The sequence below is a fragment of the Pseudotamlana agarivorans genome (assembly GCF_001642835.1).
Taxonomy (GTDB): domain Bacteria; phylum Bacteroidota; class Bacteroidia; order Flavobacteriales; family Flavobacteriaceae; genus Pseudotamlana; species Pseudotamlana agarivorans.
This window is the reverse complement of record NZ_LXEI01000001.1, coordinates 57,672-115,342: the sequence shown is the minus strand read 5'-3', so window position 1 is coordinate 115,342 and position 57,671 is coordinate 57,672. Positions and strand designations below refer to the sequence as shown.

At 35.7% G+C, this 57,671-nt stretch carries 49 protein-coding genes and 2 riboswitches (2 of these 51 cut by a window edge); of the genes, 42 read left to right on the top strand and 7 right to left on the bottom strand.

What is annotated here, in order from left to right; all coding sequences use genetic code 11:
* From A6I66_RS00485 to A6I66_RS00470, 4 genes are all read left to right on the top strand, one after another.
* A protein-coding gene (locus A6I66_RS00485; RefSeq protein WP_067144769.1) for a TrkH family potassium uptake protein crosses the window boundary here: on the top strand, positions 1–39 show its final stretch. The gene continues 1,710 nt to the left of window position 1, outside the view; the window shows 39 of its 1,749 coding nt (coding positions 1,711–1,749); its start codon lies off the left edge, out of view; it ends in the stop codon at positions 37–39.
* Positions 40–46: 7 nt separating this feature from the next.
* Complete coding sequence (locus tag A6I66_RS00480) at positions 47–733, top strand: potassium channel family protein (RefSeq protein ID WP_067144768.1); 687 nt, start codon at positions 47–49, stop codon at positions 731–733.
* 112 nt (positions 734–845) lie between these two features.
* Positions 846–1,355, top strand: coding sequence for a DUF3124 domain-containing protein (locus tag A6I66_RS00475; RefSeq protein WP_067144767.1), 510 nt, complete (start codon positions 846–848; stop codon positions 1,353–1,355).
* Position 1,356: 1 nt separating this feature from the next.
* Positions 1,357–1,968: a MarC family protein gene (locus tag A6I66_RS00470; protein ID WP_067144766.1), complete on the top strand. Its 612-nt coding sequence runs from the start codon at positions 1,357–1,359 to the stop codon at positions 1,966–1,968.
* A 155-nt stretch (positions 1,969–2,123) separates the two neighbouring features.
* Here A6I66_RS00470 and leuB read toward each other — a convergent pair whose 3' ends face one another.
* Both leuB and A6I66_RS00460 read right to left on the bottom strand, forming a co-directional pair.
* Entirely contained in the window at positions 2,124–3,242 is a 1,119-nt protein-coding gene (gene leuB / locus A6I66_RS00465; protein WP_067144765.1) for a 3-isopropylmalate dehydrogenase, read from the bottom strand.
* Between the two features lie 57 nt (positions 3,243–3,299).
* The gene (locus A6I66_RS00460) at positions 3,300–4,475 is read right to left on the bottom strand and encodes a 2-isopropylmalate synthase (protein WP_084399362.1); all 1,176 of its coding nucleotides are present in this window, start codon (positions 4,473–4,475) and stop codon (positions 3,300–3,302) included.
* 148 nt (positions 4,476–4,623) lie between these two features.
* Between A6I66_RS00460 and A6I66_RS00455 the strand changes: the two genes are divergently transcribed.
* Positions 4,624–6,180 carry a hypothetical protein gene (locus A6I66_RS00455; protein ID WP_067144763.1) on the top strand — a complete coding sequence of 519 codons (1,557 nt, stop codon included), beginning with the start codon at positions 4,624–4,626 and terminating at the stop codon, positions 6,178–6,180.
* 4 nt (positions 6,181–6,184) lie between these two features.
* Here the strand turns inward: A6I66_RS00455 and A6I66_RS00450 are convergent, their stop codons facing one another.
* Complete coding sequence (locus A6I66_RS00450; protein ID WP_067144761.1) at positions 6,185–6,586, bottom strand: NosD domain-containing protein; 402 nt, start codon at positions 6,584–6,586, stop codon at positions 6,185–6,187.
* Between the two features lie 166 nt (positions 6,587–6,752).
* Positions 6,753–6,852, top strand: a riboswitch (SAM riboswitch).
* Between the two features lie 188 nt (positions 6,853–7,040).
* On the opposite strand from A6I66_RS00450, the gene A6I66_RS00445 reads away from it, so the two are divergent.
* From A6I66_RS00445 to A6I66_RS00340, 22 genes are all read left to right on the top strand, one after another.
* On the top strand, positions 7,041–8,315 hold the full coding sequence (locus A6I66_RS00445) for an O-acetylhomoserine aminocarboxypropyltransferase/cysteine synthase family protein (protein WP_067144759.1): 1,275 nt from the start codon (positions 7,041–7,043) through the stop codon (positions 8,313–8,315).
* A gap of 58 nt (positions 8,316–8,373) precedes the next feature.
* Complete coding sequence (gene thrA, locus A6I66_RS00440; RefSeq protein WP_067144757.1) at positions 8,374–11,772, top strand: bifunctional aspartate kinase/homoserine dehydrogenase I; 3,399 nt, start codon at positions 8,374–8,376, stop codon at positions 11,770–11,772.
* A gap of 229 nt (positions 11,773–12,001) precedes the next feature.
* Positions 12,002–13,171, top strand: coding sequence for a trans-sulfuration enzyme family protein (locus A6I66_RS00435; RefSeq protein ID WP_067144755.1), 1,170 nt, complete (start codon positions 12,002–12,004; stop codon positions 13,169–13,171).
* Between the two features lie 12 nt (positions 13,172–13,183).
* Positions 13,184–13,978, top strand: coding sequence for a PhzF family phenazine biosynthesis protein (locus A6I66_RS00430; protein ID WP_067144752.1), 795 nt, complete (start codon positions 13,184–13,186; stop codon positions 13,976–13,978).
* Positions 13,979–14,088: 110 nt separating this feature from the next.
* Positions 14,089–15,114 carry a polysaccharide lyase family 7 protein gene (locus A6I66_RS00425; protein WP_245683409.1) on the top strand — a complete coding sequence of 342 codons (1,026 nt, stop codon included), beginning with the start codon at positions 14,089–14,091 and terminating at the stop codon, positions 15,112–15,114.
* A gap of 121 nt (positions 15,115–15,235) precedes the next feature.
* On the top strand, positions 15,236–15,655 hold the full coding sequence (locus A6I66_RS00420) for an RrF2 family transcriptional regulator (RefSeq protein ID WP_067144750.1): 420 nt from the start codon (positions 15,236–15,238) through the stop codon (positions 15,653–15,655).
* A 160-nt stretch (positions 15,656–15,815) separates the two neighbouring features.
* The gene (locus A6I66_RS00415) at positions 15,816–16,073 is read left to right on the top strand and encodes a DUF2061 domain-containing protein (protein WP_067144748.1); all 258 of its coding nucleotides are present in this window, start codon (positions 15,816–15,818) and stop codon (positions 16,071–16,073) included.
* 10 nt (positions 16,074–16,083) lie between these two features.
* On the top strand, positions 16,084–16,704 hold the full coding sequence (locus A6I66_RS00410; RefSeq protein ID WP_067144746.1) for a phosphoadenosine phosphosulfate reductase domain-containing protein: 621 nt from the start codon (positions 16,084–16,086) through the stop codon (positions 16,702–16,704).
* A 4-nt stretch (positions 16,705–16,708) separates the two neighbouring features.
* On the top strand, positions 16,709–17,632 hold the full coding sequence (gene cysD / locus A6I66_RS00405) for a sulfate adenylyltransferase subunit CysD (RefSeq protein ID WP_262509410.1): 924 nt from the start codon (positions 16,709–16,711) through the stop codon (positions 17,630–17,632).
* 180 nt (positions 17,633–17,812) lie between these two features.
* Positions 17,813–19,060, top strand: coding sequence for a sulfate adenylyltransferase subunit 1 (locus A6I66_RS00400; RefSeq protein WP_067144743.1), 1,248 nt, complete (start codon positions 17,813–17,815; stop codon positions 19,058–19,060).
* A gap of 198 nt (positions 19,061–19,258) precedes the next feature.
* Positions 19,259–21,349 (top strand): HEPN domain-containing protein, encoded by a 2,091-nt coding sequence (locus A6I66_RS00395; protein WP_067144741.1) that lies wholly within the window; start codon positions 19,259–19,261, stop codon positions 21,347–21,349.
* 26 nt (positions 21,350–21,375) lie between these two features.
* Positions 21,376–22,137 carry a uroporphyrinogen-III C-methyltransferase gene (gene cobA, locus A6I66_RS00390; protein WP_067144739.1) on the top strand — a complete coding sequence of 254 codons (762 nt, stop codon included), beginning with the start codon at positions 21,376–21,378 and terminating at the stop codon, positions 22,135–22,137.
* Positions 22,138–22,140: 3 nt separating this feature from the next.
* Positions 22,141–22,719, top strand: a complete 579-nt coding sequence (locus A6I66_RS00385; protein WP_067144738.1) for a precorrin-2 dehydrogenase/sirohydrochlorin ferrochelatase family protein — start codon at positions 22,141–22,143, stop codon at positions 22,717–22,719.
* 17 nt (positions 22,720–22,736) lie between these two features.
* On the top strand, positions 22,737–23,789 hold the full coding sequence (locus A6I66_RS00380; RefSeq protein ID WP_067144736.1) for an NAD(P)/FAD-dependent oxidoreductase: 1,053 nt from the start codon (positions 22,737–22,739) through the stop codon (positions 23,787–23,789).
* An 18-nt stretch (positions 23,790–23,807) separates the two neighbouring features.
* Positions 23,808–24,554: a serine O-acetyltransferase EpsC gene (epsC, locus tag A6I66_RS00375; protein WP_067144734.1), complete on the top strand. Its 747-nt coding sequence runs from the start codon at positions 23,808–23,810 to the stop codon at positions 24,552–24,554.
* A complete protein-coding gene (cysM, locus tag A6I66_RS00370) occupies positions 24,538–25,428 on the top strand; it encodes a cysteine synthase CysM (RefSeq protein WP_067144732.1) in 891 nt (296 codons plus the stop codon). The genes epsC and cysM overlap by 17 nt, the downstream gene beginning before the upstream one ends.
* A 78-nt stretch (positions 25,429–25,506) precedes the next feature.
* A riboswitch (SAM riboswitch) is annotated at positions 25,507–25,634 on the top strand.
* A 64-nt stretch (positions 25,635–25,698) separates the two neighbouring features.
* Positions 25,699–26,712 carry a homocysteine S-methyltransferase family protein gene (locus tag A6I66_RS00365; RefSeq protein ID WP_067144730.1) on the top strand — a complete coding sequence of 338 codons (1,014 nt, stop codon included), beginning with the start codon at positions 25,699–25,701 and terminating at the stop codon, positions 26,710–26,712.
* A 12-nt stretch (positions 26,713–26,724) separates the two neighbouring features.
* Positions 26,725–27,006 carry an antibiotic biosynthesis monooxygenase family protein gene (locus A6I66_RS00360; RefSeq protein ID WP_067144728.1) on the top strand — a complete coding sequence of 94 codons (282 nt, stop codon included), beginning with the start codon at positions 26,725–26,727 and terminating at the stop codon, positions 27,004–27,006.
* Complete coding sequence (gene metH, locus A6I66_RS00355; protein ID WP_084399352.1) at positions 27,006–29,678, top strand: methionine synthase; 2,673 nt, start codon at positions 27,006–27,008, stop codon at positions 29,676–29,678. The genes A6I66_RS00360 and metH overlap by 1 nt, the downstream gene beginning before the upstream one ends.
* A gap of 895 nt (positions 29,679–30,573) precedes the next feature.
* Positions 30,574–31,530, top strand: a complete 957-nt coding sequence (gene metF, locus A6I66_RS00350; RefSeq protein WP_067144725.1) for a methylenetetrahydrofolate reductase [NAD(P)H] — start codon at positions 30,574–30,576, stop codon at positions 31,528–31,530.
* Between the two features lie 34 nt (positions 31,531–31,564).
* Positions 31,565–32,662, top strand: a complete 1,098-nt coding sequence (locus A6I66_RS00345) for an acyloxyacyl hydrolase (RefSeq protein WP_067144723.1) — start codon at positions 31,565–31,567, stop codon at positions 32,660–32,662.
* Between the two features lie 17 nt (positions 32,663–32,679).
* The gene (locus tag A6I66_RS00340; protein WP_245683408.1) at positions 32,680–33,405 is read left to right on the top strand and encodes a head GIN domain-containing protein; all 726 of its coding nucleotides are present in this window, start codon (positions 32,680–32,682) and stop codon (positions 33,403–33,405) included.
* A 90-nt stretch (positions 33,406–33,495) separates the two neighbouring features.
* Here A6I66_RS00340 and A6I66_RS00335 read toward each other — a convergent pair whose 3' ends face one another.
* From A6I66_RS00335 to gldA, 4 genes are all read right to left on the bottom strand, one after another.
* Positions 33,496–34,092: a YceI family protein gene (locus tag A6I66_RS00335; RefSeq protein ID WP_067144719.1), complete on the bottom strand. Its 597-nt coding sequence runs from the start codon at positions 34,090–34,092 to the stop codon at positions 33,496–33,498.
* A 575-nt stretch (positions 34,093–34,667) separates the two neighbouring features.
* Complete coding sequence (locus A6I66_RS00330) at positions 34,668–35,855, bottom strand: acetate/propionate family kinase (RefSeq protein ID WP_067144717.1); 1,188 nt, start codon at positions 35,853–35,855, stop codon at positions 34,668–34,670.
* 2 nt (positions 35,856–35,857) lie between these two features.
* On the bottom strand, positions 35,858–37,948 hold the full coding sequence (gene pta / locus A6I66_RS00325) for a phosphate acetyltransferase (RefSeq protein WP_067144715.1): 2,091 nt from the start codon (positions 37,946–37,948) through the stop codon (positions 35,858–35,860).
* A gap of 151 nt (positions 37,949–38,099) precedes the next feature.
* Entirely contained in the window at positions 38,100–38,996 is an 897-nt protein-coding gene (gene gldA / locus A6I66_RS00320; RefSeq protein WP_067144713.1) for a gliding motility-associated ABC transporter ATP-binding subunit GldA, read from the bottom strand.
* Positions 38,997–39,334: 338 nt separating this feature from the next.
* On the opposite strand from gldA, the gene A6I66_RS00315 reads away from it, so the two are divergent.
* The 15 genes from A6I66_RS00315 to rlmN all read left to right on the top strand — a co-directional run.
* Complete coding sequence (locus A6I66_RS00315) at positions 39,335–40,162, top strand: prephenate dehydratase (RefSeq protein WP_067144711.1); 828 nt, start codon at positions 39,335–39,337, stop codon at positions 40,160–40,162.
* Complete coding sequence (locus A6I66_RS00310) at positions 40,159–41,304, top strand: pyridoxal phosphate-dependent aminotransferase (RefSeq protein WP_067144709.1); 1,146 nt, start codon at positions 40,159–40,161, stop codon at positions 41,302–41,304. The genes A6I66_RS00315 and A6I66_RS00310 overlap by 4 nt, the downstream gene beginning before the upstream one ends.
* A 2-nt stretch (positions 41,305–41,306) precedes the next feature.
* Positions 41,307–42,158 carry a prephenate dehydrogenase gene (locus A6I66_RS00305; RefSeq protein ID WP_067144707.1) on the top strand — a complete coding sequence of 284 codons (852 nt, stop codon included), beginning with the start codon at positions 41,307–41,309 and terminating at the stop codon, positions 42,156–42,158.
* 10 nt (positions 42,159–42,168) lie between these two features.
* Entirely contained in the window at positions 42,169–43,251 is a 1,083-nt protein-coding gene (locus tag A6I66_RS00300; RefSeq protein WP_067144705.1) for a bifunctional 3-deoxy-7-phosphoheptulonate synthase/chorismate mutase type II, read from the top strand.
* A 143-nt stretch (positions 43,252–43,394) separates the two neighbouring features.
* A complete protein-coding gene (locus tag A6I66_RS00295; RefSeq protein ID WP_067144703.1) occupies positions 43,395–43,910 on the top strand; it encodes a hypothetical protein in 516 nt (171 codons plus the stop codon).
* Between the two features lie 460 nt (positions 43,911–44,370).
* Positions 44,371–47,691 carry a proline dehydrogenase family protein gene (locus tag A6I66_RS00290; protein WP_067144701.1) on the top strand — a complete coding sequence of 1,107 codons (3,321 nt, stop codon included), beginning with the start codon at positions 44,371–44,373 and terminating at the stop codon, positions 47,689–47,691.
* 270 nt (positions 47,692–47,961) lie between these two features.
* The gene (gene rsgA / locus A6I66_RS00285) at positions 47,962–48,912 is read left to right on the top strand and encodes a ribosome small subunit-dependent GTPase A (protein ID WP_067144698.1); all 951 of its coding nucleotides are present in this window, start codon (positions 47,962–47,964) and stop codon (positions 48,910–48,912) included.
* Positions 48,909–49,361, top strand: coding sequence for a D-aminoacyl-tRNA deacylase (gene dtd, locus A6I66_RS00280; RefSeq protein ID WP_067144697.1), 453 nt, complete (start codon positions 48,909–48,911; stop codon positions 49,359–49,361). The genes rsgA and dtd overlap by 4 nt, the downstream gene beginning before the upstream one ends.
* Entirely contained in the window at positions 49,361–49,885 is a 525-nt protein-coding gene (locus A6I66_RS00275; RefSeq protein ID WP_067144695.1) for a metal-dependent hydrolase, read from the top strand. The genes dtd and A6I66_RS00275 overlap by 1 nt, the downstream gene beginning before the upstream one ends.
* 74 nt (positions 49,886–49,959) lie before the next feature.
* Positions 49,960–51,873 carry a DUF3857 domain-containing protein gene (locus A6I66_RS00270; protein ID WP_067144693.1) on the top strand — a complete coding sequence of 638 codons (1,914 nt, stop codon included), beginning with the start codon at positions 49,960–49,962 and terminating at the stop codon, positions 51,871–51,873.
* The gene (locus A6I66_RS00265; protein ID WP_067144691.1) at positions 51,873–53,882 is read left to right on the top strand and encodes a DUF3857 domain-containing protein; all 2,010 of its coding nucleotides are present in this window, start codon (positions 51,873–51,875) and stop codon (positions 53,880–53,882) included. The genes A6I66_RS00270 and A6I66_RS00265 overlap by 1 nt, the downstream gene beginning before the upstream one ends.
* The gene (locus A6I66_RS00260) at positions 53,882–54,208 is read left to right on the top strand and encodes a nucleotide pyrophosphohydrolase (protein ID WP_067144689.1); all 327 of its coding nucleotides are present in this window, start codon (positions 53,882–53,884) and stop codon (positions 54,206–54,208) included. The genes A6I66_RS00265 and A6I66_RS00260 overlap by 1 nt, the downstream gene beginning before the upstream one ends.
* A gap of 33 nt (positions 54,209–54,241) precedes the next feature.
* Complete coding sequence (locus A6I66_RS00255; protein ID WP_067144687.1) at positions 54,242–55,465, top strand: 3-phosphoshikimate 1-carboxyvinyltransferase; 1,224 nt, start codon at positions 54,242–54,244, stop codon at positions 55,463–55,465.
* 80 nt (positions 55,466–55,545) lie between these two features.
* Positions 55,546–56,595 carry a tRNA preQ1(34) S-adenosylmethionine ribosyltransferase-isomerase QueA gene (queA, locus tag A6I66_RS00250; RefSeq protein WP_067144680.1) on the top strand — a complete coding sequence of 350 codons (1,050 nt, stop codon included), beginning with the start codon at positions 55,546–55,548 and terminating at the stop codon, positions 56,593–56,595.
* 322 nt (positions 56,596–56,917) lie between these two features.
* Positions 56,918–57,671 carry the 5' portion of a 23S rRNA (adenine(2503)-C(2))-methyltransferase RlmN gene (gene rlmN / locus A6I66_RS00245; RefSeq protein ID WP_067144678.1) on the top strand. It continues 287 nt past the right edge of the window, so 754 of the gene's 1,041 nt are visible here — the first part of the coding sequence; it begins with the start codon at positions 56,918–56,920; its stop codon lies off the right edge, out of view.

The following is a 57,671-nucleotide window of genomic DNA, read 5'->3' as shown; positions in this document are numbered from 1 at the left end:
AATTATCGCTACCCTAGCGAAGAAATCACCATAAATTAAAAATAGCATGAAATATATTATTGTAGGTCTTGGAAATTTTGGCGCATCCTTAGGAAAGAAATTAACTGCACAGGGTAATGAGGTGATTGGTGTGGATCGCAAAATGGAAAAAGTTGATTTGCTTAAAGAAGATTTGTCACATACCATTTGTTTGGATGCTACCGATGAATTTACAGTATCTGGTCTTCCCTTAAGTGATACCGATGTGGTTATTGTAGCTATTGGTGAAGATACTGGTGCCAATATTATGGCAACAGCATTACTTAAAAACCTAAAAGTAAAACGCGTAATAAGTCGAGCGATTGATAGCCTGCATGAAAAGGTGCTCAATGCTATTGGTGTTACTGCTATTGTTCATCCCGAAGAAGAATCGGCCGAAAGATGGGCAAAAAGGTTGTCTCTAAAGGGCGTCGTAGATTCTTTTGAATTGAATGATGATTACAGTATTGTTGAGGTTCATGTTCCTGAAAAATTTGATCAAAAAACCATTAGACAGATCGATATTAGAAAACAGTATAACTTACTGGTTTTAACCACTATAGCAAACACAGAAATTAAAAGCGCCGTAGGGAAAACCAGAAATATTACAAACGTTAAAGGTGTAGCTGGTGCCGAAGATATCCTGTATAAAGATGATATCTTGGTTGTATACGGTTCGAATAAAGACATTAAACGGTTTTTAAATAAAGATTGATGATCAATCCTTTGTCGAATCTAATATGTAAAACCATCACTTAATGGGAGCGTATTAAACATCTAAAGGGTGGCATGTCTTATAGTCTCAACACTTTTCCTATCTTTGGATTATGAAGCAGTATTTTCTTTTTATAGTCTTTATTTTCAGTTTTGTGGCTTGCGAAAAGCAGCAGCAAGTGAGTTCCATTCATCCTGAAAATTGGTCAAAACGCACCATTGATATCAGCCATAAGGATAGTTTACAAGTAGGAGCGTCCTATTTGTCTATTTATTCTCAGATTTTTAGCCTATCGGAAAGCAAAACGCATAATTTAACGGCTATGGTAAGTTTGAGAAACACGAGTTTAAATGATACCATTTATATTGAAAAAGCCGATTATTATGATACGCATGGTACTTTAGTGCGTTCCTATTTTGAAAAGACGATTTTCTTAGCACCACTGGAAACCGCTGAAATTATTATCGACGAGGTTGATGTTTCAGGAGGTACGGGTTCTAACTTTATATTTGAATGGAAAATACCTCAAAATACTTCAGTACCTTTATTTGAGGGTATTATGAATTCAACCGTGGGACAACAAGGCTTATCATTTACCACACAAGCAGTACGTATAAAATAATATGGCAGAATATATTACAAAACTATTTTTCATTTTTGCAGTGATCGATCCTATTGGGTCTATTCCTGTATATTTAGAAGCAACCAAGGAATTAGATATTTCTAAAAAGAAGAAAGTCGCTATTCGAGCCACAATGATTGCCTTTTTTATATTGTTGTTTTTTATAATAATCGGACAACTCATTTTAGAAGGTATGTCGGTCTCTTTAGATGCGTTTCAAATTTCAGGAGGTGTGATCCTGTTTCTTTTTGCATTGACCATGATTTTCGGGGACGGGAAACCAGAACAAGAAAAAAGTGGGATTACCGATTATAAACACGTAACGATTTTCCCCATAGCGATACCATCTATTGCTTCACCAGGGGCTATAATGGCTGTGGTTTTATTAACCGATAACCATTTGTATACCATACAACAACAAACCATAACCACTTTTTTGGTATTGGTTATTATAGCGGTAACTTGTTTGATTTTACTAGGCGCTAATCATCTTCAAAAACGCATAGGCGACTACGGTATTACAGTAATTAGTAAAATTATGGGTTTGATTCTTGCCGCATATGCCGTTCAAAACATTTTAACAGGTATTAGTAGCTATTTTCAGAATACCTAAGGATTTTGGTCTGAAAAGAGTCTTCACGAAACATTTAGATCTTAACCACCAAGGACTATTGTAAAGTTTATAAATTAAAAAAGCGCATTGGTTAAATGCGCTTTTAAGGACTTTCTCTAGTTTAGTTTAATTTGTTTGTTGACTAACTCAAATAATTAAATAATAGTGGATTGCCCTAAATGTATATTAGTAAAGTTTAGATTGGTTTCATCAGGATTATGAATGAAATCCTCTATAAAATCCCCAACTTTCGTTGTGCTGATATGATCGTATTTGTTGTTTAAATCAGGTGTTGTTATATGAAGCTTTAACGATTTGTCTACACCTTCTCTCACACGATTTGCTTCTTCATCTAACCCAAAATGATCCAATAACATAGCTGCCGATAAGATGGAAGCTATAGGGTTTGCAATACCTTTGTTGGCAGCTTTAGTATAAGCGCCATGAATAGGCTCGAACATCACATGGTCGTCGCCAATAGATGCTGAAGCTAATAGACCTATAGACCCAACAATAACGCTGGCTTCTTCTGAAAGAATATCACCAAACATATTTTCGGTTAAAATCACATCAAACTGTCTCGGATTAATGATTAAATCCATGGCCGCATTATCGATATAGGTGTAATCTATGTTTACATCGGGATATTGCTTAGCAATGTCTTTCACCACACGGCGCCAAAGTCTAGAACTTTCTAAAACATTAGCCTTATCTACCAAAGTTAATTTGCGTTTTCGTGATTGAGCGGCTTTAAATGCTTTATGTGCAATGCGTTCAATTTCAAAGCGTTGGTATTTACAGGTGTCTGATGCGGTGTTGCCATCGGCACTTAGTTTCTGCTCTCCAAAATAGATACCACCAGTTAACTCTCTATAAATAACCAAATTGGTATCTTTTATAGCTTTTACTTTTAACGAGGATTTATTAAGTAAATCTTCGTAAGCAATAACCGGTCTAATATTGGTATGTAAGCCCAAGGCTTTACGAAGGCCTAAAAGACCTTGTTCAGGACGTACCGTAGCATCAGGATCTTCGTCGTATTTGGTGTTGCCAATGGCTCCAAATAAAACGGCATCCGATTTTTTACAAATTTCAATAGTTTCATCCGGTAGAGGCGAGCCTGTTTTGTCGATAGCTACGGCCCCAACCAGTGCTTTTTCAAAAGTAAATATGTGGTTAAATTCAATAGCGATAGCCTTCAAAACCTTAACGGCCTGAGCTGTAACTTCTGGTCCTATGCCATCTCCCGGTAAAACGCCAATATTTAACTTCATATCGTACTCTTTTTAATTGTCTATTTCCGCGAAAGCGAAAACAAACAGATTTGCATGTTAAGCAGAAATAATTTCTTTATAAATTCTACTGCTTTCTATGATTTTGTGGATGTCATTATCATCAACTTCTTTTTTCTTATCGGCGAAATCTAAAAAGCTTGTATAGATTTCATCCAACTGAAGTTTTGTTAATTCATATCCTATATTTTTTGCTCGGTATGCAAGGGCTGCTCTACCTGAACGTGCTGTTAAAACAATAGCCGATTCGGTTACACCAACATCTTTAGGGTCGATAATTTCGTAAGTTTCACGGTTTTTTATCACCCCATCTTGATGAATTCCAGAACTGTGAGCAAAAGCGTTAGCTCCTACAATCGCTTTGTTTGGTTGCGTGTAAATACCCATACTATCTGAAACTAACTGACTTAAACCGTAAAGCATTTCAGTTTTTATGTTCGTATCAAGATTTAAGTAAGGGTGTTGTTTAAGGATCATCACCACTTCTTCTAAAGCTGTGTTTCCTGCACGCTCGCCAATACCATTAATAGTACATTCAATTTGTCTCGCACCATTAATAACACCTTCAATAGAATTTGCTGTAGCCAATCCTAAATCGTTATGACAGTGGCATGATAAAATCGCTTTATCGATACCTTTTACATTTTCTTTAAGGTATTTAATTTTAGCACCATACTCACTAGGTAAACAGTATCCTGTTGTATCAGGAATGTTTAAAACCGTAGCACCTGCTTTAATCACTTCTTCGCAGATACGTGCTAAATAAGCATTATCCGTCCTACCAGCATCTTCGGCGTAAAACTCAACATCTTCAACAAAAGTTTTTGCGTAAGCAACGGCTTTTACAGCACGCTCTATAATCGCGTCTTGAGTTGAGTTAAACTTAAATTTTATATGTGATTCGGAAGTTCCAATTCCAGTATGGATACGCCCTTTTTTGGCTAGCTTTAAAGCTTCACCAGCTACTTTTATATCGTTTTCTACAGAGCGTGTTAAACCACAAACTGTAGCGTTTTTTACAATTTTTGAAATTTCTACAACCGACTTAAAATCACCCGGACTAGACACAGGGAAACCAGCTTCAATAATATCAACGCCTAAATAATCAAGCTGCTCAGCTATAATTAATTTTTGTTCAGTGTTAAGTTTACATCCTGGGACCTGCTCACCGTCTCTAAGGGTTGTATCAAAAATTTGGACTTTATTATCAGACATTTATTAAAATATATTTTCGTATTGTGCTACGAATGTATATTTTGGTTTTGTAAAAATTGAATTCTACATTTGTTTTTTACGATGTTAAACACATTGATATAACATTTAACATTCTGTAAAACAGAGATTTACATCTGTTTTTATAACTATGACAAGAGATCAAAAAGATAATTTATTTGTTTTAATTAAGTCACTTTCTAAATCCGAAAAACGCCAATTTAAGCTTTATGTTGGTCGTTTGGGGGTGAATGAAGATTCTAAGTTTTTGATGCTATTTAATATTTTAGATAAGCTATCTGTTTATGATGAAGCTGCGATATTAAAAAAAGGCATCGTAAAAAAACAACAACTGTCTAATTTAAAGGCGCATTTGTATAAGCAGATTTTAATTAGCCTACGATTAAACCCGTCGCATCAAGACATTCGTATACAAATTCGTGAACAGCTCGATTTTGCAACCATTCTATATCATAAAGGACTTTATAAGCAAAGTTTGAAAATATTGGATAAGGCGAAGAATCTTGCTATTGTTAATGAAGAAAAAAATGCGGCTTATGAAATTGTTGATCTTGAAAAAATTATAGAGTCGCAATACATCACGCGTAGTCTTAATAATAGAGCCGACCAATTATCTATTGAAGCCAAAGAATTAAGCCGCCAGAATGTATTGGCGAGTAAACTGTCTAATTTATCCCTTCAATTATACGGTCAGTTTTTAAAAACTGGGTACGTTAAGAATAAAGCTGAAACCACTCGTATCACCGAATACTTTAATGCCCGATTGCCAAAATTCGATATTAACGAATTAGGATTCAGAGAAAAGTTATGGCTTTACAAAGCCCGACTATGGTACAGTTTTTTAATTCATGATTTTTTAGCCTGCTATAAATATTCTAAAAAATGGGTGGAGTTGTTTTACGAAAATAAAGATATGATTCTTTTGAATCCTGTGTTTTTCTTAAGAGGCAATAACTATTTGTTAGAATCACTTTATTACTTAAGACAGTATAAAAAGTTTAAAGAGGCATTATTTCGATTTGAAGCCATAACCCGAGAAAAATGGTTTCCTGTTGATGATAACTTGGAAGGCCTAAGTTTTTTGTTCATTTATAATAATAAATTCAATTTACATTTTATTGAAGGAAGTTTTAATGAAGGCTTACCTTTAATAGACGAGGTTTTAGAGCGCCTAAAAAAGTTTAAAGACCGTATTGATGAGCATCACGTTATGGTGTTTTATTACAAAATGGCGAGCATGTATTTTGGAGCCGGCGATAATCGTAAATGTATTTACTACTTGGAAAAGATTATAAGTAATAAATCACTTCAAATGCGAGAAGACTTATTGTGTTTTTCGCGCATCCTAAACTTGGTGGCTCATTATGAAGCGGGCTTAGATTATAACCTTGACGTCCTAATAAAAAGTACCTATAAGTTTTTAATTAAAATGGAAGATTTATATGAGGTACAGAAGGAGTTTATTAAGTTTTTACGTGGACTGGGTGATATTTATCCGCATGAGGTTAAGAATGAATTTATCAAACTACATAAGAAATTAAAGGAGTTTGAGAATGATCCTTACCAAAGCCGTGCTTTTTTATATTTAGATATTATTTCTTGGTTAGAATCCAAAATTGAAAACAAACCGATAGGCGAGATTATTCGTAACAAGTTTCATTTAATGCAGCAAAACACCAACGAATAATAGTTTATAAGGAGATGGCTTTTTTATGAATATAGCGTTGTCCTTCCACCGAAATAACGGTATTTTTAGCTAATGTTAATGGTTGTGTTTCACTGGTTCTGTATTCAAAATCAGTAGTGTCTGCAAAGCTTAAAATCAAATTATTGGCTTCCATGTAGAAGACTCCAGATTTGGTGCCTTCAGTATGATTAGATGTAAAGGTGCCATTGTTTGAAAAATTGTAGTGAATGCCATCTTCGATTTCAATCATATATTGTGTTTCTTGACCCTCAATGTAAGTGGCGATTAGTTCCCAACGGGCTGGAGAAGCTTCTTCAAAAGACGCATCGAAATCGTCATTTTTTTCACAGCTTAAAACGGCAATAAAGAGAGGTAATAAGATAATTTTATTGAAAATAGCATTCATAATTTGGGATTTTAAAAGAAGATGTTCTATTATCAAAAAGGTTGCGTTTACGACTTTGTTTTTTCATAATTAAATCTTAAAAACTAAAATAACCCCTAAAAAATTTGGATATTAACTTTTTCTGAACGAATATTTGCATTCACAAAGTTCAAAAAAACTTACTGAAATGTTATCAAGAAAGGCAGAGGGATTAGACCCAATGAAGCCTTAGCAACCCTTTATCTGTAAAGAAGGTGCTAAATTCTACCCTAACGGATAGATAACAAAACGAAATTATTTTTTCTATAATTTCTAAATTCTTTATAACATTTTTCTATTAGGTACACGCTTAAAACCGTGCATTTTGGCTTTTTGGTTTATCAAAGTCTTTCAGAAATGTTTATTTTTTCTGAATCCTTTGAAATTTTCATCCTCGCTATTTCGGGGATTATTATTAACTAAAAAAATTAGAAAAATGAGTACACAAAAATTAGCAACAGACGCCTTACACGCAGGGCATGATTTTGCAGCCAATGGCGGAACACGAGCGGTTCCAATTTACCAATCGTCTTCGTATGTTTTCAATGATTCAGATCATGCGGCGAATCTTTTTTCATTAAAAGAATTAGGATTTATTTACACCCGATTAAACAACCCTACCAATCAAATTTTACAAGACCGTTTAGCGGCTGTGGAAGGCGGAATTGGCGCTGTGGTTTTTGCTTCGGGAACATCGGCTATTTCAACTGGATTATTAACTTTATTAAAAGCGGGTGATCATATCGTAGCTTCTAGCAGCTTGTATGGTGGTACCTATAATTTACTAAGCGTGACTTTGCCAAGGTTAGGCATTACAACGACCTTTGTAGATGCATCTGAACCAGATAATTTTAAGGATGCTGTAAAAGACAATACGCGCGCCTTTTTTGTAGAATCATTAGGGAATCCAAAATTAGATGTATTAGATCTAGAAGCCATTGCCGAGCATTCTAAGGCGGCGGGGGTGCCATTTATTGTAGACAATACCGTGGCCACACCAGCTTTGCTAAACCCTATTAAGCACGGAGCGAATATTGTAATTCATTCGTTAACAAAATATATTGGCGGACAAGGAACTTCCTTAGGAGGAGCCATTATTGATGCAGGTAATTTTGATTGGGCGAATGGAAAATTCCCAGAATTTACAGAGCCTTCAGCGGGATACCACGGATTGGTATATCATGAGGCTTTAGGTGCTGCAGCTTACACCTTCAAATTAATTTTGGAAGGTTTAAGAGACTTTGGCGGTGCTTTAAGTCCGTTTAACGCCTTTCAAATTTTACAAGGTTTAGAAACTTTACCAGTTAGAATTAAACAACATAGTGAAAACGCCTTGGAACTAGCTAAATGGCTAGAGGCTCAAGATGAAGTTGCTTGGGTGAATTACCCTGGACTAGAAAGTAACGCCTATAAAAAGTTAGCCGATAAATATTTGCCTAAAGGACAAAGTGGGATTATAACTTTCGGACATAAAGGCGGTTTTGAAGCAGCAAAAAAAATAGCAGATAACACCAAATTGTTCTCTTTATTGGCTAATATTGGAGATACTAAATCTTTAATTATTCATCCAGCCAGCACAACGCACCAACAACTTGATGAAAAAGAACAAGCTTCAGCAGGGGTGTCTAGTGATTTGATTAGATTGTCTGTGGGTATTGAAGATATAGAAGATTTAAAAGCAGATTTAGTTCAAGCTTTTAAAACCATTTAAATAAAAGATTTTTAATTCCGCGAAAGCGAGAACATAAACCTTATTAAAACATAACTCATTGGAGCATCCTTTGCAACATATTAAGATTAAAGATTTTGTAACCGAAAATGACACGGTAAACTCGGAAATCAATTTAAGTTATCAAGTTTTTGGTAAACCCATTGGTGAAGCGCCCATTATTTTAGTAAACCACGCCCTTACGGGGAATAGTCATGTAGCTGGAAAAGGCGGCTGGTGGAGCGATTTAATTGGTGATGATAAAGTGGTCGATACGAAGCTTTACACCATTTTGGCTTTTAATATCCCTGGAAATGGATTTGATGGATTTGTTATTGATAATTACAAGGATTTTGTAGCTAGAGATATAGCCAACCTATTTCTAATCGGATTAGAAAAGCTAAAAACAGGAAAATTATTTGCTGTCATTGGCGGGTCGCTAGGTGGCGGAATTTCTTGGGAAATGGCTGTTTTAAAACCAGATTTAACCGAGCATTTGGTCGTGGTAGCAACCGATTGGAAATCTACCGATTGGCTTATTGCAAATTGTCAGATTCAGGAGCAGTTCTTATTAAACTCGAAGCATCCGGTTCACGATGCGCGCATGCATGCCATGTTATGTTACCGTACGCCGGAATCGTTTAAAGAGCGTTTTCAGCGGTCTAAAAATGATGATTTAGAGATTTTTAATGTGGAAAGTTGGCTGTTGCATCATGGCGACAAGTTGCAAGAACGTTTTCAGCTATCAGCTTATAAATTAATGAATCAGCTCCTTAAAACCATTGATGTTACCAAAGGGAGAACTGAAAACTTCAATGTGTTAGAAAATATTGAGGCTAATATTCATATTATAGGTGTGGATTCCGATTTGTTTTTTACCGCAGAAGAAAATAGAGAAACTCAAAAACAGTTGGCTTTAACGCATCCTAACGTGACATACAACGAAATTAATTCGGTTCATGGTCACGATGCGTTTTTAATGGAGTACGACCAACTTGAAAAAATAATAGAAGGCATTTTTGTGCCAAATTCTAAAAGAAAAAGAATGAAAGTATTAAAATTTGGAGGCAAATCTTTAGCAAACGGGACAGGTTTAAATACCGTGCTTTCCATTATAGAAAATAAAGTAGCTGCCGGTGATCGTATTAGTGTGGTAGTTTCTGCAAGAGGATCGGCTACCGACGATTTGGAAGCGATTTTAAACAAAGCCGCCAAAGGTGAAACGTATAAGGAAGCCTTAGAAGCTTTTAAAGCTTACCAAACCGAGCCTTCTAAAACGGTAGATTTCTCAGAAGAGTTTGCTGTATTAGACAAGCTTTTTGAAGGGGTGAGTTTATTAGGGGATTACAGTAGTAAAACCAAGGATAATATTTTGGCTCAAGGCGAATTGCTATCGGTAAAACTTATTACAAGCATTCTAAACGAGCGCGGTATTAAAGCAAATGCCACCGATTCTCGTGATTTGATTAAAACCGATGAGGTTTTTGGAAACGCACAGCCTTTAGCCAAGTTATCTAAAGAAAATACCCAAGCTTTTTTTAAGAAGCATAAAGATGCCGTGAATATCATTACAGGATTTATCGCGTCTAACTTAAAGAATGAAACCACAACTTTAGGGAGAAACGGGAGTAACTATACAGCCGCTTTAATTGCAAATTATTTAGATGCTGAAGAGCTTCAAAATTATACCCACGTTAATGGTATCTATACCGCAGACCCAAGTATGGTGGCCGATGCGCAACAAATTAGAGAGCTGTCTTTTAGTGAAGCGAATGAGTTGGCTAACTTCGGAACGTCCGTATTACACGCTAAAACCATTATCCCTTTAGTTGAAAAAAATATCAGTCTTCGTATTTTAAATACTTTCAATCCTGATGATGAAGGAACTCTAATTACTGCAAGACCTAGTACTAAAGAAGTGACATCGCTTTCAGTTTTAGATAATGTAGCGCTTTTAAATTTTGAAGGCCGCGGCTTACTAGGTAAAATTGGTGTTGATGCCCGAATTTTTAAGGCCTTAAGTAACTACGGTATTAGTGTGAGTATCGTGTCTCAAGGTTCTTCGGAGCGCGGTATCGGATTGATTATCAATTCCGATCAGGCCACTCAGGCGGTTATAGCGTTAGAGCGTGAGTTTGAAGGTGATTTCTATTCTCAAGACGTGAATAAAATTGATGTGGTGGACGATGTTTCGGTGATTTCCATTGTTGGTATTGAGCTGAGTTCATTTCATAAACCCTTCAATGCCTTAATTAAAAACCAAATTACACCGCTATTATTTAATAACACGGTAACAGGTAAAAACGTGAGTTTGGTGGTTAAAAAACACGATCTTCATAAAGCCGTTAACGTGATTCACGGTGAAGTTTTTGGTATTTCTAAAAAGATAAACATTGTTATTTTTGGCCACGGTGGTGTTGGTGGTGCACTAATCAATCAGATATTAAAATCTAAAGACGATATAGAAAAACGTAAAGGCATCAACTTAAATATGTTTGCTATTGCGAATTCTAAAAAACAACTGTTATCTAAAAATGGCGTTGAGCTCACATGGGAAGATGATATAAAAACAACAAACAACGAAAGTTCGATTGCCGATATCATTGCCTTTGCAAAAAAACATCATTTAGAAAACTTAATCGCGGTTGATAATACGGCTAGTCCGAAGTTTTACGAAAATTACGTGCCACTTATTGAAGCAGGTTTCGACTTGGTGTCTTCAAATAAAGTAGCCAACACCGTATCGCATGATTTTTATAAAGCGTTACGTGTAAAGTTAAAGGAGAATAATAAACAATATTTATACGAAACAACAGTAGGAGCAGGACTTCCGCTTATCGATACCATCAAATTATTACACGAATCGGGAGAAAATATCACTAGAATTCGTGGCGTGTTTTCTGGAACTTTAAGTTACTTGTTCAATAATTTTTCTGTGGAAAACAAGCCGTTTAGTGAGATTATTCAGGAAACCATCGATAAAGGCTTTACAGAACCAGATCCGCGTGAAGATTTCTCTGGAAATGATGTGGCTAGAAAACTGCTTATCCTTGCCAGAGAGTTAGATTTACAAAATGAATTTGAAGATGTTTCGGTACAAAACCTTATTCCAGAGGCGTATCAAAATATTTCTGTTGCCGAGTTTTTAGCCCAATTAGATGTTTTAGACGACCAATATCAGGAAATAAAGGACAATCAGAAACCAGATCATGTATTACGTTATGTAGGTGATTTATCTGGTGATTTGTCCAAGGACAAAGGAAAACTAGAAGTGAAATTGGTATCCATTCCAGAAGACAGTACCTTAGGCCACGTGAAAGGCTCGGATGCGATTTTTGAAATTTTCACCGAATCCTATGGCGAGCAGCCTATCGTCATTCAAGGTGCAGGAGCAGGAGCCGAAGTAACCGCAAGAGGCGTGTTTGGAGATATTTTACGATTATCGAAACACATTAATTAAAATTCCTACGAAGGCGGGAATCTCAAGAAGTGTAAAAAATATATGTCCAAAGAAGGTTTAGAAAATATCAAGAGTTTACTAGATAAACAGTAAGCTGGGTTATAAAAAACTAACTTTGTAGATAAGCGCATTAGGGAGCCTTTTTTCGCCTCCAAAAAGACGAAAGAAGATTTAGAGGATAGCCCGCCCCGATAGGGAAATGCCATAAAATAAATGATTAAAACGAACTATGAGTAATAACAAGAAATTTGAAACTTTAGCAGTACGAACCCAATCGGAAACGACTCAGTTTTCTGAACATTCAGTGCCTTTGTATTTAACCTCAGGCTTTGTGTTTGATGATGCCGAGGAAATGCGTGCTTCGTTTGCTGAAGAGAAACAACGTGATTTATACAGCCGCTATAGCAACCCGAATGTGAACGAATTTGTAGAAAAAGTTTGTTTAATGGAAGGGGCTGAGGCTGGTTATGCGTTCGCTAGTGGAATGGCAGCTGTGTTTTCAACGTTTGCAACCTTATTAGATGCTGGGGATCATGTGGTATCTTGTAGTTCAGTTTTTGGGGCTACACACGGTTTGTTTACCAAATATTTCCCAAAATGGAATATTGAATGTTCTTACTTTAATATTAATGAAGTAGACACCATAGAAAGTTTGATTCAACCGAATACTAAATTTATTTATGCCGAAACACCAACCAACCCAGGAGTGGATGTTTTAGATTTAGATTTACTTAGTGCTATTTGTAAAAAACACGGACTTTTATTGGTTATCGATAACTGTTTTGCTACACCTTATTTACAAAATCCGATTAAACATGGCGCTGATTTAGTGATTCATTCGGCAACTAAATTAATGGATGGTCAAGGTCGTGTTCTCGGCGGCATAACGGTGGGTTCAAAGGAATTAATTAGAGAGATTTACTTGTTTTCCCGCCTTACAGGGCCTGCAATGAGTGCTTTTAATGCTTGGGTGCTATCAAAATCCCTTGAAACTTTGGCAGTACGAACCGATAAGCATTGTGAAAATGCACTAAAAATAGCCGAGTTTTTAGAGGCACATCCAAAGGTAAAATGGGTGAAATATCCGTTTTTAAAATCACACCCTAAGTACGATATTGCTAAAAAACAAATGCGTTTAGGTGGTAGTATTGTAGCCTTTGAAGTAGAAGGTGGGGTAGAAGGCGGTCGCGCCTTTTTCGATAATATAAAAATGTGTTCGCTTTCAGCCAATTTAGGTGATACTAGAACTATTGTAACGCATCCAGCAAGTACCACACACGCTAAAGTAGAGCCAGAAGTTAAGGCTGCTGTTGGGATTACCGACGGTTCTGTGCGTATTTCGGCAGGATTAGAGCATGTCGATGATATTATTGCCGATTTAAAACAAGCTTTAGGTTAAGAATTATTAATCATGAGACTTTTTACAGTTGACGCTTTTACAGATACCCCTTTTTGTGGAAATCCTGCTGGGGTTTGTATTTTGGAACAGGAACTTTCCGATAAGGATTATCTCAAAATAGCTCAGGAAGTTAACCTTTCGGAAACCGCTTTTGTTGTGCCTACAGGCGAGACATTTCAATTAAGGTGGTTTACGCCTACTAACGAAGTTGATTTATGCGGTCATGCTACCTTGGCGACGGCTAAAATCTTGTTTGATAAACTTCATGTTCCAAATAAAGTTTTGGAGTTTGAAACTAAAAGTGGGATTTTAAAGGTTGAAAAGAAGGATACTGTACTAGAAATGAATTTCCCCTTAGGGAACTTGGAGCCTGTAAATGAACCAGATTTGTTACTTGAGAAATTTCTAAATGAAAAACCCTTATCTATAAACGTTGATAAAGATTGGTGTGTTTTAGAGTTAGCCGATGAAGATCATGTGAAAAACTTCAAACCAGATTTTGGTTTGCTATTATCGTATCATAAAAAAATAGTTGTGATTACAGCAAAATCGGAACATGAACACTACGATTTTGTGTCTCGAGTATTTGGTCCAGCTATAGGAATAGATGAAGACCCTGTAACGGGTTCAGCACATTGTTATTTAGCTAGTTTTTGGGCTAAAAAACTCAATAAATCAACACTTGTAGGATATCAAGCCTCGACACGTGGCGGGGTTGTTCATTGTGAGATTGTTGATAATCAAAGGGTTTTGCTTCGAGGAGACTGTGTTATCATGTCCGAAATGCTCATTGATTGGTCATTTTAAATAATAAGACTTTGTGAACTTTACAAAGACTTTAACAGAAGTCTTGCAAATTGGTCAACCAGTTATTTGTATCTTTGCACCGTTTTATTTTATAATAAATGCACTTAGCTATGAAGAAACTGCCCTACCTTTTTGTCTTACTTTTGGTTTCCTTTTTAACCTTTAACTGCAGTAGTTCTACTGATGATTTAGTTGAAGATGAACAAGAAGAAACCCCTACAACTCCGGAACCTGAAGAGGATAAGGAGCCAGAGGGAGAGACTGATCCAGAAGAGGAAAACGATAACGGCGAGCTGAACCCGAACCTAGCACCTTCTGAAAATTTTGATTTATCAACTTGGAATTTAAGTGTACCTGTAAATAACGGCAATGGTACAGCGCTTAATATTAGTGTGGCAACCTTAAACAATGGCTACGAAGATGACGTGTTTTTTTACACAGCCGACGATGGTGGTATGGTGTTTAAATGTCCGAATGAAGGTTATAAAACTTCAACAAATACTTCTTATACACGTGTAGAACTTCGTGAAATGTTAAGAGGAACAAATACAGGTATCCCTACTCAAGGTGTGACTAAAAACAACTGGGTTTTTGGAACAGCACCTAATGCCGATATCAATGCGGCTTATGGTTACGACGGAGAAATGACAGCGACCTTAGCAGTAAATCATGTAACAACTACAGGAACTAATAGCCATATTGGTCGTGTAATTGTTGGTCAAATACACGCTAACGACGACGAGCCTGTTCGTATTTATTATAGAAAATTACCAAATAACGAATTGGGTTCTATATATTTTGCTCACGAACCTACCGATGGAAATGGTTCAGAACAGTGGCATGAACTTATTGGATCTAGAAGTAATAGTGCTTCTAACCCTTCTGATGGTATTGCTTTAAATGAAAAATTTAGCTATAAAATTCATGTGGAAGGTGATGCTTTAACGGTTACCATTTCTAGAGAAGGTAAAGTTGATGTATCTAAAACGGTAGATATGACAAATAGCGGATTCAATGTGGGCGGACAATACATGTATTTTAAAGCCGGTGTTTATAATCAGAACAATACAGGTGATGATAACGACTATGTACAAGCAACTTTTTATGCTTTAGAAAAATCACATACCACGTTATAACAGCCGATATAAGTATAAAATTAAAGCCGTTATGTTTTGTGTTTCAACTCAAAATATAACGGTTTTTTTGTGTCCATTAATTTTTTGGTCATAAGATTGTTAAAATCTTTATCTTCGCATCATGCTATCTAAAAAAACCAAATACGGATTAAAAGCGCTTACGTTTATAGCGCGAACTGAAGGAGATTCGCCTTTACAAGTTGCTGAAATTGCCAAAAATGAGCAAATTCCACAGAAATTTTTAGAAAGTATTTTATTAACACTTCGCAAATCGGGTATTCTAGGCTCTAAAAAAGGGAAACATGGTGGTTATTATTTAAGACAGCCATCTGAAGAGATTTTAATGACCGATGTGATGCGTGTGCTTGAAGGACCTATTGCTATGGTGCCTTGTGTAAGCTTGAATTACTACGAAAAGTGTGACGACTGTGTTGATGAAGATACTTGCAGCGTTAATAAATTAATGCTTCAAGTACGTGATAGCACACTTAATGTCTTCAGAAATACCACTTTAGCAGATTTGTCTCGCCCAAAAGACTAAAATATTCCTAATGTTTATTGCTTTTTTATACTAATTTTTAGGCTATTGGTGGAATTTTTTTCAATATGCTAAAAATTTGAAATTAATTTTTTTATGTAACAAAATATAGTACATTTGTATTCCCTAGTAAATCGATAGGGTTAATGTAATACATCAACAAATGATTGCGCAAATGTTATTGAAAAATAAAGAAAAGTCTACGTACAAAGAAGATAGTGCGAGTGAAAAACCACTAAGAAGTGTTGTAAAATCACTTAGTTGGAGAACTATCGGAACTTTAGATACGATTTTAATTTCTTGGTTAGTAACCGGGGAATTAACTTTAGCGTTTTCGATAGGATCTATCGAATTAGTAACAAAAATGGTGTTGTACTTTTTCCATGAAAGAGTTTGGAACTCTATAAAATGGGGGAAATAAATAAAGAATTATGTTTACAGAAGATCAAATAGAGGTATTAAACAACGCATTTAAAGATGCTACACCAGCTGAAATTATTGCTAAAGCTTACGAGCTTAATAATGAGGCGGTGGTAACAACAAATTTTAGACCATACGAAGCTGCAATTTTACATGTGGTGAGTACAGTAAAAGCTGATGTTCCAGTGATATGGTGTGATACCGGTTATAATACACCTCAAACTTATAAGCACGCAGAACAAGTTATAAAAGATTTAAGTTTAAATGTGTTTTTATATGTACCAAAACAAACTTCGGCGCACCGCGATGTGGTTATGGGGATACCAACCGTTGACCAGCCAGAGCACGCTTTATTTACTGAGCAAGTAAAGCTAGAGCCTTTTGCTAGAGCGATGGCCGAACACAAGCCTAAAGTTTGGTTTACAAATTTACGTCAGGGGCAAACGGCTTTTAGAAATAGTATTGGTATTTTTAGCCTCAGTAAAGATGGCGTTTTAAAAGTGAGTCCATTTTACTTTTGGTCAGACGAAAAATTAGATGCCTATTTAAAGGAAAATAACTTGCCAAACGAGTTTAAATATTTCGACCCAACAAAAGCATTAGAAAATAGAGAGTGTGGTTTACACGCTTAATAAAATTGATAAAAAGAATACGATGAAAAAAGACACATCAAATATAAACTCGCTAGAAAACGAAGCGATATATATTATGAGAGAAGTAGCAGCACAGTTTGAAAAGCCTGTGTTATTATTTTCAGGAGGAAAAGATTCTATTACATTAGTAAGATTGGCGGTAAAAGCCTTTTATCCTGCAAAAGTGCCATTTCCTTTAATGCATATCGACACAGGGCATAATTTCCCAGAAACTATCGAATTTAGAGATCGTTTGTGTAAGGAGTTAGGTTTAGAATTGATTGTAAGAAACGTTCAAGATTCTATTGATGAAGGCAAAGTAAAAGAAGAGTCTGGTAGATATGCTAGTAGAAACATGCTACAAACTACCACGCTTTTAGATGCTATCGAAGAGTTTAAGTTTGATGCTTGTATTGGTGGTGCACGTCGTGATGAAGAAAAAGCAAGAGCTAAAGAACGTATTTTTTCTGTTCGTGATGATTTCGGACAATGGGATGAAAAAAATCAACGTCCAGAGTTATTCGATATGTTAAATGGTGATATCGAGCACGGTCAAAATGTTCGTGTATTCCCAATTTCAAACTGGACAGAATTAGATGTGTGGTCGTATATCGAGAAGGAAAATATTGAAATTCCATCTATTTATTTCGCACACAAACGTAAAGTATTCTTAAGAGATGGTATGATTTGGTCTGCTGAAGATGAAGTAGTTTATAGAGATGATCATGAAGAAGTGATTGAAGAAATGGTGCGTTTTAGAACCGTAGGTGATATGAGTTGTACAGCAGCCGTTTTATCGGAAGCGTCTACCATTACCAAAGTTGTTGAGGAGATTAGAGATTCTTCAATTTCAGAACGTGGTGCTCGTATCGATGATAAAAGATCGGAAGCCGCTATGGAGAAACGTAAACAACAAGGGTATTTCTAGAGTAAAGCCCCCTAGCCCCCGAAGGGGGATTAGCAAGATTGCGGATAAAAAGGATTAAAATAAAAACTTAATATAGATACAATTTTATAGTATTAATACTAAGTAAAAAATATTAACAATATTCTTACTTCGCCCGAGTAAGGATTCCTCCCCCAGGGGAGGTTAGGAGGGGCTTCATTTATGGAAGTATTAAAAATAGCAACAGCAGGAAGTGTAGATGATGGGAAAAGTACGTTAATCGGACGTATTCTTTACGATACAAAATCATTAACTACCGATAAATTAGAGGCTATTGAAAAAACAAGTAAGCAACGTGGATACGACTACTTAGATTTTTCTTTAGCAACCGATGGATTAGTTGCAGAAAGAGAACAAGGTATTACCATTGACGTGGCGCATATCTATTTTTCAACTAAAAAGAAAAGTTACATCATCGCCGATACACCGGGTCACGTAGAATATACACGTAACATGGTAACTGGTGCTTCAACATCACAAGCGTCTATCATCTTAATCGATGCTAGAAAAGGGGTGATCGAGCAAACAAATCGTCACTTTTTTATCAATAACTTATTACGTATTAAAGACGTGGTAGTAGCGATAAACAAGATGGATTTAGTAGATTATTCTGAAGAAATTTATAATAAGATCAAAGCTGATTTTTCAGAATTAATGAGCAAACGTGATTATCAAGATCAAAAAATTACGTTCATACCTGTAAGTGCTTTAAAAGGTGATAATGTTGTAAATAAAACTGATAAAATGCCTTGGTATAAAGGTGAAGCTTTATTGGAGCATTTAGAGCAATTAGATAAAAAAGATATCTTTAACGTTGGTACACCGCGTTTCCCAGTGCAGTATGTAATCCGTCCTAAAACTGAAGAATTTCACGATTTTAGAGGTTATGCAGGAAAAGTTTACGGTGGAAATTTAAGCGTTGGAGATGATATTGTTGTGCTTCCATCACAAACCAAATCGAAGATAAAAGATATTTATTTCTATGATGAAAAGTACGAAACGGCTTCAAGACGTTCTTCTGTAACCATTACATTAGAGAACGATATTAATGTGAGTCGTGGCGATATGATTGTAAAAGCAGACGATCTTCCAACGATTGAAAAGCAATTTACTGCTAACGTTTGTTGGATGGATGCGACTAACTTAACAGCTGGAGGGAAGTACATTGTACAACACGGTGTTAATAAAGTATTAGCTAAGGTAGATAAGATTAATCATAAAATTCACCCAGATTATTCAGGGATTGAAGAAGGAGCTACCTCTTTAGGCGTAAATGATATTGCTTCTGTAACTTTTAAGTTAAATAAACCAATTTTTTACGACCAATTTAAAAACCACCGTACTAATGGGTCTTTTATTTTAATCGATCCGCAAAGTAACAATACGGTAGCAGCAGGGTTTATTCAGTAGAGAAAAGCACCCTAGCTTCCGAAGGGAATTAGCTAGGCGAGTAAAACCAAACAGACCAAACAACTTATAAAGTTTAAATATTTTGTAAGTATTGAAAAATAAAACTATTAACAATATTCTTACTCCGCCCGAGTAAGAATTCCTCCCTAAGCCTGCTTTGAAGGCAGTCGAAATGGGGAGGTTAGGAGGGGCTATTGTATGCAAACATTTAGATCAGAAATAGAGAACCCAATTGTAGAGAAGGATATCATTGAATTAGCTAGAAAAATCGAGCTTTTCAACAATGGTAAAATTGATGAGGAAAAATTTAGAAGTCTTCGTTTGGCTCGTGGTGTTTACGGTCAGCGTCAAGAAGGCGTACAAATGATTCGTATTAAGATTCCTTACGGAAAACTTAAAAGTAATCAGTTACGTAGAATTTCTGAGGTTTCTGATGAATATTCTCGTGGTCGTTTACACATCACAACCCGTCAAGATATTCAAATTCACTATGTGGATTTAAATAGAACTCCTGAGCTTTGGGCAGAATTAGAAAAAGATGAAGTTACAGTTCGTGAAGCTTGTGGTAACGTAGTAAGAAACGTTACGGCTTCAGAAACGGCTGGAATCGATGTTAATGAACCTTTCGATGTGTCGCCTTACGCTGATGCTATTTTTAAATTCTTTTTACGTAACCCAATCTGTCAAGAAATGGGACGTAAATTTAAAGTGTCTTTCTCTTCTACAGACGAAGATACTGGGTTGTCTTACTTACACGATATCGGGTATATCGCTAAAGTGAAAGATGGTGTGCGCGGATTTAAAGTTATGGTTGCTGGTGGACTTGGGTCACAACCACGTCATGCCGATGTGTTGTATGATTTTGTTGAAACCGATAAAATCATTCCAATCATGGAAGGAGTTTTAAGAGTTTTCGATCGTTTTGGTGAGCGTAAAAGTCGTGCTAAAGCCCGTATGAAATTCTTAGTAAAAGATATCGGTTTAGAGGCTTTTAGAGCATTAATTGATGAAGAACAAAATGCGATTGAGTTTAAATCGGTGGCTATTGATGCCGATGCTTATGTGCCTTCAATACCAGTTTCGGTTGAAGCACCTCAAGTTGATATAAAAGACCAAGCAGCATTCGATTTATGGAAATCTACCAACTTAATTCCGCAAAAGCAGGAAGGGTATGTAGCGATTGGTATTAAAGTCTTATTGGGTGATTTCTATACCGATAAAGCACGTTTATTAGCCGATTTAATTGATAAGTACGCTGCTGGTGAAGTACGTTTAACATTACGTCAAAACATCGTTATTCCTTTTGTTAAGGAAGATTTAGTACCGTTTTTCTACACCGAATTAGAAAAATTAGGATTCGTAGAAGCGGGATATAATAAAGCAGTAGATATTACAGCTTGTCCTGGAACAGATACTTGTAATTTAGGTATTGCGAGTAGTACAGGTATTGCCGATGAATTAGAACGTGTTATCAAAGCAGAATACCCACAATATCTTAAAAACGACGATGTTGTTATCAAGATTAGTGGATGTATGAATGCTTGTGGCCAACATAATATGGCCAATATTGGTTTCCAAGGGATGTCGGTTCGTACGCCAGATAAATTAGTTGCCCCGGCTTTACAAGTGTTACTTGGTGGAGGTAATTTAGGAGATGGTAATGCTACTTTTGCAGATAAAGTGGTGAAAGTACCAAGTAAAAGAGGACCTGAAGCTTTAAGAAGAATCTTAAACGATTTTGAAGCCAATGCTAACGGTAAGAAGTTTGTTGAGTATTATAAAGAAACTGGCGATCGTTATTTCTACGATTTATTAAATGATTTACAAGATGTGTCTAATTTAACTCCAGAAGATTTTATCGATTGGGGAACACAAGAAGAATACGTTAAGGAAATTGGAGTTGGTGAATGTGCTGGTGTAGTGATCGATTTAATTGCCACTTTATTTTTAGAAAGTGAAGAAAAAATTGATAATGCTAAAGAATCTTTCGATAACAAGGTGTATTCAGGTGCTATTTATTACGCTTATCAATCGCTAGTTAATTCCGCGAAAGCGTTATTATTAGCCGATAATGCGAAAACAAATACACATGCAGGAATCATTAAAGATTTTGATGAAAAGTTTGTAGCTAGTGGAAAAATTAATTTAGGCGTTACTTTCGCTGATTTAATATATCAAATAAATAAATTTGCACCAACCCAAGAGTTTGCGGCAAAGTATATTGATAATGCAAATGACTTTTTAGGAAAAGTAAAAGCGTTTAGAGAAAAAGATACTGCTGCTATATAATATAACCAGCATTGTAAAAGAAAAAGATGAGTAAAAAAACACCCATATTAACTGTTGTAGGCGCCGGCCCAGGTGACGAAGATTTAATTACATTAAAAGCCATAAAAGCTATTGAGGCTGCCGATGTGATTTTATACGATGCGCTTATAAATGAAGCCTTATTAAAATATGCTGCCAAAGATGCAGAACTTATTTTTGTAGGGAAACGTAAAGGGTGTTATGCGTTTCAGCAAGAACAAATTAATGATTTAATTGTTGCTAAGGCGAAAGAAAAAGGACATGTAGTGCGCTTAAAAGGTGGTGATCCATTCATTTTTGGTCGCGGTGCCGAGGAGATTGATTATGTGAGACAATTCGGTTTAGAAACCTTTGTTGTTCCTGGTATATCATCGTCTATCGCAGCACCAGCATATCAAGGGATTCCGCTTACAAAACGTGGGGCATCAGAGAGTTTTTGGGTGATTACTGGAACCACGAAAAAACATCAAATTTCTGGCGATGTGGCCTTAGCGGCTAAATCGACTGCAACGGTTGTGATTTTGATGGGGATGAGTAAGCTGGATGAAATTGTAAGTATTTTTTCAGCTGAAAACAAACAAAATACGGCCATTGCGATTATTCAAAATGGAACTCGAGAAGATGAAAAGGTAGGTATTGGTACTATAGAAACTATTCAAGATATTGTTGCTAAAAAGGAGCTTTCTTCCCCAGCTATTATCGTAATTGGTGATGTGGTAAAGGAACGCGCTGTTTTAAGTCGTATTTATTCTGAAGTAAAAGAAGCCTAGGTGATGGAAGAAAGAAACAACCTGTATCCGATATTCTTAAAAGCTAAAAGTTTAAATATTCTTATTGTGGGTGGTGGTTATGTGGCCGAAGAGAAATTAACCTTTCTTTTAAAATCTAGCCCTGATGCTCATGTGACGATGGTGTCTAAAATGTTTCGCGAAGAAACCATAGCCCTAGCGAAAAAAGGTGATGTCACCTTAATTAAAGATAAATACAAGAAAAAATATTTAAAAGGCCAACATATTGTAGTCGCAACAACCAATAAGCCTAAAGTAAATATTAAAGTTCATAAACACTGTAGAGCAAAAAGCTTGTTAGTAAACGTAGCCGATAATCCGCCGTATTGCGATTTTTATATGGGTGGAATCGTTACTAAAGGAAACGTGAAAGTTGCGATTTCAACCAATGGAAAGTCGCCAACAACAGCAAAACGTTTACGTCAGTTTTTTGAAGATGTCATCCCCGAAAATGTAGATGATTTAGTGAAGAACTTAAATGAATATAGAAAAACTATAAAAGGTGATTTCGAACAAAAAGTTGAAAAACTTAACGAGTTCACTAAAGGATTAATTGAAAAATAAGTAAAAGTAACCATACGATGATTAAAACAGATATACTAATAATTGGCGCGGGGCCAACAGGATTATTTACAGTATTCGAAGCTGGATTATTAAAATTGAAATGTCATTTAATTGACGCTTTACCACAACCTGGTGGACAGTGTTCAGAAATTTATCCTAAAAAACCGATTTATGATATTCCTGGATTTCCAGAAGTATTAGCAGGTGATTTAACAAACAATTTGTTAGAGCAAGGAAAACAATTCGAACCTGGATTTACTTTAGGTGAGCGTGCAGAAACAATCGAAAAACAAGAAGATGGTTCTTTTATTGTTACGACTAATAAGGGTACAAAACACCACGCACCAGTAGTGGCTATTGCTGGTGGTTTAGGGTCTTTCGAACCTAGAAAACCTGCTATCGAAGGTATCGCTGATTATGAAGATAAAGGTGTGGAGTACATCATTAAAGATCCAGAATTTTACAGAGATAAAAGAGTAGTAATTTCTGGTGGTGGAGATTCTGCCTTAGATTGGAGCATCTTCTTAGCGGATGTGGCTTCAGAAGTGACTTTAATTCACAGAAGAAATGAATTTAGAGGTGCTTTAGATTCTGTTGAAAAAGTTGGTGAATTAACCAAACTTGGAAAAATCAACTTAATCACACCTGCTGAAGTAAAAGAATTACATGGTAACGGAAAAATTGAAGCGGTAACTGTTGTAAAAGATGGTGAAGCAAGTCAGATTGAAACCGATCACTTTATTCCTTTATTCGGATTGTCTCCAAAATTAGGACCTATTGCAAATTGGGGCTTAGAAATAGAGAAAAATGCTATTAAAGTTGACAATTCCTTAAACTACCAAACTAATATTCCAGGTATATTTGCTATTGGAGATGTGAATACATATCCAGAAAAATTAAAACTGATTCTTTGTGGTTTCCACGAGGCAACATTAATGTGTCAAGCAGCCTATAGAATTATCAATCCAGGGAAAAAGTATGTGTTGAAATACACTACAGTAAGTGGTATTGATGGTTTCGATGGTTCTCGTAAAGAAGCTCCAAAAGCAGTTGTTCAAGCTATTAATTAGATAAAAACAAGCTAACCTGTGAATAAAAGTTATAATGTTTGCTTAAAAGACACCGTAAAAACGTTTACTAAGCGTTTGTTTTATGCTCTGTTCGATGAAGAACAAGCTAAAGACCGTAAGCCTTATTTAAAAAAAACATTTTTAAAAATCCTTAAAAAACTGTCTATCGAAGACGGCGAAAATCTTTGGGGGCAGTTTGAAACACAACTTCCTGAAGTAAGACGTAAGTTAGATTTAGATGCCATCGCATTTGAGTGTAACGATCCGGCTTCACACAGTTTAGAGGAAATTTACTTGGCATATCCAGGATTTCATGCCATTTCTATTTACAGGTTAAGCCATGCGCTTTATAAATTAGATATTCATATTTTACCTCGAATGATGAGTGAATATATTCATGGTATTACAGGTATCGATATTCATCCAGGAGCAACCATTGGCGAATCGTTTTATATCGATCACGGAACAGGGATTGTAATTGGAGAGAGCTCCATTATAGAAAAAAACGTGAAAATTTATCAAGGGGTAACACTTGGAGGACTTCAAGTTTCTAAAGACTTGGCGTCAACCAAAAGACACCCAACCATAGAGGAGAATGTGACCATTTATGCGAATGCAACCATTTTAGGCGGTGATATCGTTATTGGTAAAAATTCCATCATTGGTGCCAACGTTTGGATTACCCAATCTGTACCAGAAGACTCTTTGGTTACTTATCAAACCGAAATAAAAATCAGACCACGAAAAAATGGCATACGAGCATAGTATCATTGGCCAAATAGGAAATACACCATTAGTAGAAGCAACGCACCTAATTTCTAAAAAAGGGGTGCGTTTGTTTTTAAAATTAGAAGGCAATAACCCTGGCGGAAGTGTAAAAGACCGTGCCGCTTTTAACATGATTAATGAAGCCTTAAAACGTGGCGACATTAAAAAAGGGGGCACTCTGGTTGAAGCTACTAGCGGAAACACCGGTATTGCTTTAGCGTTTATAGCTAGGTTGTTAGGCTTAAATATGGTGCTAATCATGCCTGAAAATTCTACGGAAGAGCGTGTTAAAACCATGCGTGCCTATGGTGCTGAGGTTATTTTAACTCCTGCCGATATTGGTATTGAAGGTTCTCGTGATTTGGCTTTTAAACTTCGTGATGAAAAAGGTTATGTGCTTTTAAATCAGTTTGAAAATCCAGACAATTGGAAAGCGCATTATAAAACGACTGGTCCTGAAATTTGGGAGGCTACCAATCATAACATCACACATTTTGTCTCTGCTATGGGAACAACCGGAACGATAACGGGTGTGTCTACATTCTTAAAAGAGCAAAATAAAAATATTACCATAGTTGGCGCTCAGCCTGCCGATGGAGCAAAAATTCCAGGGATTAGAAAATGGTCACCAGAATACGTGCCTAAATTTTTTGAACCTAAAAAGGTAGATATTGTTGTCGATGTCTCGGAAGAAGATGCCAAACAAACAACCATTAATTTAGCAAAAGAAGAAGGGATATTCGCTGGGATGAGTAGCGGAGGTGCTGTTTTTTGTGCCTTAAAAATTGCCGAAACTATCGAAGAAGGGGTAATTGTGGCCATTATCTGCGATAGAGGCGATCGCTATTTATCGTCTACATTATTTGAGTAAACCTCGTAATTTTTGTGAAATTAGTGTGAATAAAGGAATATAGTTAGTACTTTTGTGCGCTAGTTCATTAACGTACTAATGTTATCAAGAAAGGTAGAGGGATTAGACCCGTTGAAGCCTTGGCAACCCTTTATCTTGTAAAGAAGGTGCTACATTCTACTGCTTGTCCTAAATATGTTTTCAGGATGTTTACAGGAAGATAACGAGGAGCAAGTTTAAACTTTCCTTGATGACATTATAATTAGATAAAACGTCTAGAAACATAATATAATGTCGCGTATACACCAAGCATTAAAAGAACGCATTTTAGTTTTAGATGGCGCCATGGGCACCATGTTACAAGCATATAAATTTACTGAAGAAGATTTTAGAGGCGAACGCTTTAAAGATTACCCTACACCATTGCAGGGTAATAACGATTTGCTTTCTATCACGCAACCTGAAGCCATTAAAACAATCCACGCCAAATATTTTGAAGCTGGTGCTGATATTGTTGAAACCAATACCTTTTCGGGAACCACCATTGCTATGGCCGATTATCAAATGGAAGATTTGGTTTACGAACTCAACTACGAGTCGGCTAAAATAGCCAAGGAAGTTGCCGATAAATTTACCGCTAAAGAGCCACACAAACCACGTTTTGTAGCAGGTTCAATCGGGCCAACTAACCGAACAGCAAGTATGTCGCCAGACGTTAACGACCCTGGATATAGAGCAGTTACTTTTGATGAATTACGCATCGCGTACAAGCAACAAGTGGAAGCTTTAATGGATGGTGGTGCGGACTTACTTTTAGTTGAAACTGTTTTTGATACTTTAAACGCTAAAGCAGCCTTATTTGCTATTGAAGAAGTAAAGGAAGAACGCAATATCGATATTCCTATCATGTTAAGTGGTACGATTACCGATGCTTCTGGACGAACACTTTCAGGGCAAACGGCCGAAGCTTTTTTAATTTCGGTATCACATATTCCTTTATTGTCTATCGGATTTAATTGTGCTTTAGGTGCTAATTTATTACAACCGCATTTGGAAGCGATTGCGAATAAAACCGATTTTGCTATTTCAGCACACCCTAACGCTGGTTTACCAAATGCTTTTGGGGAATACGATGAAACACCAGAGGAAATGGGCGAGCAAATTGAAGAATATTTAAAGAAAAATTTAATAAATATTATTGGTGGCTGTTGCGGAACATCACCAGAACATATTAGCGTTATTGCAAAATTAGCCGCTAAATATAAGCCACGCCGTCATGCTGAACTTGTTTCAGCATCTCACTAAAAGAGCAGCAAAATGATATTAGAAGTAGCCATATTAAACATAAAGGAAGGACTTTCAGCTGAGTTTGAAATCAATTTCAAAAAAGCAGAAAAAATCATTTCATCAATGAAAGGCTACGTCTCACACCAATTAAAAAAATGTGTAGAGCAAGACGATAAATATATTTTATTAGTAAACTGGGAAACAATCGAAGATCATGAAATCGGATTTAGACAATCTGAGGAATATCTACAATGGAAAGCATTATTACACCATTTTTACGAACCGTTTCCAACAGTAGAACACTATAGATAATGAAAATAAAACAAACCAAATACATGAAATTGTCCGGTTTAGAACCTTTAGTTCTGAACGAAAACAGCAATTTTATAAATGTAGGAGAACGTACTAACGTAGCGGGGTCTCGTAAATTTCTTCGTTTAATTAAAGAAGAAAAGTACGATGAAGCTTTGGATATTGCACGTCATCAAGTAGATGGTGGTGCGCAAATTATTGATATTAATTTCGACGACGGATTAATTGACGGTAAGGAAGCCATGATTCGTTTCTTGAATTTAATTGCTGCTGAGCCTGATATTTGTCGTGTGCCGATTATGATCGATAGTTCGAAATGGGAAATTATCGAAGCTGGTCTTCAAGTGGTGCAAGGAAAATGTGTGGTTAACTCCATTTCATTAAAAGAAGGAAAAGAAAAATTCGTTCAAGAAGCCAAATTAATAAAACGTTATGGTGCCGCTGTAATTGTTATGGCTTTTGATGAGGTTGGTCAAGCCGATAATTACGAGCGTCGTATTGAAATTTCAAAACGTTCTTATGATATTTTGGTTGATGAAGTAGGCTTCCCTTCTGAAGATATTATTTTCGATTTAAACATATTTCCTGTAGCAACAGGAATGGAAGAACACCGCAGAAACGCAATCGATTTTATCGAAGCCACGCGTTGGGTTCGTGAAAATTTACCAAATGTAAGTGTGAGTGGTGGAGTGAGTAACGTATCGTTTTCATTTAGAGGAAATGATGGTGTTCGTGAGGCGATGCACTCGGTATTTTTATACTACGCCATTCAGGCTGGTATGAATATGGGGATTGTAAATCCAGCACTTTTAGAGGTTTATGATGATATCCCTAAGGATTTATTAGAGCATGTTGAAGATGTGATTTTAGACCGTCGCGATGATGCTACCGAGCGTTTATTAGATTTTGCTGAAACCGTAAAAGGATCAAAAACAGAAAAAGGAGTCGATTTAACTTGGCGTGAAAACCCATTACAAGATAGAATCACTCATGCCTTAGTTAAAGGTATTGATGCTTTTATTATTGAAGATATCGAGCAAGCCAGACAAGAAGCCGAAAAACCCATTGATGTTATTGAAGGTCATTTAATGATCGGGATGAACGTTGTTGGTGACTTATTTGGAGCGGGAAAAATGTTCTTGCCTCAGGTAGTGAAATCGGCACGTGTGATGAAAAAGGCCGTAGCTTATTTAAATCCGTTTATTGAAGCTGAAAAAACAGACAAACAAGAACCTGTTGGTAAAATATTAATGGCCACAGTAAAAGGTGATGTACATGATATTGGTAAAAATATCGTGAGTGTTGTTTTGGCTTGTAATAACTACGAGATTGTAGATATGGGGGTTATGGTGCCACCAGAAAAAATTATTGAAACTGCTATAAGCGAACGTGTAGATGCTATCGGGTTATCAGGATTAATTACACCATCGCTTGATGAAATGGTGTACTTAGCTAAGGAAATGCAGCGTCAAAATTTCAAATTGCCTTTACTTATTGGTGGGGCAACGACATCAAAAGCACATACGGCTGTAAAAATTGATACGCAGTATAACAATGCTGTAGTACATGTAAATGATGCATCGAGAGCGGTAACCGTTGTTGGTGATTTACTGAACAAGAAAACATCGCACGAATACGTGGCGAAAATGAAGGCCGATTATGATGATTTTAGAACCAAGTTTTTAAAGCGAGGTAAAGAAAAATCATATATCTCTATAGAAGAAGCCCGCAAAAGAAAATATAAAATTGATTGGGAAACCTCTGAAATTGTAAAACCTAACGAATTAGGTATTCAGATGTTGAAACAAATCAGTTTAAAGGACTTAGTGCCTTTTATCGATTGGAGTCCGTTTTTTAGAAGCTGGGATTTACACGGAAAATATCCTGATATCTTGACTGACGAGGTGGTTGGCGAGCAAGCGACTATCATGTACAACGAAGCTCAGGAAATGATTAAAGAAATCATAGCTAAACAATCTTTAAAAGCAAAAGCTGTTTTTGGCTTGTTTGAAGCGAATTCGATAAATGATGACGATATTTCTATTCAGAAAAAAGGTGAGGAAATCGCTGTTTTTAGAACGTTGCGTCAGCAATTAAAGAAACGCGAAGGGATTCCTAATCATGCTTTAGCCGATTTTATAGCACCTAAAGAATCTGGAAAAACCGATTATATGGGCGCATTTTGCGTGGGTATTTTTGGTGCACAAGAACTAGCCGATAGCTATAGAGCCAAAGACGATGATTATAATGGTATTATGGCACAAGCCATTGCCGATCGTTTTGCTGAAGCTTTCGCCGAATATTTACACAAACAAATACGAACGAAACATTGGGGCTATGCTGCTAATGAAGATTTAAGTAACGACGATTTAATTAAAGAAAGTTACAAAGGTATTCGTCCGGCGCCAGGTTACCCAGCATGTCCCGATCATTTAGAGAAGGAAACCATTTGGGAATTGTTAGATGTTGAAAAAATAATAGGGGTTACCCTTACCGAAAGTTTAGCCATGTGGCCAGCAGCAGCTGTTTCGGGTTACTATTTTGGAAATCCAGAAGCTAAATATTTTGGTTTAGGTAAAATTACCGACGACCAGGTGACCGATTATTGCGAACGTAAAGGGATTACTAAGGAGAAAGCTAGAAAGTGGTTGCACGCTAATATAGCAGAGTAGAAGCCCCATCTAACTTCCCCGAAGGGGAAGAACACTCGAGTGAAAAGAAAAAAGTAAAAAATAATAACATATATCCCGTAACAGTTTCCCTCTTCTGGAGCGATTAGTTGAGGCTTATGATGTTGACCATTGTAATGGTTTTGTTATAAGATAAGTTTTTAAGACCTTTCAGGTTTTAAAAACCTGAAAGGTCTTATATCGGAGAGACGCGTGTTGGGGTTGCAATGGAAAACCAAGAAAAAGAATAATTGCTAATTAAAAGTCTCTTTTTGTTAAAGAAAAGGCATTTAACTTAACAATTAATTTTTATTAAACTAACGAATTGGATAGAATGAAATAAGAATATTGCAGTAAAAATAGAATCATGAAAAAACTTAGAACAGAGATTGTTTTCTTTATTCAACTTTTGATGCTTACACTTACTGCTTTAACGGTTGCTTATTTCACATAATTGATTAACATCATAGAACTTTGTTCTGTGATTTGGGTTAAAAGTGGTTGAGAAACGGCGTTAATTTAAAAAGAGACTGTCAGGTTGAGCTTGTCGAAACCTTTAATATTTATACGATATTAGATATTTCGAAAGGCTTAATATGATATAGACCTTTCAGGTTTTTAAAACCTGAAAGGTCTTTTGCAGGAGTAGCTCGCGTTAGGGATTGCAGTGGAAAGCCCACAGCGAGGTACGAGCGGGGACTTGCAACGTAAAGCCCGACCTCCCGATAGCTATCGGGATTGGTAACGCCCAAATTTTAGAAAACACCTAACCTCCCCATTTCGACTGCGCGCAATGGAGGCTTAGGGAGGAAAACTAGAAAGAAAAGAAAAAGTATAAAATAATAACACATATCCCGTAACAGTTTCCTTCCTTTGGAGGGATTAAGGGAGGCCTCTTATGAAAGTAACAGATCACATTAAAAAAGCAAACGGAAAAACATTATTTTCTTTTGAAGTTATTCCGCCTCAAAAAGGAAAAAACATTCAAGATTTATACAATAATATCGATCCGTTAATGGAGTTTAATCCGCCATTTATAGACGTCACAACTTCTAGAGAAGAATATGTGTATGTCGATAGAGGTAATGGTTTATTGGACAAGCGCATTACGCGTATGCGTCCAGGAACTGTGGGTATTTGTGCGTCAATTATGCATAAATATAAGGTGGATGCTATTCCGCACTTGCTTTGTGGTGGGTTTACTAAAGAAGAAACCGAATATGTGTTGGTTGATTGCCATTATTTAGGCATTGATAATGTGGTGGCTTTGCGTGGTGATGCTAGAAAGGATGAATCGTATTTCGTACCAACTGAAGGCGGAAATGCCTATGCTAGCGAATTGGTTCAGCAAATTTCAAATTTGAATAAAGGCCAGTATCTACATGACGATATTCAGGTAGAACACAATTACGATTTTTGTGTGGGTGTAGCAGGTTATCCTGAAAAACACATGGAATCTCCGTCGCTTAATACCGATTTAAAACGCTTAAAAGCTAAGGTAGATGCAGGAGCAGATTATGTGGTGACCCAAATGTTTTTTGATAATAAAAAGTACTTTGAGTTTGTAGATAAAGCGCGTGAAATTGGTATTACGGTGCCTATTATTCCGGGAATTAAACCTATAGCTGTAAAACGCCATTTACAAATTTTACCTCAGGTTTTTAAAATTGACTTACCAGAAGAATTAATTGAGGCTGTTGAAGGCTGTAAAGACAATAAGGCTGTACGTGAAGTAGGGATTGAATTCGCTATTCAGCAGTCTAAAGAATTGAGAGATGCTGGTGTGCCGTTTTTACATTATTATTCTATGGGTAAGAGCGACAACATACAGTCGATAGCGTCGGCTTTATTTTAATTTCATTTACATTTGTCGTTTTAGAAGTCTGTAAATGAAGTTTCTTTATGCTTGTTTGTGTTGCTTGATTTTTTCTGTTGGATTCTCACAAGAAAAAAAACATACTTCTACCATTGATTTAAGTTATTTCTACGGAAATATTGCTGAACATAATCCGGATATAGCCCATTTAATTACGGGGCACCCTGAAGGCTATATGTTAAGTTGGAATCGAAAAACGTTCGGTTTTGAAGACTGGGAACAGCGTTATAATTATCCAGATTTTGGGGTAACTTATGTGTATCAAAACATGAAAAATGAGTATCTGGGGAGTTTAGCAGCCTTATATGCACATTATAATCTATATTTCTTAAAACGTCATCTCATGTTTCGTGTTGGGCAAGGGGTTGCTTATACCGAAAACCCATACGATAAAGTCGAAAACTATAGAAATGTGGCTTTTGGCTCAAAATTGTTAAGTAGTACTTTTGTGATGCTTAATTATAGAAAAGAACGACTGTTTGATCGTTTTGGGGTACAAGCTGGTTTGACCTTAATTCACTATTCTAACGGTAGTGTGAAATCGCCAAATACCAGTACCAATTCTATATTACTCAATGTAGGTCTTACCTATAATATTGATGAGGAACCTTTGCCATACCAACATACATTGGCTGAAAATGATAAGAAGTTTACCGAGCCGTTCCGCTATAACATTACCTTTAGTAGCGGGGTTTCTGAAAATGATGTGGTGGGAAGTGGACAATTTCCGTTTTATAACCTTTCATTTGCTGTAGATAAACGCATCACTAGAAAAAGTGCTTTTCAATTAGGAACCGAAGTATTTATAACCAAAGCCCTAAAAGAGTTAGTTGAATATTACAGCGTGGCTTTTCCTGAAGTTGATGTTTCGGGCGACGAAGATTACAAGCGTGTTGGTATATTTGTAGGTCATGAATTATTTATAAATAAGATGTCGGTTATCGGGCAACTAGGGTATTATGCTTATTATCCTTACGATTTTGAAGGTCGTGTCTATTTGAGGTTAGGTATTAAGCAATATTTTGGAAACAAATTTTTCGGAAAAGTGAGTATTAAATCACATGGCGCTAAGGCGGAAGCTGTTGAATTTGGAGTGGGAGTAAGATTATGAAAAAACTGTTCTATATAATGAGCTGTATATTGATTTTCGCTTGTGATAGCGAATCGGCTAACGACTGTTTTCAAACAGCAGGATCAGTAATTCAAAAAGAGGTGACGGTGGATTCTTTTGAAACCATATTGGTAAACAAAGACATTGAACTTATCATTAAAGAAGGTTCGCCTCAAAAGGTCCTTATTGAAACCGGAAAAAATTTAATGCCTGATGTGAGCGCTATGGTTGAAAATGGCCAATTAACCCTTACCGATGCTAATAGTTGTAACCTTATTCGTGACTATCATACTACAATTGTTTATGTTACGGCTCCTAATATTACAGAAATTAGAAGTTCTACTCAGCGCGATATTAAATCTGATGGGGTTTTAACTTATCCAGAACTCGCTCTGTTTTCTGAAAATTATGGTGCTCCAGGTACCTATACCAATGGTGAGTTTTATTTGGAAGTAGATAACAGCAGTTTAAAATTTGTGTTTAACAATCTTTCCAATGCTTATGTGAAGGGAAAAACAGAAAGTTTGAGTGTGTCGTTTTATTCGGGAACCTCTCGTTTTGAAGGTCGGGAATTGGTGGTGCAAAAAGTATGGGCCTATAATCGAAGTTCTAATGACATCATAATAAACCCGCACCTAGAACTTATAGGAAAGATCGTGGGTACGGGTGATATAATTTCTATTAATAAACCTCCTGTTGTTGATGTTGAAGAAGATTATAAAGGCCGATTAATTTTTGAGTAGGTTATCGTAAGGATAGATCTAAAATTTAGACATAAAAAAACCTTTACTTCATAGACTAATTCAAATAACAGAAGTAAAGGCTTTTAAGGTTTATAATATTGGGGATTCAGTGAAGTTAGTTTCAAATCTTAATACAATATCATCTTTGGCTTTGATAGTTCCCATCAACCTTTTTGGAGGTGTTAGGTTAAAGCTAGATAGTTTTAATTTTGCGTTTCCTGCAAGGGTTACATTTCCTTTTTCTATGTCCACATTAAAATCTAATGGTATCGTTTTACTAGTTCCTGCAATGACCAAATCGCCTATGGTTTGAACAGCAAATTGACCATTTCCTTTAGGAGTTACATTGGTCACTTCCTTTAAAGTAAATAAAATGTATTTGTATTGATCTGATTTTAGTGTCTCAGTTGCTGTTTCAGTTATTCCTAATTTTACTCCCTTTAAACTTTCGGCTGATACAGCAAGTGATAAATGAGTAATATCACAAGATTCTAAATCATTAAAACCGATAGAACCATTTTTAGTTTTAGCATCTACTTTCCAACCATGCAGATTAGAACTTCCAAATACAGTAAGATGTGATTCTTGATTTTCAAGCTGTAACATTTGTGCTTGAGAGAAATTCATTGTAAAACCTACTACAACGATTAAGCTTACTAGTCTTTTTATGATATTTTGCGTATTCATGAGTTAATGGGTTTAGATTATGATGCAAATATCAGTTCTTTGTTGTTGTTATATTATGATTTTTATCATGTTTGAATTATTGTATTCGTAATTTAAGGTTGTTTTTTAATTAATTTTTAAGTATTATGTAATTGCAAATCTTTTTACTTTTTTTAACATTTCAATTTAATCCCTGTGTATTAGTGGTTTAATAGACTAAGATATTGCCACGGCAGATAGCTTTTGTCATAAAGTTAAATTTGGTTTAAAAAAAGCTTTTATATTGTTATTGAAATGAAACATTCAGCAATAATTTAACGAGTAGGTAACTTGCAGAACGTTATGGTTTAGTCCAAAGTTTATATTTTACCATTTCTTTCAGAATAAAAAGAAACTATAACTAAGGCTATTCTTTATTTTTATTCCTCATATAAAACCAGCTATTTTCTTTTACAGTAATTTCAACTAAAAACTGGTGTAACTTTAGGATTGCTGTTATACCCAAAAAAGAAACCCGCAACTAAAATTTTTAGCTGCGGGTTTATAATGTAGGATTAATCTATGCTACAAAATGATGTAAAATCATTTTGAGATGATTAATTTTCGAATAAATCTACCGATTGTTTTGCGATTTCTAGCTCTTCATTAGTTGGAATCACTAAAATTTTGGCTTTTGATGTTGGCAAGTTAATCTCACGAATCTCACCAGATCGTTTCGCATTTTCTTCTTTGTTTAATTCTAATCCGAAGAAATCCATATCTTCACATACCATTTCTCGAACCAAATCAGAGTTTTCACCAATTCCAGCTGTGAAAACGATAGCGTCTAATCCGTTTAACACCGCAGCATAGCTACCAATGTATTTTTTAATGCGGTAGGTGTTCATGGCTAAAGCAAGCTGACAATCTTTATTGCCCTTTTCAGCTTCAGCTTGAATATCTCTTAAATCGCTATAACCGGTTAAACCAAGCATACCACTTTTCTTTTGTAAAAGCGTGTTGATCTCATCTAAAGAATAATTCAGCTTTTTAGCTAAATAGAAGATGATGGATTGATCGATATCACCAGAACGCGTTCCCATAATTAAACCGTTAACAGGGGAGAAGCCTAATGAGTGATCGATACATTTACCGTCTTTTACAGCCGACATACTACAACCATTACCTAAGTGAATGGTAATTACGTTTGATGCTTTATCGCCTAAATATTCGGTAGCTTTTTCTGAAACATATTTATGGCTGGTACCATGGAATCCGTATAAACGAATGCTATGTTCGTCTGAATAGGCTTTAGGAATCGCATATAAATACGCTTTCTCAGGAATAGATTGATGGAAAGCCGTATCGAAAACCGCCACTTGTTTTGCGTTAGGGAAAATAGCTTCAGCGACTTCAATACCCTCTAAATTTGCAGGGTTGTGAAGCGGTGCTAATGAAATTAAAGCTTTTATTTTTTCTTTAACTTCAGCGGTAATTTCAGTGGTATCACTAAAATATTTTCCACCGTGTACCACACGATGTCCTACTACGGCAATATCGTCTGTTGATTTAATAATACCAGTTTCGGCATCTAATAATTGTTTTGCTACTAACTCTAATCCTACTTTGTGATTAGGAATAGCAGTGATTAGATCAACAGAATCTTTGTCGGTTTTATATTTAAAAATGGCATCATCTAAACCAATACGTTCAATAATTCCTGAACATAAAATGGTTTCTTCTGGCATTGAAATTAATTGATACTTTAGGGATGAACTCCCAGAATTTAAAACTAATACTTGCATTGTTATATATCTTGAGCTTGAATAGCTGTTATTATTACTGTACTGTAAATATCGTCGGCAGTACAACCTCTACTTAAATCGTTAACCGGTTTGTTTAAACCCTGTAACATTGGGCCAATGGCTAAGGCGCCAGTTTCTCTTTGTACGGCTTTATAGGTATTGTTTCCTGTATTTAAATCAGGGAAAACCAACACACTAGCTTGTCCGGCAACTTCAGAATCTGGTAATTTACTTTTACCAATACGCATATCAACAGCAGCATCATATTGAATAGGACCTTCAATTTTCATGTGAGGTGCTTTTTCTTTAGCAAGTTCTGTTGCTTTTCTTACTTTATCTACCTCTTCACCTTTTCCTGATGAACCTGAAGAGTAAGACAATAAAGCCACTTTAGGTTCTACACCAAAGTCTTGAGCGGTTTGTGCAGAAGACACGGCGATTTCAGCCAGTTGTTCTGCATTCGGGTTCGGGTTAATGGCACAGTCACCAAAAATAGATACACGATCTTCTAAGCACATAAAGAATACTGAAGATACAATATTCACACCTGGTTTAGTTTTAATAAACTGAAGCGCAGGTCTTAATGTGTGTTGTGTAGTATGAACGGCACCAGAAACCATACCATCGGCATGTCCTTTGTAAATCATCATAGTTGCGTAATACGAAACATCACACATGGTATCTTTAGCCATTTGAAGGTTTACGTTTTTATGCTTTCTTAATTCATAAAAAGTGTTGACGTAATCTTCAAAATGTTCAGATTCTTGAGGGATAATCACATTAACATCCTCTAAATTTAAAGGGATATCTTGTCTTGTAATTATCTCTTGAATTTTATCTTTTTCACCAATTAAAGTTAAGTCTACCACATGAGCATCAATTAATCGAGCAGCAGCTCTTAATACACGCTCGTCGTAACCTTCTGGTAAAACAATATGTTTTTTGTTTTTTAAGGCACGTTGAAGCAAGTTGTATTGAAACATTCTTGGTGTGAAAATTCCAGATTTAAAGGTGATTAAATCATTAGCCAATTTATCAGTATCAACATGTTTTTCGAAAGAAGCAATGGCTGTTTCAATCTTTTCAATATTATCGGCGTATATTTTTGTTTTAATCTTTCCAATTTTATTGGTCGTAGTAAAAGTGCCTTCTTTAGCACTAATAATAGGAATTACACTAGAAAGGCCTTCTACTAATTTTAAAATGGTGTCTTCTGGAATTAAACCACCAGTAAGCACAATACCAGCAACTTTAGGGTAATTCTTAGAAACATGCGCTTGCATACCACCTAAAAGAATGTCGGCTCTATCACCAGAGGTAATAATTAAGCAGTTGTCTTTTATGTGTTTTAAAAAGTTGCGTAACTGCATGGTTCCTAAAATAGCGCTATCAACTTGGTTGTTTAGCGAGTCTTTTCCAAGAAGTACTTCCCCATCCACTTGGTTAATAATTTCTTTGATGGTTGGATTTGCTAAACTTGGTATATTAGGAATAACCGAAACATCGGTGCCTTCTGGAATACGTTCTTTTAGTTGTTTTTTTAACTCGGTAACCGAGCTAGGTGTTACCTTATTTGCCATAATGGAGATCACCTCGACTTCTTGTTTAAAAGTGTCGTAAGCCAATTGTACATTGTCGGCTATTTCAGAAATGACAGGCTTATCACCACGAGATACTAGAATGACAGGTAAGCTTAAGTTTTTAGCAATAAGCGTATTGATGTCTAATTCTAAACTTGAATTTTCATGAGAAAAATCGGTGCCTTCAACCAATATAAAATCAAAGCGCTCTTCTAAGTATTTATATTTTCTTATAACTTCATCTATAACATCTCCCGATTTTCCTTTGTTGTATAAATCGAGGACTTCACTTCGCTTAAAGGCGAATGTTTTTTTGTAATTGATGTCGATTTCGAAATAAGACATCACCGTGTTTATATGGTTGTCTACTTCGCCTTCTTCAGTATCTTCAATAATAGGTCTGAAGTATCCTACTTTCGCTGTTTTACCTAGTAGCATACGCATTAAACCAAGAACAACAACAGATTTTCCGCTATTAGGCTCAATGGTTGCTACATAAATTCCTTTACTCATTTTTTTTTGTTTACTAGTTTAACAAGTTAATTTATGTCACTTATAATTAAATGAATGAATTGAAATTGCTAAAGGATTATTTCCTGAAGCAAAATTAGTAGGTAGTTGTTTATATAAAGATGATATTTATCATAATCGCTAATGAAGGTAACTATTTTGAGGTTAAATTCCTAAATAGTGTTTCTAAACTGGCATTTTTTTGATTAAGCTGAAGAATTTTTAATTCATTATCATGAGCAAAATCAAAAACATGAGATCGCATGTCTTCTGTGGTTTTAAAGGTGATTTCGTAAACAAAATCGTAAGTGTTTTTTACACTTTCTACTTTAGGTATCTTCAGTAGAAAGGCATTTTCAACACGATAATCGAATTCGACAATAACCACTTGTTCGGCATCATTTCTAAGGTCCTTTAGCTTTTTATCCGCTACAATTTCACCTTTATTAATAATGATAACACGGTCACACATGGCTTCTACTTCCTGCATAATGTGCGTAGAAAGAAAAACGGTTTTAGTTTCTCCAATAGATTTAATGAGATTTCTAATATCAATCAGTTGGTTGGGATCTAAACCTGTGGTAGGCTCATCTAAAATTAAAACGTCAGGATCATGCAAGAGGGCATTGGCCAAACCAACACGCTGGCGATAACCTTTAGATAATTGTCCGATTTTTTTATGAGCTTCTGGGCTAAGTCCTGTAAGCTCAATAACCTCCTCAATGCGTTGTTTGCTTACTTTATAAACTTGCGCATTAAAAGTAAGATACTCTTTAACGTATTGCTCGAGGTATAAAGGGTTATGTTCGGGGAGGTAACCCACACTTTGCTGCACCGCTTTGGGGTTTTGATTAACATTAAAACCATTTACAATGGCTTGTCCGTCGTTGGCACCAATATATGTGGTTAAAATTTTCATCAAAGTAGATTTTCCAGCACCGTTAGGGCCTAAGAAACCTACGATTTCGGGCTTGCCAACACGAAATGAAATGTTGTTAAGGGCTTTCTGATTTCCGTAAAGTTTTGAAACACCGAGGACTTCAATGGACATAATTAAATTTATTTATTCAAAAATAAATGAATATATAATGTAATGGAAGTTTTACTGTAAAATCTTTAAAACTTTTAATAATTGCGTAAAAAATATTTTTTTGCGTTTTGATTTCTCGAAATAATAATTACTTTAGCGTCGTAATTATGACAACAACAGTATATTATACATATTTTAACAACTATTTCTTTTTTAGCAAAAGAAACGAGGCGTTGTATGTATAATTTATAAACATAAATTATTGATATGAGTCTCGATGAAAATCGAGACTTTTTTTTGTTTAAGTATTACAAAAAAAATGAGTGTTGTGTTGCTAGATATTAATAAAAATTTGAACATTGATTAAAACAGTTGCCATACAAGGTGTAAAAGGATCTTTTCATCATATTGTTACCCAACAATTTTTTGAAAATCCAGTAAATTCTATCGAATGTATGACTTTCGATAGCGTTGTAGATTCATTGCTAACCAAAGAAAGTGATGCCGCAGTCATGGCTTTAGAGAACTCGATTGCTGGTTCTATAATTCCAAATTATGCTTTAATCGATAAAAATGCTTTACACATTGTTGGGGAGCACTACTTAGATATTCAGCATAATTTGATGGCTTTAAAAGGGCAGCGTATAGATGATATTAAAGAAGTGTACTCGCACCCTATGGCCTTGTTACAATGTAAAAAGTTTTTCAGACAATATCCACATATTAAGTTGGTTGAAGATAAGGATACAGCCGAAGTGGCACAACGTATTCAAGAAAAGCAACTTAAGGGTATTGGCGCGATTGCTAGTGTTGCAGCAGCAGAAATTTTTGATTTAGATATCCTAGCAGAGAGTATTCAAACGATTAAAAATAACGAAACACGTTTTGTTATTGTAACTCGAAAGAATTCGGCTGTGCCAGAACATGAAATAAATAAAGCTTCAGTGAAATTTGAAGCCAACCACAAACGCGGGAGTCTCGCAACGATTTTAAATGTAATGAGCGATTGTAGGTTGAATTTAACTAAAATTCAATCCCTTCCAATCATTGAAACGCCTTGGAAATACGCGTTTTTCGTAGATGTTACATTTGAGAGTTACGAAGATTTTAAGAAAGCCAAAGCCATTATTGATATTATGGGCGATGCTTTTAAAGTGTTAGGAGAATATAAAAATGCGAAGTTATGATTGAAGTAGCAAATCGGTTACAAACGGTTGAAGAATACTATTTTTCAAAAAAATTAAGGGAAGTTGCAGCCCTAGCGGCTAGTGGAAAACCGATTATCAGTTTAGGAATTGGGAGTCCAGATTTGGCACCTCCAGCAAAAGTTTTAGAAGCGATTTCCGAAAGTTTTACACACCCTAATGCGCATAAATATCAGAGTTATCAAGGCTTGCCAGAATTACGTGAAGCGATGGCGACTTTTTATAAAACCCAGTTTGCTGTCGAGTTAAATCCGACATCTGAAATTTTACCTTTAATGGGAAGTAAAGAGGGGATTATGCATATTTCTATGGCTTTTTTAAATGAAGGTGATGAGGTTTTAATTCCGAACCCAGGGTATCCAACTTACCAATCGGTTACAAAACTGCTAGGCGCCAAAGGGGTGTTTTATAATCTGGATGCGGAAAATAATTGGATGCCAGATTTTGAGGCTTTAGAAAAATCAGACTTGAGTAAAGTGAAGCTTATGTGGGTGAATTATCCGCACATGCCAACAGGAGCAAAACCAACAGAAACCGTGTTTGAAGAATTGGTTGCCTTTGGAAAACGTCACAATATTTTAATTATAAATGATAATCCTTATAGTTTCATATTAAACGATGCTCCAAAAAGTTTGTTAGCTGTTGAAGGCGCAAAAGATGTATGCTTAGAGCTTAACTCCTTAAGTAAAACCTTTAACATGTCTGGATGGCGTGTAGGTATGGTTATGGGATCGGCTGAGCATATCAATCACATATTAAAAGTGAAGAGTAATATGGATTCTGGGATGTTTTTCGGAATTCAAAAAGGAGCTATCGAGGCTTTAAATTGTGCTGATACCTGGTATTCTGAATTGAATAAAGTTTACCAAGAACGCCGAAAATTAGTTTGGGAATTAGCCGATGCATTAGATTGTACTTATGATAAAAATGCTTCAGGATTATTTATTTGGGCGAAGTTACCAGAAGGTGTGAAGTCGGAAGCGTTTATCGATAAAATTTTAATAGAAAAAAATATTTTTATAACACCGGGAACCGTTTTCGGAACTCAAGGTGAAGGATATATTAGGTTTTCATTATGCGCTACAAGCGAAGCCATTAAAGAAACCATAGCAAGAGTAAAATAATTATGAAAAACATATATGCCATAGGCGTTGGTTTAATAGGAGGAAGTTTGGCTATCGATATTAAAAAGAATAATCCAGATGCGATTATTCACGGTATCAGTAGAAAAGATGGCACTTTAGAAAAAGCATTAGAGCTTAATATTATTGATAAAAAAGCGACTTTAGATGACTTAGAAAATGCCGATTTGGTTATTATCTCAATTCCAGTTGATGCCACCGTTAAGCTGTTGCCAACCGTTTTGGATAAAATATCTGATGACACATTGGTTGTTGATGCCGGATCTACAAAAGTTGATATTTGTAAAGCTGTTGAAGATCATCCAAGACGTAGGAACTTTTTAGCGATGCACCCTATTGCTGGTACAGAGCACTCTGGTCCGACGGCTGCTTTAGAAGGTTTGTTCGTGGGTAAAACTAACATTGTTTGTGAAGTTGAAAAAACAACATTTAAGCTTCAAGAAAAAGCTTTGAAACTGTTTGCCGATATAGGGATGCGTATTCGTTATATGAATCCTGAAGCCCATGATAAACACATTGCTTATGTGTCGCATTTATCGCATATCAGTTCGTTTATGTTAGGGAAAACGGTGATAGAAAAAGAAAAAAACGAACGCGATATTTTTGATATGGCTGGCAGTGGTTTTGCATCTACCGTACGTTTGGCAAAAAGTTCGCCAGAAATGTGGACCCCTATTTTCAAACAAAATAAAACCAATGTTATTGAAACATTAGAAGAATATATTAATAATCTCACGCAATTTAAAGATCTCATGAAAAAAGATGATTTTGATGCGATTTTTAGTGAGATGGAAAACACCAATTATATTAAAGAGATATTAAAAGGAATAAGTTAAGCTTAAAATTATGGAAAACAACAAAGAAATGAGAGCATGGTTAGATGATTTAAATTTAGATCATCCATTGGTAATTGCTGGACCATGTAGTGCAGAAACTGAAGAGCAAGTATTAAAAATTGCACACGAGTTAAAAGACACCGATGTCACCTATTTTAGAGCAGGCATCTGGAAACCGAGAACACGTCCAGGAATGTTTGAAGGCGTTGGAGCTTTAGGCTTAAAATGGTTACAAAAGGTTAAGGAAGAAACAGGTATGAAAATTTGTACGGAGGTTGCCAATGCAGCACACGTAAAATTAGCTTTAGAGCACGACGTTGATATGTTGTGGATTGGTGCGCGTTCTACAGTTAGCCCATTCATCATGCAAGAAATTGCCGACGCTTTAAAAGGTACAGACAAGCCTGTATTAATTAAAAATCCAGTAAATCCAGATTTAGCTTTATGGTTAGGTGGTATTGAGCGTATTTATTCTGCCGGTGTTAAAAATATTGGAGCTATCCATAGAGGGTTCTCAACTTACGAGAAAACAAAATATAGAAATAATCCAGAGTGGCAATTGGCTATCGAATTTCAAAATAAATTCCCAGATATTCCATTAATTAACGACCCGTCGCATATTACTGGAAAAAGAGATATGATTTTTGATGTGTCTCAATCGGCTTTAGATTTAAATTTCGACGGATTAATGATAGAAACGCATTACGATCCTGAAAATGCATGGAGTGATGCAGCACAGCAAGTAACGCCATCTACTTTAGTTCAAATCATGAGAGATTTAAAAATTAGAAAAGAATCAAACGCTGAAGAAGATTACAATAATTCTTTAGAGAATTTAAGAGCACAAATCGATGTGGTGGATAACCAAATCATCGAATTGTTAGGAAAACGTATGAAGGCTGCTGACGGTATCGGACAGTTAAAAAAGGACAAAAACGTTGCGGTACTTCAGTCTAAGCGTTGGAATGAAATTTTAGGAAAAATGGTTCTTGAAGGACAGCAATATGGTTTAAGTGAAGAGTTTATTTTAAAAATGTTTAAAGCGATTCACCAGGAATCTATTAATCATCAAGAAAAAATTCTTAACGGATAAACTTTTAAGAGTTTTCTATTAAAAAAAAGCCTTCCATTCAGGAAGGCTTTTTTTTATGATTGTTTATTTTTTATCTTTTAAGCTTTCAGTTAAATCAATTATGGCTAAATTAGTCATGATGTTCACCTATTAATCCCTCAATTATGAAAAGAACAATACTTACCGCTCTATTTTTACTACTCATTATATTACATCTGTCAGCCCAAGAAGGTGAAGAAAAAAGGAATCAAGTAAACCTTGTTTTTGGCTATACCCACATACCTAGTGCATATGAAGAAGGTGAAAAAGAAAAGGCTGTTTTTGTGCCAACTATTGGTGTGGACTATTTTCGAGAATTAAATGAAAAATGGGTTGTAGGAGCTGTTTTAGATTTAGAGCTCGCCAATTATTTGGTGAAATTCAACAGGGAAGACCTAGAGCGTAATCGCGCACTTTTAATAGGCGTGCTTGCAGGTTACGAGCTTTCTGAGCATTGGGGAGTAATGGCTGGTCCCGCTATAGAATTTGAAGAAAACAAGAACTTATTTGTGATGCGATTAGCTACAGAGTATAAAATCGATTTGGGTGAATCTTGGTTATTATTACCAGCATTGAACTTTGATTTTAAAGAAGAGTATGTGACCTGGGGGCTCAGTGTTGGGCTAGGGAAGCGTTTCTAATCTGTTTATTACTTTCTTTTTTATTACAAGAGTAAGGGGCATACAATCCCAGATGTTCTGTAATAATTTCAAAACACCTGATTATTAAGGTGTTTTTTTGTTTTTACGCTTTATGGAAATAATCTAATTAATAAACGTAAATGTGTTTAAAATTTAATTGATATGGTTCAGATTCAAATAATAGTTTTTTATATTTCGCACTTGTAATGGTTTAAAATTAATTGTTATAGTGAGGATTTAGCTTAATTTTTTTAAAATATTTAAAAATATGTTAATATTTTTTTACCGCTAAATAAAATCACTTTAAAAGACTTTAATTTGCCGAACTGAAATTCAGGTTACATAGCATAGGTATCGCTAATATATTTTACTGTTGTAGAGCATAGTGCGTTGCTTATAAATTTAAAAGTTAATACACCCAACTTGGCTTAGGAAGTCATTTTATTTAAACTGAAAATCTATGGATAAAGCGGTAGAAAATACATTAAAACTCGCCGAAAAGCTACAGGGCAATCAAAGTGGAGTGAAAAAAAATCCTTTTGCAGATCGCCTCAAAACAATTATTGACGAGCCCGAGAGTAAGCATTTTTTAATTCAAATGATGGATGTTGCCTTTCGTTCTAAAAATTACAAAAAGGTTGCCGATCATGTTATTTACCTTTTAAATACCAAAAAGAATTACGAGTCGTTGTTTACACCGGTAGAAAACGCCATGCTAAAATCTTTTACCGTAGCCGGCAAACTGTTGCCTTCGCTTAGTGTGTCGGTGATGCTTAAAAAAATTCAAGCAACCTCTAGTGATGTGGTGTTTTTCATCAATAGTTCTAAGTTTAAAAAGCACGCTCAGAAAAGAAAAGAACAAAATATCACCTTAAATGTTAACCTTATTGGAGAAGCTTTAATTGGAGAGGATGATGCTCAAAAAAGAATTTTAGGGTATTTGGCTTTGCTTAATAGAAAGGATGTTAATTACATTTCTATTAAGGTTTCTACTATTTTTTCTCAAATCTCATCACTGGCTCATGAAGATACTGTTGAAAAACTATCAATTAGATTAGCCATGTTTTATGATGAAATCTTACGCATAGAAAAAGAAACGGGTGTACAAAAATTTGTAAATCTTGATATGGAAGAGTACAAGGATTTACAAATCACTTTTGATGTTTTTATCAAAACGTTGTCTTTACCAGCATATAAGAATATTAGAGCAGGAATCGTACTTCAAGCATATATTCCTGAAATGATTCACTATTACCGTAAGCTTTTTACTTGGGCTCAAAAACGTGTGAATAATGGAGGGTCTTCTATAAAAGTAAGATTAGTAAAAGGTGCTAATATGGAAATGGAAATGACCGAATCTTCTATTGAAGATTGGCCATTAGCAACATATAGCACAAAGCCTGAAACCGATGCTAACTATAAAAAGATTCTGTCTGAAATGTTAACAACCGATTCTGCTCGTGTTGTAAATGTAGGGGTGGCGTCTCATAATATTTTCGACATCTCTTACGCCTTAAATTTGGTGAAAGAAAATCAGCTTGAAGATTGTGTGGATTTTGAAATGCTAGAAGGTATGGCGAATCAAACGGTAGACAATCTGTTAGCAGAAAAAGTACACTTGTTATTGTACACACCAACAGTAAAGGAAAATCAATATAATGCTGCGATAGCTTATTTAGTAAGACGTCTGGATGAAGGAACCCAGCCTGGAAACTTTTTAAAAGAAGGTTATGATTTACAAGTGGGCTCGGAGAAATGGCATGAATTAAAAGATGAATTTTTGCATTCGTTGTCTTTAATGCAAAATTTAAATACCACACCTAGTAGAAAGCAGGATAGAAATAACGATGTACCTCAAATTATGGAAGGTTTCCATAATGTGCCTAATACCGATTGGAATTTACCACAAAATATCGAGTGGGCTCAAAAAGTTAAAACCGACTGGGAAACTCCAGAAAATATCATTGGAAAAACCATTCCAGTTGTTGGTGTTTTAGATGATAATGAGCGCTATACTGTAAAAGTAAGTAACTGGTCTGGTACACCACCTTGGGATTATGAAATGTCTGTTAAGGAAGATTACCAAAAAGCTATTGATACCACTACTGAATGGCAAAATTATAGCGTTGAAAAAAGAGCAGAACTTTTAAAGAAAGCAGCTGTAGAAATAGAAAAAAAGAGAGCCGATTTAATTGGTGTGGCTGTAGCCGAACTTGGTAAAACCGTTAAAGAGGTTGATGTTGAGGTTTCTGAAGCTATAGATTTTGCTAATTTCTATGCTGAAAGTAGCTTGGACATTGCTAAAGAATTTACCAGTGAAGATGTTGGAATTAACTTAGTATTGTCTCCATGGAATTTCCCAATTGCGATTCCTATTGGTGGCGCTTTAGCATCGTTAGCGGCTGGTAAGAAAGTGATATTAAAACCATCAACGAATGCTTCAGCTTGTGCGTATTTAACTTGTAAGTGTTTATGGGCTGCTGGTATTCCTAAAGATGCGTTATACTTTTTACCTTGTGAAGAGTCTATTCTTGATGACTTTTTAACAACTGGAAATGTTTTTGATGCCGTTATTTTAACAGGTGGTACAGAAACAGCGCACTTTCTTTTAGAGAGAAATCCGCAGTTAAATTTATATGCTGAAACAGGAGGTAAAAATAGTACCATTGTTACAAGCTTAGCCGATAAAGAACAAGCCGCTATCAATATTGTACAATCTGCTTTTGGTAATGCAGGTCAAAAGTGTTCGGCAACTTCATTGTTAATTTTAACAGAAGATGTGTTTAACGATAAGGAATTTAAAGCGCTTTTAAAGGATGCTACTAAAAGTAAAACTTTTGGAAATCCTTGGGATTATGCCACGGAAATCGGACCGTTAGCCGTTCAATTATCTGAGAAATTAAAGCATGTTATTAGAAATACTCCGGACGATCAATGGTTAGTCAAACCTAAATTAAACGGAAATCACATGTTAACACCTGGTGTGATTTGGAACGTAACAACCGATGATTACCCATTTCAAAATGAGTTGTTTGGACCTATACTTTCTGTGTTAAAGGCTAAAGACTTAAAAGAAGCTGTAGAAATTGCTAATAGTGTGGACTATGGCTTAACAGCAGGTTTAGAGTCTTTAGATCATAATGAAATCGAGTATTGGAACGAGCATATTGAAGCTGGAAACAAATATGTAAACCGATCTACAACAGGGGCTATCGTACAAAGGCAACCTTTTGGAGGTATTAAGGCATCTTGTTTTGGTTTCGGAATGAAGGCTGGGGGTATCAATTATGTGCTTCAGTTTACAAACATCCATTCTAAGGTAACCGATTGGAAAGCCGATTATAAAAAATGGTATGATGAACTGTTTAGTAAAAAAATCGATTATGTAAATCTTCGTGGGCAATCTAATATTTGTAGTTACACGAAATATAAAGAGATTTTACTACTTTATGATGTACACACGCCTCAAAAACATATTGATAAAATTGAGTTTATTGCTGAGTTTTTAGATATTCCATTAATTAAAGATACCTGTGGAAACGCTTTAAAACATCATCCAAAAGATTTTACTTGTGTTAGAGCTTTAGGCGTTTTATCCGATCACTTTTTAATTAGATGTCATCAAAACGCGATTCCTGTTTATCAAAATGAACCTAGAAATAGTGGGCGTATTGAGTTGTTAAATTATTTAATAGAACAGAGTTATTCACATAACTACCACCGTTACGGAAACTTAATGGGCGTAGCTTATAACCCTGAAGAGCGACCAAAGTTTTATTAAAAGCACAGGTGTGATTATCCCCTTGAGGGGATTATAGGGGTGTTTAAAATTGTAAAAGAACACCCCCAACCCCCTCGAGGGGGCAAGGACTCATGTTTCCAGTTCAACAAAAAGGTAAAATAAGTTAAAAGTTTGGCGGGACGTACAATTTGTCAAAGGTCAATAGTCAACCGTCAACAGTCCAAGGTCAACAGTTAAAGGTCAATCATCAAAGAATATTGTTATTTCTTTTGCTTAAAAGTTGTTAATTTGCAGTAATAGAGTTAATAAATGACAGGACAAGTATATAAATCTACAGGAAGCTGGTACACAGTTAAAAACGAATTGGGGCATGTTTACGAATGTCGTATCAAAGGTAAATTCCGTTTAAAAGGCATTAAAAGCACCAATCCCATTGCTGTTGGTGATATTGTAGATTTTGAAATTGAAACCGATAATAATCAGGAGTCGGGTGTTATTTATAATATCCATGATAGAAGTAATTATATTGTTCGGAAGTCGGTAAACCTATCTAAGCAAACTCATATCATAGCAGCGAATTTAGATCAGGTTTTCTTAATGATTACCATTAATAATCCTCCTACACTAAGTAGTTTTATCGACCGGTTTTTAGTTACTGCAGAAGCCTATTCGATTAAAACCGTTTTACTTTTCAATAAAATTGATGTTTACGATCAAGAGACTTTAGACGAAGTTCGTTACCTAGCACATATCTACAGAAAAATAGGTTATGAATGCGTTGGTGTTTCGGCAGTAACAGGTAAAAATGTTGATAAGGTCAAGGCGCTCATGAAAGATAAAGTGAGCATGTTTTCCGGACATTCAGGAGTGGGGAAATCTACTCTTGTGAATGCCATAGAGCCTGAATTGAATATCAAAACCAAAGCGATTTCAACCCAACATATGCAAGGGCAGCACACCACAACCTTTGCTGAAATGTTTGACCTAGATTTCGGAGCTAAAATTATAGATACCCCAGGTATTAAAGGTTTTGGTGTTGTAGATATGGATAAAGAAGAAGTTGGCGATTATTTTCCTGAAATTTTTAAACTCAAACAGGATTGTAAGTTTAATAACTGTCTGCATGTTCAAGAACCGCAATGTGCCGTGAAGCAAGCTTTAGAGGATGGCGATATTGAATATTCACGATACCGTAGTTATTTGCAAATTATTGAAGGTGAAGACGAGCATTATAGAACCGATATTTGGGATAAGGTATGAAAATAGTAATTCAACGGGTTGCTGAAGCCAGTGTTACCATTGATAACGAAAAAGTAGCGGAAATAAATCAAGGCGTATTAGTTTTATTGGGTATCGTGAACGACGATACTTTAGACGATATTAAATGGTTGTCGAATAAAATTGTGAACCTGCGTATTTTCGAAGATGATCAAGGCGTTATGAACACTTCTCTAAAGGATGTTGGAGGAGATGTTATAGTGGTGAGTCAGTTTACATTGCATGCGGCTACCAAAAAAGGAAATCGCCCCAGCTACATTAAAGCAGCAAAGCCGGACGTTGCAATTCCCCTGTATGAAGCTTTTGTAAAACAACTGAATTCCGATTTAGGAAAAACCGTTCAAACCGGTAAGTTTGGAGCCGATATGAAAGTGGCTCTTGTTAACGATGGTCCTGTTACTATTATCATCGATTCAAAAAACAAAGAATAATGGCTTCCATATTTGGACATGGTATGGTAGGGTATACCTTATCCAAAATTATAGATCAAAAGGATTTGAAGTGGTTATTGCTGTGTGCAATTTTTTCAGCCATACTACCCGATTTAGATGTTTTGGCTTTTCATTTTGGAATTCCTTATGAACACGCTTTAGGCCATCGCGGATGTTCGCATTCCATCTTGTTTGCCTTATTTTGGGCATTTATTTTAATGCTCACTTTAGGTAGAAAAAACAAACTTATTTGGTTTTTGGTTATTTTTCTCGCCACGCTTTCTCATGGATTGTTAGATGCGATGACTACTGGAGGCAAAGGCGTTGGTTTCTTTATTCCTTTTGATAATTCACGTTATTTTTTTTCATTTCGACCTATAAAAGTGTCGCCTATTGGTGTTAAGCGATTTTTTACCAATTGGGGTTTAAAAGTGCTTTTCAGCGAATTTATGTATGTATTTGTACCTTGTTTTCTTATATTGGCCGTGCGAAAATTATCCAATACCTCTCTCTTAAAAAAATAGTATAATTTTCAGGTAATGTACAGCAGTAAACCAACCATTTACTGTTAAGCCAACATATTAACTAACACCCAAGAATGAATTTAAAATTTTGTGTGAATATTTGTATTCTATTCACAACGTTATTGGTTTTCGGGCAAGAGAGCCTATATACTTCGATAACCATCCCTGCCGAACTGAAAGAAAATGCGAATGCCGTAATTCGATTAGACCAAGTTAATGTCGATTTAAAATCGGTAAACGACATGCATATTAAAGGCAGGAAAATTATCACTGTTTTGAACAAGCGTGGTGATCAACATGTGCGAACTTTTGCTGCTTATGATAGTAGCACAAAAATTAAGAATCTTGAAGTTTTGGTTTTTGATGCATTGGGAGATCAAATCGATAAAATAAAAGAAGGAGACTTTAACGATGTTAGTGCAGTTGGAGGTGGTACACTTTACTCAGATTCTCGTGTGAAGTATTTCGAATATACGCCGGTAAATTACCCTTATACCATTGAGTTTAACTACGAATACGTTAATGAAAGTACTGCATTCATCAGATCCTTTATGCCTGTTTCCGATTATTTGGTAAGTGTAGAAAAAAGTAATTACAACATAAACTACTCATCAGAAATGACATTGAGACTTAAGGAAAGAAATTTTCAAGATTTCAATATCGTAAAACAAGAACATGAAGGAGGGCTTCAATATGAAGCAAACCACATCAAAGCTTTTAAATCGGAAACTTATGGGCCAGAATTCTTTGAAATAGCGCCACAGGTTTTATTTGCCTTGTCAGAATTTAATTTAGAAGGGGTTTTTACAAAAGTTAATAGTTGGAAGGATTTTGGTAATTGGATGTATCACGACTTAATTGCAGATACGCATGATTTATCTGAGAGTCAAAAGGCCGAGATCGTTAAACTGGTTCAAGACGAACCAAACAAGCTGGCCAAAGCAAAAAAAATATACGAATATGTTCAAAACAAAACCCGATATATCAGTGTTCAAGTAGGTATTGGAGGGTGGAAACCTTTTAATGCATCAGAAGTTGATGCTTTGGGTTATGGCGACTGTAAAGGTCTAACAAATTACACTATGGCGCTTCTAGATGCCGCAGGGATTCCTTCCTATTATACTGTGGTTTACGCTGGAGCTACTAAAAGAAATCTAGAAAATGATTTTGCGGCAATGCAGGGTAATCATGCTATTCTTAATATCCCTAATGAAGAAGGCGATATTTGGCTAGAATGTACCAGCCAAAAATTACCTTTTGGTTTTATTGGCGATTTTACAGACGACAGAGATGTATTGGTAGTGACTCCCGAAGGTGGAGTCATTAAACACACAAAAAAGTACAATACAGAAGAAAACTCACAATACATTAAAGGGAGTTATAAAGTGTTAGACGCTGGAGCTATTGAAGCACAAGCCCAAATAGTTTCTAAGGGCATTCAATATGATGATAAATATAACTTAGAAACAGAAACCAATCGCGAATTGGATAAAGCTTATAAGCATCGCTGGAGCTATATCAACAAATTGGCTATTGAGAATATGCATATCGAAAACAATAAAACGGATGTGGCTTTTACAGAAGATATCCGCTTCAAAGCCGGAGGTTATGCCAAAAAAGTAGGTGAACGGATTCTATTAACCTTAAATGTGTTTAACAGGTACACCGCAATACCTGACAGATATAGAAGTAGAAAATGGCCTGTAAAAATTAGTAGAGGTTTTAAAGATGTTGATGAGGTTGAAATTATGCTACCGAGTGGCTATCAGGTTGAATCTAAACCGAAAGACTTGACGATTGAAAACAAATTTGGAAGTTATAAGATGTCACTTGAATCTATACATGAAAACAAGATCATTTATAAGCGTGAGCTAGTAGTAAACGATGGAGTTTATCCTAAAGAAGACTATAGCGATTTCAGAAATTTTTGTAAAGAAGTATCAAAACTAGATAACTCTAAAATTGCCTTAATTAAAACCAACCTATAATGAGAATTATTCTAACCATCGTATTAACTTTCTTTATTTCAGTATCCTTGTTTTCTCAAGATTACCGTTTTGGTAAAGTCTCAAAAGAAGAACTTGAAGAAACCGTTAACCCTATAGATTCATCTGCAGTAGCAGCCTATTTATATAAAAATAGAAAAACACATTTTCAATATTTTCAGGCAGATGGATTTAAAGTAATAACCGAAGTGCATGAACGTATTAAAATTTATAGCCAAGAAGGTTTTAACTATGCCACAAAACAAATAGGTCTTTATCAAAGTGGTGGCGTAAAAGAAGAAATTAGCAGTTTAAAAGCTTATACCTATTATTTGGAAAATGGTAAAGTAGAGGAGGTTAAGCTTGATAAGGATAATATATTTGAAACAGAATTGTCTAGCTATTGGGTGCAACAAAAGTTTACCATGCCAAATATAAAAATTGGCTGTGTCATTGAATTTCGATATCGTATCGATTCACCGTTTATTTCAAATATTGATGAGTTCGTTTTTCAAGCTGATATTCCTATTAAAAAACTAGAAGCAGAGTTTGAAGCTCCAGAATACTTTGTGTATAAAAGCAATTTTAAAGGGTACTTCCCAGTTCGACCTATTACCGAAAAACGACGTGGTAATATTATTTACTATCAGAAATCAAGAGGTGAAGGGCGTAATCCAGGAGGAACGACCTTTCAATCTGAAAAAGTAGATTTTGAAAAGAATGTGACTATTTTTGATCTATCCAATATACCTGCCTTAAAAGAAGAACCTTTTGTGAATAACATAAATAACTACCGATCGGCAGTTAAATATGAGTTGTCCTATGTTAAATATCCTAATCGACCAATTAATTATTACTCTACGAGCTGGGAAGATGTGGTGAAAAATATTTATGAAAGTTCAAGTTTCGGTGGTGAATTAGGTAAATCTGGCTATTATGAACAAGATATTGATGCTTTAATTGGTTCGGTTTCCGACCCTTTAAAAAGAGCTTATCTCATTTTTGACTTTGTAAAGTCTAGAATGAAGTGGAATGAATATTATGGGTATTACACAGATAAAGGAGTTAAAAAAGCTTATAAAGAACAAATTGGTAATGTAGCCGAAATAAACTTAATGCTAACTTCGATGCTGCGTCATGCAGGGCTTAGGGCCTATCCTGTATTAGTGAGTACCAGAAGTCATGGGGTGCCACTTTTTCCAACAAGAGAAGGTTATAATTACTTAGTTAGTTGTGTTAGATTCCCAGAAGGAGATATGTTGTTAGATGCTACAAATAAATATGCCGTGCCAAATGTATTGCCAATAAAAGCATTAAACTGGCAAGGACGTATGATTTCCGAGCACGGCGGATCTACCTTAATCAATTTGTATCCTAAAGAAAAATCTAAAAACAATATTTTTATGATGGCCCAGCTCCATGAAGACGGTAATTTAGAAGGGGGATATAGAAGTATGAAAACCAATCATAGAGCACTTAGTTTTAGAGAAGGCTATATTGGAACTAATTTAGATGATTATTTGGAGAAACTTGAGAACAAGTATAATGGAATGGAAATTTCCGATTATCAAGTAAAAAACGATTTAGACTTAGCTAAGCCGGTTACCGAGTCTTATAAATTTGTGAAAGAAAGTCAGGCAGATATTATTGGCGATAAAATCTATTTTTCTCCAATGTTCTTTTTAAGAAATACCGAAAACCCTTTTAAGCTGGAAAAACGAGACTATCCTGTCGATTTTGTTTATCCGTCTGTAACCAATTATAAAATTTTTATAGCTATTCCAGAGGGTTATGCGGTTGAAAGTGTTCCTGAGCCAGGTGCCTTTGTAATGCCAGATAACTTAGGGGTGTTTAAATATAATATCTCCTCAAAAGGGAATAAGTTGCAATTAGCAGTAGAGTCTCATATCAGTGAATCTGTTATAACGCCAGCCTATTATCAAGCATTAAAAGCGTATTTTAGCCAGCTCGTTGAGAAACAAGGCGAGCAAATTGTTTTAAGTAAAATATAATGGATATTAAAAACGCACAACTAGCAGTAGACGAATGGATTAATGAACACGGCGTTCGTTATTTTAATGAGTTAACCAATATGGCTCAGCTTACCGAAGAAGTTGGTGAAGTGGCCCGTATCATTGCAAGACGTTACGGCGAGCAGAGTGAAAAAGAAAGCGATAAAGATAAAGATTTAGGTGAAGAATTAGCCGATGTACTTTTCGTAGTATTATGTTTGGCTAATCAAACGGGAGTCGATTTACAAAAAGCTTTCGATGCCAGAATGTATAAGAAGGGAAAACGAGATCATGATAGGCATCATAATAACGAAAAATTAAAGTAAATTTGCCACTTCTTTAAACAAGAACAACTAAGTATGCACTTTACACTTCAACATTCTAAAATAGCAAAACAATCTTCTATCCAGATTACAGGTTCTAAAAGTGAATCGAACCGATTGTTATTGCTTCAAGCTTTATATCCAGAGTTTCAACTGGAAAATGTATCAAATTCAGACGATAGTAACTTAATGACTAATGCACTAAGTTCTTCGGAAGAAATAGTAGATATCCATCACGCCGGAACAGCCATGCGTTTTTTAACGGCTTATTTTTCAATTCAAGAAGGTCGTGAAACTATATTAACGGGCTCAAAACGTATGAAAGAGCGTCCGATTAAAATACTAGTTGAAGCCCTTCAAAGTTTAGGAGCAGAAATTAGCTATGTTGAAAACGAGGGCTTTCCGCCAATAAAAATTACGGGAAAGAAACTCCTTAAAAATAAAGTATCCTTAAACGCTAATGTAAGCAGTCAGTATATTTCTGCGCTATTATTAATTGCGTCTAAGTTAGAAAATGGAATTGAGTTAACCTTAGAAGGTGAAATAACTTCGGTGCCATATATTAAAATGACTTTAGCATTATTAGATGAAATAGGAGTTGCGTCATCCTTTGAAGGCAACGTCATTTCAGTACAGCCAAACACAAAAGCTTTAACACCAAAAACCTTAACGGTGGAGTCCGATTGGTCTTCTGCATCATACTATTTCAGTATTGTAGCATTAAGCGACATTGGAACAGAAGTGACGATTTCATCATATAAAGAAAATTCACTACAAGGTGATTCGGCATTAATCGATATTTATAAAAGCTTCGGTGTTTCGGCAACATTTAACGGTAACGCTTTAACCATAAAAAAAGAAGGTCAAGACGATGGACGTTTGCACTTAGATTTGCGAAACGCACCAGATATTGCCCAAACCATTGCCGTATCTTGTTTTGCTTTAGGCATGCCATGTTATTTAACAGGATTACATACACTTAAAATTAAGGAAACTGATAGGTTGGTAGCTTTAAAAACTGAAATCGAAAAGTTAGGAGGCGAAGTTAGAATTACTGAAGACTCTTTACATTTAAAGGGATCTTCGGAAGCAAAAAGTTTGATCTCTATTGCCACGTACAACGACCATAGAATGGCGATGGCCTTTGCACCTTTAGCTTTAAAAGTGCCTATTATTATTGAAGACGCCATGGTGGTTTCAAAGTCATACCCTACGTTTTGGGACGATTTAGCTACACTCGGATTCGAAATAACTAAATAATAATCATTCAATTACTTGACAACGCCTATCTGCAGATTGTATATTTGCAACTTTCTTATATTAAATAACACAGAACACCTATGAAATTATCAAACTTCGGTTTCAATTTACCTGATGAATTATTAGCAGAATTCCCTGCTGAAAATAGAGATGAGTCTCGCTTAATGGTCTTAAATAGAAAAGAGCAAACCATTGAGCATAGAATGTTTAAGGATTTAATTGAATATTTTAACGAGGATGATGTATTAATATTAAATAATACAAAGGTTTTTCCAGCGAGGTTATATGGTAACAAAGAGAAAACAGGCGCTAGAATCGAAGTTTTCTTATTAAGAGAATTAAATGAAGAGCAACGCCTTTGGGACGTTTTGGTAGACCCGGCACGTAAAATTAGAATTGGAAACAAACTATATTTCGGTGACGACGATACGTTAGTAGCAGAGGTTATCGATAATACAACTTCTAGAGGACGTACCCTACGTTTCCTTTACGATGGATCTTATAGAGAATTCCGTTTAAAACTTAATGAACTTGGTGAAACTCCACTTCCTAAATACATTAAAAGAGAAGTACAACCAGAAGATGAGGAGCGTTACCAAACCATTTTCGCTAAAAACGAAGGTGCTGTAGCGGCTCCAACTGCAGGGCTTCACTTTTCAAAACACTTATTAAAGCGTCTAGAAATTAAAGGTGTTAATTTTGCAGAAGTTACGTTACACGTTGGTTTAGGAACCTTTAATCCAGTTGAGGTTGAAGATTTATCGAAACACAAAATGGACAGCGAAGAGCTTAAAATTGACGAGAAAGCTGTTAGTATCGTAAACAAAGGTATCGATGAAAAACGTCGTGTATGTGCCGTTGGTACTACTGCGATGCGTGCTATCGAAAGTGCTGTTTCTTCAAACGGTAGATTAAACGAGATTGAAGGATGGACTAATAAATTTATTTTCCCGCCTTACGATTTTAGTATTGCCAACAGTATGATTACAAACTTTCATACACCAAAATCGACATTATTAATGATGGTGTCTGCATTTGCTGGTCACGATTTCATGAAACGTGCTTACGATGAAGCTGTAAAAGAAGGATATAAATTCTACAGTTACGGTGATGCGATGTTAATCATCTAATAACAAAATATGTAAAACATAAAGCCTCTTTTTAAAGGGGCTTTTTTTGTGCCTATTAATTTCTGTTTTAATGATTTGGGCATTACCCAAGGGTCGGGCTTTATTCACTGTTTTCTATATTAAATTAAAGAGCTCCAGCAAGGCCTCAATCCCTGCCCGCCGGGAGGTAGGCCTAATGCGACACACAACTTTAATTTAAATGCATTTGAACATTTCAGCACAACAGTTTCCCTCCTAAGAAGGAGGCATTAAGGGAGGTGTTCAATACTTTCCATCTATATACAATCAAGTAGGTTTTAATTTTCACTATTTTTGCAGCACTATGGCAACAGGAAAAAAAGACATACGCGCACTAACTAAGGAGCAACTTCGAGAATTCTTCGTAAAAGAAGGCGATAAAGCTTTTCGTGGCAATCAAGTTTACGAGTGGCTTTGGCAAAAATCGGCACATACTTTTGATGATATGACTAATATCTCAAAGGAAACACGGCAAATGCTTGAGGATAATTTCGTTATTAATCATATCGAAGTAGATACCATGCAACGTAGTAATGATGGTACGGTTAAAAATGCCGTTCGCCTTCATGATGGCTTAATTGTTGAGTCCGTTTTAATTCCTACCGCAACCCGAACAACTGCTTGTGTTTCCAGTCAGGTGGGCTGTAGTTTAGATTGTAAATTCTGTGCCACCGCGCGTTTAAAACGCATGCGAAATCTTAACCCTGATGAAATTTACGATCAGGTTGTAGCGATTGATAACGAAAGCCGATTATATCATAACCGACCGCTAAGTAACATCGTTTTTATGGGTATGGGGGAGCCGCTCATGAATTATAATAACGTGATTAAGGCCATCGATAAAATAACTTCGGAAGAAGGTTTAGGCATGTCGCCAAAACGTATTACGGTTTCTACCTCAGGCGTGCCAAAAATGATTAAAAAAATGGCCGATGATGAAGTGAAGTTTAATTTAGCCGTATCCCTGCATTCTGCCATTGATGAGGTTAGAACCACCATCATGCCATTTAATGAAACCTTTCCGCTTAATGATTTGCGCGAAGCTTTAGAATATTGGT

Coding starts and splice junctions, on each gene's coding strand:
- A6I66_RS00480 (WP_067144768.1), top strand. CDS start 47: ATGAAATATATTATTGTAGGTCTTGGAAATTTTGGCGCATCCTTAGGA.
- A6I66_RS00475 (WP_067144767.1), top strand. CDS start 846: ATGAAGCAGTATTTTCTTTTTATAGTCTTTATTTTCAGTTTTGTGGCT.
- A6I66_RS00470 (WP_067144766.1), top strand. CDS start 1,357: ATGGCAGAATATATTACAAAACTATTTTTCATTTTTGCAGTGATCGAT.
- leuB (WP_067144765.1), bottom strand. CDS start 3,242: ATGAAGTTAAATATTGGCGTTTTACCGGGAGATGGCATAGGACCAGAA.
- A6I66_RS00460 (WP_084399362.1), bottom strand. CDS start 4,475: ATGTCTGATAATAAAGTCCAAATTTTTGATACAACCCTTAGAGACGGT.
- A6I66_RS00455 (WP_067144763.1), top strand. CDS start 4,624: ATGACAAGAGATCAAAAAGATAATTTATTTGTTTTAATTAAGTCACTT.
- A6I66_RS00450 (WP_067144761.1), bottom strand. CDS start 6,586: ATGAATGCTATTTTCAATAAAATTATCTTATTACCTCTCTTTATTGCC.
- A6I66_RS00445 (WP_067144759.1), top strand. CDS start 7,041: ATGAGTACACAAAAATTAGCAACAGACGCCTTACACGCAGGGCATGAT.
- A6I66_RS00435 (WP_067144755.1), top strand. CDS start 12,002: ATGAGTAATAACAAGAAATTTGAAACTTTAGCAGTACGAACCCAATCG.
- A6I66_RS00430 (WP_067144752.1), top strand. CDS start 13,184: ATGAGACTTTTTACAGTTGACGCTTTTACAGATACCCCTTTTTGTGGA.
- A6I66_RS00425 (WP_245683409.1), top strand. CDS start 14,089: ATGAAGAAACTGCCCTACCTTTTTGTCTTACTTTTGGTTTCCTTTTTA.
- A6I66_RS00420 (WP_067144750.1), top strand. CDS start 15,236: ATGCTATCTAAAAAAACCAAATACGGATTAAAAGCGCTTACGTTTATA.
- A6I66_RS00415 (WP_067144748.1), top strand. CDS start 15,816: ATGATTGCGCAAATGTTATTGAAAAATAAAGAAAAGTCTACGTACAAA.
- A6I66_RS00410 (WP_067144746.1), top strand. CDS start 16,084: ATGTTTACAGAAGATCAAATAGAGGTATTAAACAACGCATTTAAAGAT.
- A6I66_RS00400 (WP_067144743.1), top strand. CDS start 17,813: ATGGAAGTATTAAAAATAGCAACAGCAGGAAGTGTAGATGATGGGAAA.
- A6I66_RS00395 (WP_067144741.1), top strand. CDS start 19,259: ATGCAAACATTTAGATCAGAAATAGAGAACCCAATTGTAGAGAAGGAT.
- cobA (WP_067144739.1), top strand. CDS start 21,376: ATGAGTAAAAAAACACCCATATTAACTGTTGTAGGCGCCGGCCCAGGT.
- A6I66_RS00385 (WP_067144738.1), top strand. CDS start 22,141: ATGGAAGAAAGAAACAACCTGTATCCGATATTCTTAAAAGCTAAAAGT.
- A6I66_RS00380 (WP_067144736.1), top strand. CDS start 22,737: ATGATTAAAACAGATATACTAATAATTGGCGCGGGGCCAACAGGATTA.
- cysM (WP_067144732.1), top strand. CDS start 24,538: ATGGCATACGAGCATAGTATCATTGGCCAAATAGGAAATACACCATTA.
- A6I66_RS00365 (WP_067144730.1), top strand. CDS start 25,699: ATGTCGCGTATACACCAAGCATTAAAAGAACGCATTTTAGTTTTAGAT.
- A6I66_RS00360 (WP_067144728.1), top strand. CDS start 26,725: ATGATATTAGAAGTAGCCATATTAAACATAAAGGAAGGACTTTCAGCT.
- metH (WP_084399352.1), top strand. CDS start 27,006: ATGAAAATAAAACAAACCAAATACATGAAATTGTCCGGTTTAGAACCT.
- metF (WP_067144725.1), top strand. CDS start 30,574: ATGAAAGTAACAGATCACATTAAAAAAGCAAACGGAAAAACATTATTT.
- A6I66_RS00345 (WP_067144723.1), top strand. CDS start 31,565: ATGAAGTTTCTTTATGCTTGTTTGTGTTGCTTGATTTTTTCTGTTGGA.
- A6I66_RS00340 (WP_245683408.1), top strand. CDS start 32,680: ATGAGCTGTATATTGATTTTCGCTTGTGATAGCGAATCGGCTAACGAC.
- A6I66_RS00335 (WP_067144719.1), bottom strand. CDS start 34,092: ATGAATACGCAAAATATCATAAAAAGACTAGTAAGCTTAATCGTTGTA.
- A6I66_RS00330 (WP_067144717.1), bottom strand. CDS start 35,855: ATGCAAGTATTAGTTTTAAATTCTGGGAGTTCATCCCTAAAGTATCAA.
- pta (WP_067144715.1), bottom strand. CDS start 37,948: ATGAGTAAAGGAATTTATGTAGCAACCATTGAGCCTAATAGCGGAAAA.
- gldA (WP_067144713.1), bottom strand. CDS start 38,996: ATGTCCATTGAAGTCCTCGGTGTTTCAAAACTTTACGGAAATCAGAAA.
- A6I66_RS00310 (WP_067144709.1), top strand. CDS start 40,159: ATGATTGAAGTAGCAAATCGGTTACAAACGGTTGAAGAATACTATTTT.
- A6I66_RS00305 (WP_067144707.1), top strand. CDS start 41,307: ATGAAAAACATATATGCCATAGGCGTTGGTTTAATAGGAGGAAGTTTG.
- A6I66_RS00300 (WP_067144705.1), top strand. CDS start 42,169: ATGGAAAACAACAAAGAAATGAGAGCATGGTTAGATGATTTAAATTTA.
- A6I66_RS00295 (WP_067144703.1), top strand. CDS start 43,395: ATGAAAAGAACAATACTTACCGCTCTATTTTTACTACTCATTATATTA.
- A6I66_RS00290 (WP_067144701.1), top strand. CDS start 44,371: ATGGATAAAGCGGTAGAAAATACATTAAAACTCGCCGAAAAGCTACAG.
- rsgA (WP_067144698.1), top strand. CDS start 47,962: ATGACAGGACAAGTATATAAATCTACAGGAAGCTGGTACACAGTTAAA.
- dtd (WP_067144697.1), top strand. CDS start 48,909: ATGAAAATAGTAATTCAACGGGTTGCTGAAGCCAGTGTTACCATTGAT.
- A6I66_RS00275 (WP_067144695.1), top strand. CDS start 49,361: ATGGCTTCCATATTTGGACATGGTATGGTAGGGTATACCTTATCCAAA.
- A6I66_RS00270 (WP_067144693.1), top strand. CDS start 49,960: ATGAATTTAAAATTTTGTGTGAATATTTGTATTCTATTCACAACGTTA.
- A6I66_RS00265 (WP_067144691.1), top strand. CDS start 51,873: ATGAGAATTATTCTAACCATCGTATTAACTTTCTTTATTTCAGTATCC.
- A6I66_RS00260 (WP_067144689.1), top strand. CDS start 53,882: ATGGATATTAAAAACGCACAACTAGCAGTAGACGAATGGATTAATGAA.
- A6I66_RS00255 (WP_067144687.1), top strand. CDS start 54,242: ATGCACTTTACACTTCAACATTCTAAAATAGCAAAACAATCTTCTATC.
- queA (WP_067144680.1), top strand. CDS start 55,546: ATGAAATTATCAAACTTCGGTTTCAATTTACCTGATGAATTATTAGCA.